The sequence below is a fragment of the Bacillus cereus group sp. N21 genome, assembly GCF_016483395.1.
In the GTDB taxonomy this organism is placed as follows: Bacteria; Bacillota; Bacilli; order Bacillales; family Bacillaceae_G; genus Bacillus_A; species Bacillus_A pseudomycoides.
The window spans coordinates 1-57,671 of the sequence record NZ_JAEHBX010000024.1; the positions used below are offsets into that span (position 1 = coordinate 1).

A 57,671-nucleotide genomic window follows, 5' to 3' on the forward strand; every position below is an offset into this window, starting at 1 on the left:
ACCGGAACCATCTTTTAAGTGCCTAATTTTTAAAGGTCTTTTTATTAAACTGTCCATTTTATAGGGTACAGTTCACAATTGGGCTTTTTTATATGGAGTTTTTGTTATATACTAGAACTGTCACGCAAGAAAGGGCTTTCATTTATGATAGTTCTTTAGAATACGAATGCTTTCAATGTTATTTTTGAAAAATGTTCGATATTACTTGCGAAAAAATGTTGAATTGTGTTGACACATATGGGAGCAGGTGGTACGATTACTTCGAAAAGAATCACTGCCTCATATAATCTTGGAGATAAGGTCCATAAGTTTCTACCTGGCAACCATGAATTGCTAGACTATGAGGGGAAAAGTGTGTAACAAAGGATGTAAGGGATCTTTGTATCTAACTTTTTCTCTATATGAGGAATGTTGGGGTGCAAAGTTTTTTTTATGAAATAAAGATAGAAAATTTCATTTTGAAAAATTATTAACATTTATTCGACAAATTTTATTTTATCGTATCGTTATGTAAGGTATGTCATGTATTGGTTGAAAATCGAGAACAGAAGTCTTACATCAGAGGTCGAATAATTGGAATGCGGGGGAGTCTTATGTCAGTTAAATCCGATAGTCGACACTTATATTTACGGGTGATCGATCATATTAAAGAGAAAATCAAAAGCGGGGCATATAAAGAAAAACAAAAATTGCCTTCAGAGTTTGATTTAGCAAAAGAACTTGGCGTAAGTAGAGCGACTTTACGGGAAGCATTGCGTATTTTAGAAGAGGAAAATGTTGTTATTCGCAGACATGGCGTTGGTACTTTTGTGAATGCAAAACCGCTGTTTTCTTCTGGAATTGAACAACTTTCTAGTATTACAGATATGATTTCTAGTGTGGGGAAAACACCGGGAACAATCTTTTTATCATCATCTACTACGAGTCTAACAGAAGAGGAAAAAGAAAAGTTTAATAGTGATGAAGGCTTTGAGGCTGTGATGATTGAGCGTGTTCGTACAGCAGATGGGGAACCTGTTGTCTATTGCATTGACAAGTTGGCAAAAGAAGTATTACCAGATTTGTCTGATTATAATGAGGAATCGCTACTTACTGTTATTCATAATAACACGCATAAACGCATTACATACGCGGTTGCTCATATTGAACCAATTGGTTATCATCCAAAAATATCACCAATTTTACAATGCGAACCAGAAACAGCGCTGCTGATTCTAAAGCAAATGCACTATGATCAAAATGATGAGCCGATCTTATATTCTATTAATTATTTTAGAGCAGATAAATTTAGCTTCCACGTATTACGAAAACGTATGTAATTCGTTCCTTTTTAGGGAGGTGACAGCAAGAAGAAGGGGACACTAGCATATTAATAGATACATATATCATTTAGGAGGGGTTTCTAGTATGAAGAAAAAAACAGGTCTTTTATTATCATTAACGTTAGCGGCGAGTACGGTGTTAGGTGCATGTGGTAACTCGGATAAAGCAAGTGGAGATAAAAAAGATGGAAAGAGCATTAAAGTAGGTATGGTTACAGACGTTGGGGGCGTTGATGATAAATCATTTAACCAATCTTCTTGGGAAGGTTTACAAAAATTCGGTAAAGATAATGGGCTAAAAGAGAAGACGAACTATCGTTACCTTCAGTCTGAAAAAGAAGCGGACTATATTCCGAACTTAAAGAAATTTGCAAAAGATAAATATGATTTATCTTTTGGTATTGGTTATAAATTAGAAAAAGCAATTGAAGAAGTTGCGAAAGAAAATCCAAAGCAACAGTTTGCGATTGTAGATACTGTAGTAAAACAACCGAACGTAACAAGTATTACATTTAAGGATCATGAAGGATCATTCCTTGTAGGTGCAGTAGCAGCGATGTCAACAAAAACAAATAAAGTTGGGTTTGTTGGTGGAATGAAGAGTGATTTAATTAGTAAGTTTGAGAATGGATTTAAAGCTGGTGCTAAAGCTGTTAACCCAAATATTGAGATTGTATCTGAATATGCAGAAGCATTTGATAAACCTGAAAAAGGTGCTGCACTTGCATCAGCAATGTACGGACAAGGAGTAGACATAATTTATCATGCTGCTGGTGGTACTGGTAACGGCGTGTTTACTGAAGCGAAAAACCGTAAGAAGAAAGGTGAAAATGTTTGGGTAATCGGTGTTGACCGTGACCAAAATCAAGAAGGTATGCCTGAAAACGTAACGCTAACTTCTATGGTGAAACGCGTTGATGTTGCGGTTGAAAAAGTAGCACAAGAAGCAAAAGATGGTAAGTTAAAAGGCGGAAAAGTAGAAGCGTTTGGTTTGAAAGATGAAGGTGTTGGCATTGCGAAAACAACTGATAATGTAAAAAAAGTAAATCCAGAAATTTTACCAAAAGTAGAAGAGTTTGAAAAGAAAATTACTGCTGGTGAAATTAAAGTACCTGCTACTGATAAAGAGTACAAAGAATACGAAGCTGCTCTTAAGAAATAATAGAGAAATAGCAAAGGTTAGTTCTTAGAACTAACCTTTGTATATATAAAATTACTTTTAATAGAGTGTAATTGGGGACTGTTCCCTGCTAAAAGGAGGAACAAAATGGAATACGTAATTGAGATGAATAATATTACAAAAGTATTCCCAGGCATTGTAGCGAACGATAATATTACGCTGCAAGTAAAACAGGGAGAAATACATGCTTTACTCGGAGAAAATGGTGCAGGGAAGTCAACGTTAATGAACGTTCTTTTTGGATTATATCAGCCAGAACAAGGAGAAATTAAAATTAAAGGGAATCCTGTAAAGATTACAAACCCTAATATTGCAAATGACTTCGGGATTGGTATGGTTCATCAACATTTTATGCTTGTTCATAATTTTACAGTTACAGAGAATATTATTCTTGGAAATGAACCGAAGAGAAAAGGGAAAATTGCTATTGATGAAGCTGCAAAAGAGATTCAACAATTATCAGAACAATATGGTTTAGCTGTAGATCCGTATGCGAAAATTGAAGATATTTCAGTTGGTATGCAGCAACGTGTTGAAATTTTAAAAACGCTGTATCGCGGAGCAGAGATTTTAATATTTGATGAACCGACGGCAGTATTAACTCCTCAAGAAATTCAAGAGCTTATTCAAATTATGAAAAAGCTTGTGCGAGAAGGGAAATCTATCATTCTTATTACACATAAGTTAAAAGAAATTATGGAAGTTTGTGATCGTTGTACGATTATTCGTAAAGGAAAAGGAATCGGAACGGTTGACGTTGCAAATACAGATGAACATAAACTTGCAGAACTAATGGTCGGACGTCAAGTGAATTTTAAAACAGAAAAAATAGATGCCAGACCTAAGGAAGATGTACTTTCTATTGCAAATCTTGTTGTTCATGATGTGCGCCAATTGCCTGCTGTAAAAGGCCTTGACTTAACTGTTCGTGCAGGAGAAATCGTCGGTATTGCAGGGATTGATGGGAATGGACAAAGTGAATTAATAGAGGCAATTACTGGTTTACGAAAAGTTGAGTCAGGTTCTATTGCAATTAATGGAAAAGAAATCACAAACTGGCCTGTTAGACGAATTACGGAAGAAGGAGTCGGTCATATTCCAGAAGACCGTCATAAACATGGACTCGTTCTTGATTTTTCCGTTAGAGATAATATTGTTTTACAAACATATTATAAGAATCCATTTTCAAATAAAGGAATTTTAAATTTTAGTAAAATAACGAAAAAGGCAAAAGAGCTGATTGAGCAGTTTGATGTACGTACACCTAGCGAGCAAACAGTAGCTCGTGCATTATCTGGCGGGAACCAGCAAAAGGCAATTATTGCACGTGAAGTAGATCGTGATCCAGATTTATTAATCGCAGCGCAGCCGACACGTGGTTTAGATGTAGGTGCGATTGAATTTATTCATAAGAAATTAATTGAACAGAGAGATAAAGGAAAAGCGGTGCTTCTTCTTTCTTTAGAACTCGATGAAATTTTAAATGTGAGTGACCGCGTTGCTGTTATTTATGAAGGGAAAATTGTCGCGATTGTTAATGCAAAAGAAACAAATGAAAAACAATTAGGTCTTTTAATGGCTGGTGGAACAGGGGAAGCGAAGGTGAGTACAAATGGCTAAAAAGTTTTTAACGGAGCGAACGATTAATATTTTAGTTCCTGTATTATCCGTTATATTTGGGTTGCTTGTTGGTGCCATTGTTATGTTAGTTAGTGGGTATGATCCAATTGTTGGATATAGTGCACTTTGGACTGGTATGTTCGGAAGTCCCAGCGCAATTGGAGAGACGCTTCGTACAATGATTCCGCTTATTCTTGCGGGGTTATCGGTAGCTTTTGCGTTTCGTACAGGTTTATTTAATATCGGGGTAGAAGGACAATTGTTAGTTGGTTGGCTTGCTGCTGTTTGGTTTGGTTATGCAGTATCATTACCTGCCTTTCTTCATATTCCATTGTCTATTTTAGTGGCAGCTATAGTTGGTGGACTATGGGGATTTATTCCGGGATATTTGAAAGGGAAATTTAAGGTTAATGAAGTTATTGTAACGATTATGATGAACTACATTGCATTATATGTTACATATGACATCATTAAACGCTTTTTACATGAAGGCAATGACAAAACATATGATATTCAGCCGAGTGCGTCATTAGCTTCAGATTGGTTAGCTTCTTTAACAGATGGCTCTCGTCTTCACTGGGGAATTGTTGTCGCAATTCTTGTTACGATTCTTATGTGGTTCTTATTAGATAGAACAACTTTAGGTTATGAATTGAAATCAGTTGGGTTTAACCAACAAGCGTCTCAATATGCTGGTATGAAAGTGTCTCGTAATGTTGTGTTATCTATGACAATTGCGGGTGCATTTGCTGGTATTGGTGGCGCGATGGAAGGGCTTGGAACGTTCCAAAGTATGACAGCGATGGCTACATTTACCGGAATTGGATTTGACGGGATTGCGGTAGCGCTTCTTGGAGGGAATAATCCATTTGGTATTATACTTGCTGCGTTATTATTTGGAGGTTTAAAAAGTGCAGCGCCGCAAATGAACTTTGAAGCAGATGTACCATCTGAGTTAATTAATGTAATTATTGCATGTATTATTTTCTTTGTTGCTTGTAGTTATATTTTACGCTGGACACTTACGCGCATAAGCAAGGAGGGGAAATAAATGAGCTTTCTAGATGTTTTAGCCATTCTTGTGACGGGTACGTTATACACGGCAGCACCTCTAATCTTTACAGCGTTAGGTGGCGTATTTAGTGAGCGTTCTGGTGTTGTAAATATCGCATTGGAAGGATTAATGTTATTTGGTGCATTTGTTGGTGTTGTTACCACGCTATTAATGGGGGATACTTGGGGGGCTATGACTCCTTGGATTGCACTTATATTTGCAGCAATTGGTAGCGGATTATTTGCACTTCTTCATGCAGTTGCATCGATTACATTCCGTGCGGATCAAGTTGTTAGTGGAGTAGCAATTAACTTTTTATCTCTTGGTTTAACTGTTTTTGCGATTAAGAAAATCTTTGGTAAAGGACAAACTGATTTTATTCACTACCGTATTGAGAAAATTGATGTTCCAGGACTGTCGGATATTCCGGTTATTGGAAAAATCTTTTTCTCAAATGTACCATTAACATCGTATATTGCCATTATTTTAGCATTTGTTGTTTGGTATATTATTTATAAAACACCGTTTGGTCTTCGTCTTCGTGCGGTAGGTGAACATCCGATGGCTGCGGATACAATGGGGATTAATGTATATAAAATGCGTTATATTGCTGTTTGTATTTCAGGGATGTTTGCTGGAGTAGGCGGTGCAACCTTTGCACTGTCAATCTCAAACAACTTCTCAGGTGCAACGATTACGGGACAAGGTTTCTTAGCGTTAGCTGCTATGATCTTTGGGAAATGGAACCCAATTGGTGCACTAGGAGCTGCTTTATTCTTTGGATTTGCACAATCACTAGGGGTAACTGGTGGTACAATCCCTGTATTAAAAGAAATTCCGAGTGTTTTCTTAGCGATATTACCATATGTGTTTACGATTTTAGCACTTGTCGGTTTTGTAGGACGTTCAGAAGCTCCAAAGGCACTTGGAACACCGTATGAAAAAGGAAAAAGATAATCGTTTAAAAAGTATAGAAAAAGCTCGCACATTAGTGCGGGCTTTTTTACATAGAATATGCTTAATACAGAAATGTATTTTCTGCTTTTTAATGAAGAAATGATTAGAAGGAAAAGGAAATAAAGATGATAAGGGAGAAAAGTTGATTTTTCTTTTCTAAAAACTGTATATTGAAGAGGAATATTCCTACATACGTAAAGGAGGGCTATAAAATGAAACTGATGGAACAGCAAATGCATGAACTAGGTGGTTTACGTGTACATATGATTCCGACAGATAAATATAAAACAAATACATTTGTATTTCGCTTTAAAGCACCTTTAAATGAAGAAACGGTGACAGAGCGTGCTTTATTACCATATGTATTGCAAAGTGCAACAGAAAAACTACCATCTGTAATTCGTCTTCGCCAATATTTAGAGGAGTTGTACGGTTCTTCTCTGGCGGTAGATGTAAGTAAAAAAGGGGAAGATCATATCATCTCTATTTATGTGGATATTGCCAACGAAACATATTTACAAGATGCACCGCCGTTGTTTGAAAAAGCACTGTCTATGCTGTCTGATATTGTGTTACACCCAGCAACGGAAGGGAGCGGTTTTTTATCATCAATTGTAGAAAGTGAAAAAAGAGCGCTCGTGCAACGAATTGAAGCTACATATGATGATAAAATGCGCTATGCGAATGAACGATTAATAGAAGAAATGTGTAAAGTGGAACCATATCGTTTAAGTGCAAATGGTCAAAAAGAGCGCGTTGCCTCCATTACAAATGAAACTTTATACCGCTATTATCAAAAGGTGTTAGCGGAAGATGAAATGGATCTATATATCATTGGTGACATAGATGAAGATGCGGTTGACTTAGTAGGTAAATACTTTTCAATCGCGCCTCGTACAGCAAAAGACAAAAATGTCATTCTTCATAAGCGAAATAATGAAGAACAAGAAATTGTTGAAAAACAAGAATTAAAGCAAAGTAAATTAAATATCGGATATCGCACATATATTACGTACCGTGATGAGGATTATTTTGCGCTACAGCTGTTTAACGGGCTATTTGGTGGATTCTCACATTCGAAATTATTTGTGAATGTACGTGAAAAAAACAGTTTAGCCTATTATGCAGCGTCGCGTTTTGAAAGTCATAAAGGTCTTCTCTTTGTTATGTCGGGAATTGAAGCGAAAAATTATGAAAAAGCAGTCGAGATTATTAAAGAGCAAATGAAAGCAATGCAAAACGGTGACTTTTCTGAAGAAGAAATTCATCAAACAAAGAGTGTAATTCAAAACCAAATTTTAGAGGCAATTGATACACCGCGTGGTTTCGTAGAAATGCTTTATCATGGCGTCATTGCAGAACGTACCCGTCCAGTAGAGGAATGGTTAACTGGAATTGAACGTGTTACAAAAGAGAAAATTGTAAAGGTTGCCAATAATATTGAGCTAGATTCGATTTACTTTTTACACGGAACGGAGGGAGAATAGATGGAGAAAATTTCTTATGAACAATTAAAAGAAACACTTTATTATGAAAAGCTTCCAAATGGGTTAGATGTATATATATTGCCGAAGCAAGGATTTAATAAAACTTTTGCGACGTTTACAACAAAATATGGTTCCATTGATAACACGTTTGTTCCACTTGGAAAAGAAGAAATGGTTCGAGTGCCAGATGGGATTGCTCATTTTCTTGAGCACAAATTGTTTGAAAAAGAAGATCATGATGCGTTTCAGTTGTTTAGTAAACAAGGTGCTTCTGCGAATGCGTTTACATCATTTACGAGAACAGCGTACTTGTTTTCATGTACATCAAATGTAGAACAAAATTTAAATACATTATTAAATTTTGTTCAGGAACCTTATTTCTCTGAAAAAACAGTTGAAAAGGAAAAGGGAATTATTGGTCAAGAGATTCAAATGTATCAAGATAACCCGGATTGGCGTTTGTATTTTGGCTTAATCGATAGTTTATTTGTCAAACACCCAATTAAAATTGATATTGCAGGAACAATTGAGTCCATTAGTAAAATTACAAAAGACTTATTGTATGAGTGCTACGAGACATTTTATCATCCTAGCAATATGTTGTTATTTGTTGTAGGAGCAATTGACCCAGAAAAAACAATGAACTTAGTACGTGAAAATCAGGCGAAAAAAGATTATAAAAATCAACCAGAAATCGTACGTTCGTTTGAAGATGAACCAGAATCAGTAAATGAAAAGAAAAAAATTATTTCTATGCCTGTTCAAACACCGAAATGTTTAATAGGCATAAAGGCGACTGGGCTTAAAGAAAAAGGGCAAGAGCTTTTAAAACAAGAGATCGCGCTTACATTACTTTTAGATTATTTATTTGGGAAAGGATCAGTTCATTATGAGTCTTTATATAATGAAGGACTTATTGATGACTCATTCTCTTATGATTATACAGAAGAAGGTAACTTTGGTTTTGCGATGGTTGGTGGTGATACGAAGCAACCTGATGAGCTAGCTGAACGTTTAAAAGGTGTTTTACTACAGACTAATTATAATGAATTAGATGAGAATGCGTTAGAGCGTGTAAAGAAAAAGAAAATTGGCGGCTTTTTACGATCGCTTAACTCACCTGAATATATTGCAAATCAATTCACAAGGTATGCGTTTAATGAATCTAGTTTGTTTGATGCTCTGTCCGTTTTAGAGGGATTAACTGTTCAAGATTTACAAGAAGGAGCCAAAGTATTTTTATCTGAAGAAAGAATGAGTATTTGCCAAGTCTTGCCGAAGAAATAAAATGAAACATGAATAAGTGGGGCTTAAGCCTTACGATTTAGAACTTTACGGACAGTTTATCCCCCACCTAACCTTTTGGCTATTGCTGAATTGTAAGGTGGGGGTATTATTTGTTTGTGAATACATGATAAGATTAGTGTTTTGAAAGAGTTTCTCTGTAGAGGAAAGATAAGAGAGGATACATATGACAAAGTTTGCATTAGTGACTGGAGGAAGCGGAGGAATTGGCTCTGCAATTTCGAAACAATTAGTTGAAGATGGTTATACGGTGTATGTCCATTACAACAAAAGTGAAGAGAAAATAAAAAAATTAGAACAGCAACTTGGTGCAATTATTCCAGTTCAAGCGAATTTAGCAGCGGTAGATGGCGTGCAAAAGCTCTGGGCGCAAATTCATTATCCGATTGATGTTATTGTGTATGCAGCTGGAAAAAGTATATTTGGTTTGGCGACAGATGTGACAAATGAGCAATTGAATGAGATGGTGGAATTGCAGGTGAAGAGTGTTTATAACCTTCTTTCACTTGCGCTTCCATCGATGATCCGCCTGCGAAGTGGAAATATCGTTGTTATTTCATCTATATGGGGACAAGTAGGAGCGTCTTGTGAGGTGCTGTATTCTATGGTAAAAGGTGCACAAAACTCTTATGTAAAGGCGCTCGCAAAAGAGGTTGCGCTAAGTGGTATACGTGTAAATGCAGTGGCACCAGGAGCCATAGAGACGGAAATGTTAAGTGTGTTTTCAGAAGAGGACAAGAAAGAGATCGCAGAAGAGATTCCAGCTGGAAGGATTGGATTTCCAGAGGAAGTCGCCAAAACTGTTTCTTTCCTTGTATCACCAGGGGCTTCCTATATAACAGGGCAAATTATTGGAGTAAACGGTGGCTGGCATTGTTAAAATAAAAATATGTACATAAAAAGTGAGAAATTGTACAAATTAAGTATGATTCTATTACTTAATAGTGAGGTGCTTAAACATGTCAGTATTAGAGAATTTTGACCAGTGGAAAAGCTTTTTAGGAGAACGTTTAGAACAGGCGCAAGGAAAAGGGCTTGATGGTGGTGCAGTTTCAGATATGGCATTCCGTGTAGGCGATTATTTGGCAAATGAAGTAGAGGCGCGAAATGATCAAGAAAAATTATTAGCTGAGCTTTGGAAAGTGGCTGATGAACAAGAACAACACATGATTGCTAACTTAATGGTAAAGTTTGTACAACATAAGTAAAAAAGAGAGGAGAAAATCCTCTCTTTTTTTTAGGTATTGAAAATACCGTGATTCATTATACATTTATCTTCCCTATTAACGTAAAATCATATAATATAGTACGTAGGTGTAAAGTAAGCAGGGGGAGTGACATTTGATGATTGAATGGTATTTTGAATATGAAATACATAAAAACCGACCTGGCTTGCTTGGTGACGTTTCTTCGTTAATCGGTATGCTTGGTATTAATATTGTCACAATTAATGGTGTAGACAACGCTCGGCGCGGGCTGTTGCTTATGTGTGATAGCCAAGAGCAAATCTCTAGACTTGAATCAATTTTGAATACGATGGATAATATAACGGTAACGAAATATCGTCCGCCAAAGCTCAGAGATAGGTTGGCAGTTAGGCACGGTAGGTACATACAGCGAGACGCAGATGATAAGAAAACATTTCGTTTTGTTCGTGATGAATTGGGTTTACTCGTTGATTTTATGGCGGAACTAATGAAAAAAGAAGGGCATAAACTCATCGGAATAAGAGGAATGCCTCGCGTTGGAAAAACGGAATCTATCGTTGCTGCAAGTGTTTGTGCAAATAAGCGTTGGCTATTTGTTTCGTCTACTCTTATTAAACAAACTGTACGCAGTCAACTGATTGAAGATGAGTATAGTGACGATAATATTTTTATATTAGATGGCATTGTTTCAACAAAGCGTGCGAATGAAAGGCATTGGCAACTCGTTCGTGAAATTATGAGGTTACCCGCAACTAAAGTTGTCGAACATCCAGATGTATTTGTGAGTCAATCAGAATATACACTTGATGATTTTGATTATATTATTGAATTGCGTAACGATTATGATGAAGAAATTCAATATAATTTAGTAGATGAAATTGAGCAAGGAGCGCAAAATAATTTCTCTATGTTTGACTTTTAAAGAAATATTGAGGTGTTAGTAGTGACGGAATTAGGACAAAAGCTGAAGGAAGCAAGAGAAGCGAAAGGCTTATCTATTGATCAGCTACATGAGGTAACGAAAATTCAAAAACGGTATTTAGTAACAATTGAAGAGGGCGATTATAGTATATTGCCTGGTGCATTTTATGCACGTGCATTTATTAAACAATATGCGGACGCGGTTGGTCTGAACGGAGAAGAGTTGATTGTAGAGTATCAAAGCGTAGTACCACAATCTGAATCTCATGATGTACCGCAAATATCAAAAGGTCAAAAAACACAAGAAACTATGCAAAAAGCAGCATCGCTTCCAATAGCAGATCATATGTCTAAAATATTGATTGCATTATTGGTAATTGCAGTAGGGGTAGCTGTGTGGTTTGTTTTCCAATGGTTAATTGGAAAAGATGAAGGACAAGTAAAACAAACGAAAAGTGAACAAATAGAAGTACAGAAGGCGAAAAATTCTCCGCTTGATGAAAAGAAAGAAGAAGTAAAAGCAGAAGAACCTAAAAAAGAAGAGCCAAAGAAAGAAGAACCACCAGCACAACAGCCGCCTGCTGGACAAGAAGAAGTGAAGCTTGTTGGAACAAGTGGTAAGGTATCTACTTTGGAAATTCATAATAATAAAGCACTGGAGTTAGAAATTACAGCGAAGGGTGCAAGTTATGTAGACATTAAAAATGAAGGTGGAAATGTCGTTTTTAATGGTACACTTCAAGAAGGTCAAACAGAAAAACATGATTTAACAACAGCAAAAGAAGTACTTCTCAACATCGGAAGTGCACCGAATGTTGAAATTAAACTGAATGGCCAAGTTGTTGCTTTCCCACTAGATCCAGAAAAGGAATATCACCAAAGATTAGTGATTAAAAATCTAGGGGTAGGACAACCTGCACAATAAAAGTCATCGCTTCGATGACTTTTTTCCAATGAACAAATGTTTTTGACATGATGGAGGAATAGCTGTGAATTTACCAAATAAAATTACAATATCTCGAATCTGCTTAATTCCAATTTTTTTAGTAATTATGTTAGCTCCTTTTAACTGGGGAACATATACAGTTGGAAATGTAGATTTACCAATTCAACATTTAGTAGGAGCGATAGTTTTCATTGTTGCTTCAGCTACAGATTGGATTGATGGTCATTATGCAAGAAAGTATAATCTCGTGACGAATCTAGGTAAGTTTCTTGATCCATTAGCTGATAAGTTACTTGTTTCAGCAGCGCTTATTACATTAGTAGAAATGCAATATGTTCCATCTTGGATTGTTATTGTAATCATTAGCCGTGAGTTTGCTGTAACAGGATTACGTCTTATATTGGCTGGAACTGGTGAGGTTGTTGCGGCGAATATGTTAGGGAAAATTAAAACATGGACACAAATTATTGCGATTTCAGCATATTTATTACATGATGTACCGTTAAATTTAATCCATATTCCGGTTGCGGATATTTTCATATGGATTGCACTTATCTTTACGGTTATTTCTGGCTGGGACTATTTCTGGAAAAATAGAGCTGCTTTTGTAAATTCAAAATAACAGCTTATGGGGGAATCGGAATGAATGCCGAAATTATTGCGGTTGGAACAGAATTGTTACTCGGGCAAATTACAAATACAAATGCGAAGTTTTTATCTGAAAAGTTAGCTTCCATCGGAATTAATGTGTATTATCATACGGTTGTGGGTGATAATAATCATCGTTTACAAGAAGCAATTCAAATTGCTGAGAAACGTGCAGATATACTCATTTTTACCGGTGGATTGGGACCAACAAAAGATGATTTAACGAAAGAAACAATTGCTTCAACCTTACAAGAAGAACTTGTTTATGATGAAGTGGCTTTAACGTCAATTGGCGAGTATTTTAAACGTACAGGACGCGAATTCACAGAAAATAATAAGAAACAAGCACTTGTTTTGAAAGGATCGACTGTATTTGCAAATGATCATGGTATGGCACCGGGTATGGGGCTAGCTAAGAACCAGAAGGTTTATATTTTATTACCGGGCCCACCAAAAGAAATGAAACCGATGTATACAAGCTACGTAGAGCCGTTTTTACGTAACTTTACAACTGAAGAGCATATATATTCCCGTATTCTTCGTTTTTTCGGCATTGGAGAATCCCAACTGGAAGTGAAAGTTCAAGACTTAATTGATGGTCAAACGAATCCAACAATTGCTCCGCTAGCTTCAGATGGAGAAGTAACGCTTCGTTTGACCGCTAAACACCATGATGTAAAGCATGCGGAAGTGTTGATTCAACATGTAGAAGATTTGATTTTAGAACGAGTAGGGGAGTTTTTCTACGGATATAATCAAGATTTTCTTCATAATAAAGCGATTGATTTATTGAATAAAAAAGCTTTAACTTTAGCGTGTGCAGAAAGTTTAACAGGCGGTCTGTTTGGGAATCAAGTAACAGAAAATGCCGGCGTATCTTCTGTTTTTAAAGGCGGCGTGATTTGCTATCATAACGATGTGAAACAACATGTTTTACAAGTGCCTGAAGAAATCTTACAAACAGTCGGTGCTGTTAGCGAACAATGTGCTCGTTATCTTGCTGAAAATGTAAAGACACTATTGAAGGCAGATATTGGAATTAGCTTTACTGGAGTGGCAGGACCGGATGCTTCGGAAAATAAAGAGCCTGGTACTGTTTTTGTAGGTTTAGCGATAAAGAATGAACCAACGTTTGTTTTTCCTCTTAAATTAAGTGGAAGTCGTCAGCAAATTCGAGAACGCTCTGTGAAATATGGATTTTATCATTTATACAAAAAACTAGAAGAGATGTGAGTTTCTTCTAGTTTTTTTGTGATGAAAAATGAAACTTTTTCCATGGAAAACAAAAAAACGAATAAACGTTCGATTTTTGTTGGCAAATTGATATGAAAATAGGTATAATAAGATTAGCAATTCAGTTAAGGAGGAATTTTGAATGAGTGATCGTCAAGCGGCATTAGATATGGCGTTAAAACAAATAGAGAAGCAATTTGGTAAAGGCTCCATTATGAAATTAGGAGAACAGGCAGAACGTAGAATTTCTACAATTCCAAGTGGTTCATTAGCACTTGATGTAGCTTTAGGTGTTGGTGGTTACCCGCGCGGACGTGTTATCGAAATCTATGGACCTGAAAGCTCAGGTAAAACAACGGTTTCCTTACATGCGATTGCAGAAGTGCAACGTCAAGGTGGACAAGCAGCATTTATTGATGCAGAACATGCGATGGATCCTGTATATGCACAAAAATTGGGTGTTAATATTGATGAGTTACTATTATCACAGCCTGATACAGGAGAACAAGGTCTAGAAATTGCAGAAGCTTTAGTACGAAGCGGTGCAATTGATATTATCGTAATTGACTCTGTAGCGGCTCTTGTACCAAAAGCGGAAATCGAAGGAGAAATGGGTGACTCTCACGTCGGTTTACAAGCACGTCTAATGTCACAAGCACTTCGTAAGCTTTCCGGTGCGATTAACAAATCAAAAACAATTGCAATCTTTATTAACCAAATTCGTGAAAAAGTTGGGGTTATGTTCGGGAACCCAGAAACAACTCCAGGTGGTCGTGCGTTGAAATTCTATTCAACAGTTCGTCTTGAAGTGCGTCGCGCTGAGCAATTAAAGCAAGGTAATGATATTGTTGGTAACAAAACAAAAATAAAAGTAGTGAAAAATAAAGTAGCACCTCCTTTCCGTGTTGCTGAAGTTGATATTATGTACGGAGAAGGGATTTCAAGAGAAGGCGAAATTTTAGATATGGCTTCTGAACTTGATATCGTTCAAAAAAGTGGTGCTTGGTATTCTTATAATGAAGAACGTTTAGGACAAGGGCGCGAAAATGCAAAACAATTCTTAAAAGAAAATCCAGAATTAAGAGATGAAATTGCATTCTTTATTCGTGAACATCATGGTATTGGTGAAGATGCTGGAAACTTAGAAGAAGGTGCTATTCTAGATTAACAAAAGACACGATTTCGTGTCTTTTATTTTTTATTTCACAATAATATGTAGCAAGGCCTTTCATTCAGGCGTTCTCCCTTGTTAAAACTGATTAGGTAAGGGGTGTCATCTTTGGTGAATATAAACTTTTTTCGTTAAAAGGAGATTTATATGACAAAGGTAAAGAAAGTAAAAGTAGACAACGCTTGACAATGAAAATTGCGATAGATACAATGAGAATGTATATTTTTTCTTATATACGATACACTCTTCTCTAGAAGAGAAGTAACATTCGGAGTAGGTTCTATACCTTTTCGAAATAATAATATGACATTTTAATTGTGAAATGAAGAAAGTCCCTTAAAAAGCGGGACGACGGTCTTTGCTGTACGTTGCAAATTAATGTACATGCCGACAGTCTTTTTTCATTCATGGCAAGGGGAGGTGAAATCATGAGTAGTAGTACATTAATTTGGATACTCATCTCCATTTTGCTTGCAACAGTCGGTGCAGTTGTTGGCTTTTTTGTTCGAAAGTCTATTGCAGAAGCGAAGATTAATGGTGCAGCAAACGAAGCGAGACGCATTTTAGAAGATGCAAATCGTGAAGCAGAGGCACTTAAGAAGGAAGCGCTTTTAGAAGCAAAGGATGAAATTCATACACTTCGTACAGAAGCTGAATTAGAAATTCGTGATCGTAGAAGCGAATTACAAAAACAAGAAAATCGTTTAATGCAAAAAGAAGAGAACCTTGATCGTAAAGACGAGACGCTCGATAAACGTGAGCAGATGTTAGAAAAGAAAGAGGAATCTCTTGTAGCGAGACAACAACAGATTGAAGAGTTGGAAAGCAAAGTGGGAGAGTTAGTTCAAAAGCAACAAACGGAATTAGAGCGCATTTCCAATCTGACACGCGAACAAGCGAAAGCAATCATTTTAGGGAAAGTGGAAAGTGAAATTTCTCATGAAATTGCCGTTATGGTAAAAGAAAGTGAAGTTCGTGCGAAAGAAGAGGCGGATAAGAAAGCAAAAGAGATTTTATCTCTTGCAATGCAAAGATGTGCAGCTGATCATGTTGCTGAAACAACCGTTTCGGTTGTAAATCTTCCAAATGACGAAATGAAGGGACGTATTATCGGGCGTGAAGGTCGTAATATTCGTACGTTAGAAACGTTAACAGGTATTGACCTTATTATTGATGATACGCCAGAAGCGGTAATCCTATCAGGGTTCGATCCAATTCGTCGTGAAACAGCTCGTATCGCTCTTGATAAGCTCGTACAGGATGGACGTATTCACCCAGCACGTATTGAGGAAATGGTCGAAAAATCGAGACGTGAAGTGGATGAGTATATTCGCGAAGTTGGGGAACAAACAACATTTGAAGTAGGTGTCCACGGATTACATCCAGATTTAATTAAAATCTTAGGTCGTTTGAAATACCGTACAAGTTATGGACAAAATGTGTTGAAACACTCTATGGAAGTAGCGTACTTAACAGGACTTATGGCAGCGGAGCTTGGCGAGGATGAAAAACTAGCAAGACGTGCAGGTCTATTGCATGATATCGGAAAAGCAATTGACCATGAAGTAGAAGGTAGTCACGTTGAAATTGGTGTTGAACTCGCAACGAAATATAAAGAGCATCCGGTTGTTATTAATAGTATCGCATCTCACCATGGTGATACAGAACCAACTTCCATCATTGCAGTTTTAGTTGCAGCAGCGGATGCGTTATCAGCTGCAAGACCAGGAGCTCGTAGTGAAACGCTTGAAAACTATATTCGTCGTCTTGAAAAGTTAGAAGAGATTTCAGAATCCTATGAAGGAGTAGAAAAATCTTTTGCAATTCAAGCAGGACGTGAAGTTCGCATCTTGGTAAAACCGGATACAATCGATGATTTAGAAGCCCATCGTTTAGCACGCGATATTCGAAAACGTATTGAAAATGAACTGGATTATCCAGGACATATTAAAGTAACAGTTATTCGTGAAACACGTGCAGTGGAATACGCAAAATAAAGTGGTGAAACACCACTTTATTTTTTTGTGTTGGGATTGGGCAATATAAAATAAATCGTTTGCAAATCACTTTATTCGATTTCCATTCTAGTTGGCTAGAATGGAAGAAGAGTTTTAATGAGCAGTTTGTTTTTCTTATTAGTGAGTAATAAAATAAGTAGTACATAGAAAGGGTAAGACATATGAGAATTTTATTTGTTGGAGATGTAGTAGGATCCCCTGGAAGAGGTATGATTCAACAATACGTACCGGCGTTAAAGAAAAAATATACGCCTACTGTAACAATTATTAATGGAGAAAATGCTGCAGGTGGCCGTGGTATTACAGAGAAAATTTACCGAAACTTTTTAGAGTGTGGTGCACAAGCAGTTACGCTTGGGAATCATGCTTGGGATAACCGTGAAGTGTTTGAGTTTATTGATGATGCAAAATATCTTGCAAGACCAGCCAATTTCCCAGAGGGAACACCGGGAAAAGGACTTATTTTTGTAAATTGTAACGGTACCGAAGTAGCGGTAATTAATTTACAAGGACGTACGTTCCTTCCGCCAATTGATTGCCCGTTCCGAAAAGTAGATGAATTAATTAACATTGCGAAAAAACGTACAAATATTATCTTTATTGATTTTCATGCTGAGACAACAAGTGAAAAACAGGCGCTTGGTTGGTACGTAGATGGACGTGCTACGGCAGTCGTAGGGACACATACGCATGTTCCAACAGCAGATAATCGTATTTTGCCAAGCGGAACAGCTTATATTACAGATGTTGGAATGACTGGTCCGTATGATGGGATTTTAGGTATGGATCGTGAAGCTGTACTGAAGAAATTTTTAACGAATTTACCTGTACGTTTTGAAGTAACAAATGGAAGAACGCAACTAAGTGCAGTATTAATTGATGTGGATCCAAATACAGGAAAAGCGAAAAAAATTGAACGTATTTTAATCAATGATGATCAGCCATTTTTCGAATAAGATCATTTAAAAGTTAGAAAAAACATTATATTTTAATTTTTTAGAAAAATTACAGAAATTTAGCAGGAATACATGTCTCCCCTCGTGAATATAAGTTAAAGTGAAATCAATCGCTAATACTTTTTAAAGAAACGAGGAGGAAACGAGGAATGGAAATATTAAAAGTTAAAGCAACTTCGGTCCCTAACTCTGTAGCCGGTGCACTTGCTGGGGTTATTCGCGAACGCGGAACAGCAGAAATCCAAGCTATTGGCGCAGGTGCATTAAATCAAGCTGTGAAGGCAGTAGCAATTGCAAGAGGGTTTGTAGCGCCTAGTGGTTTGGATTTGATTTGTATCCCAGCTTTTACAGACATTATGATTGATGGTGAAGAACGTACAGCAATAAAATTAATTGTAGAACCTCGTTAAGTTTGAACAACCTGTTTGCTTTTATGCAAACAGGTTGTTTTTATGGGGAAGGGGAAATGAAAGTGAAAGTGTTTGATGCGCACTGTGATGTACTATGGCAACTATGGAGTGCAAAAGGAAAGAAGAATTTTCAAAATGATCCGTCTTTACATATTACATTTGAACAATTGGAGCAAAGAAAAGGAAGCGTACAATGCTTTGCGATATATGTACCTGAAATCGTACCATATGAACAACGTTTTGAAGCTACGTTAGCTATGATAGATATATTTTATAAGCAGATTTTATCGTTACCAAACATGAAATTGATTCAGACAAAAAAAGATATAACGCAGTTAGAATCAAATGAAATTGGCGCGATTTTAACATTAGAAGGCGGCGAAGCAATTGGAAAAGAAATGATGAAATTGCGCACGCTCTATCGTTTAGGAGTCCGATCTATGGGACTCACGTGGAATCATGCGAATTTATTAGCTGATGGAGCACTGGAAACAAGAGGAGCGGGACTTACTGCGTTTGGTAAGAAGGTTGTAGAAGAGCTGAATTCGTTTCGTTTATGGACAGATGTGTCTCACTTAAATGAAAAAGGTTTTTGGGATGTGATGGAAATTGCTCAATATCCAATTGCATCACATTCAAATTGTTATGGGCTTTGTCAGCACCCGCGTAATCTGAAAGATGAACAAGTACAAGCACTTATTCAAAAAGATGGTGTAATTGGTGTAACGTTCGTTCCAGAGTTTTTAACCAACCATAGGCCTGCTTATATGGATGACATATTACGGCATGTGGAGCGCATTTGTTCGCTCGGAGGAGAGCGCAATATAGGATTTGGTTCGGATTTTGATGGTATCACAGAAATGGTTGTCGGTGTGGAAGCGTATCGGCGTTATGAATATGTAATCAATGAACTGAGTAAGCGATACAGTGAAACAAATGTTCAAAGCTTTTTATATGATAATTTCATTAATCATATTTCTTTCTAGTTTCTTATTTTTTATTGGTTTTTTATTTGAAAATAAAAAGTTAGAAAAATTAAAAAATTCTAATGAAATTCAGGCCAAATTATTGCATTTTTTTCATTGTAAGGCTAGAATTGTAGACGAATTAAGATTATGCAAAACATTCAGGGAAGTCTGAAGAGGTATAATTTGTGTCCATTGTAGTTTCTTTGCATAAAAAGTGCTACACTATTACTGTAAAAAAATACACTACAATGAATGCAGCCAAAAGGGGTGTAGGAGATGATTAGTCAACTTTCATGGAAAGTTGGAGGACAACAAGGTGAAGGAATTGAAAGTACAGGAGAAATCTTCTGTATTGCATTAAACCGCTTAGGGTATTACCTATACGGTTACCGCCACTTTTCATCACGAATTAAGGGTGGTCATACAAATAATAAAATTCGCGTAAGTACAACTGAAGTACGCGCAATATCAGATGATTTAGATATTTTAATTGCTTTTGATCAAGAAACAATTGATTTTAACTTCCACGAACTACGACCAGGTGGAATTGTTGTTGCAGATGCAAAATTTAATCCAACTATACCAGAAAGTTCAGATGTAAATCTATATGCAATACCGTTTACAGATATTGCCTCTGAATTAGGGACATCATTAATGAAAAACATGGTTGCCGTTGGGGCATCTAGTGCAGTATTAGGGTTAGATGAAACTGTATATTTAGAAGTTGTTGAAGAAATTTTCGGTCGCAAGGGAGAGCAAGTCGTTAAAAAGAATATGGAAGCAATCAAACGCGGCTCTCAATATATGAAAGAATTACTTGGTGAGAAAGTGAATATGATGCAGCTTGAAAAAGCTGATGGTCAAAAACGTATGTTTATGATCGGTAACGATGCAATTGCATTTGGCGCAGTAGCTGGTGGAGCGCGCTTTATGTCAGCATATCCAATTACACCTGCCTCTGAAATTATGGAATACTTAATTAAAAAATTGCCAAAAGTAGGCGGAACAGTCATCCAAACAGAGGATGAGATTGCTGCTTGTACAATGGCAATTGGTGCGAACTATGCGGGTGTACGTACCCTAACAGCATCAGCAGGACCTGGTTTATCTTTAATGATGGAATCAATTGGTTTAGCTGGTATTACAGAAACACCACTTGTAATCGTTGATACACAGCGTGGTGGTCCAAGTACTGGTTTACCAACAAAGCAAGAGCAATCTGATTTAATGGCGATGATTTACGGGACACACGGTGAAATTCCAAAAATCGTAATGGCGCCAAGTACTGTTGAAGAAGCGTTCTATGATATCGTAGAAGCATTTAACCTAGCGGAAGAATATCAAGTTCCTGTTATTTTCTTAACAGATTTACAGCTTTCTTTAGGAAAGCAAACAGTAGAACCATTGAAGTTAGACAGAGTAGAAATTCGCCGCGGTAAGCTTGATTTACAGGCAGAGTTACCAGATCGTGAAAATAAAGCTTACTTTAAACGTTATGAAGTGACAGAAGATGGTGTTTCACCACGTGTTTTACCTGGTATGAAAAATGGTGTTCACCATGTGACAGGTGTAGAACATGATGAAACTGGTAAACCATCTGAATCAGCACTGAATCGTAAAGCACAAATGGACAAACGTTTCCGTAAAATGGAGAATTTAAAGTTTAATACCCCTGTTTACAAAAATGCTAAGTATGATGAAGCTGATGTATTGTTAGTTGGCTTTAACTCTACTCGTGGTGCAATTGAAGAAGCAATGGAGCGTTTAGAGCAAGAAGGATTAAAAGTAAATCATGCTCATGTTCGTTTAATTCATCCGTTCCCAACTGATGAAATTCTTCCACTTGTAAAGGATGCAAAACGCGTTGTTGTAGTAGAAAACAATGCAACTGGTCAGCTTGCTAACATTATGAAAATGAATCTTGGCATTGGTGAGAAAATTTCTAGTCTGTTAAAATATGACGGGAATCCATTCCTACCAAAAGAAATTTACAACGAATGCAAAAAAGGGGTTGTATTAAATGGCAACATTTAAGGACTTTCGGAACAGTGTAAAACCAAACTGGTGTCCAGGTTGCGGAGACTTCTCGGTGCAAGCTGCAATTCAACGTGCAGCAGCTAACGTTGGTTTAAACCCAGATGAATTAGCTGTTATTTCTGGAATTGGCTGTTCAGGTCGTATTTCAGGTTATATTAATTCGTATGGTGTTCATAGTATTCATGGGCGTGCACTTCCAATTGCACAAGGTGTGAAAATGGCAAACCGTGATTTAACAGTTATCGCATCTGGTGGTGACGGAGATGGCTTTGCAATCGGTATGGGACATACAATTCATTCGATTCGTCGTAACATTGACATTACGTACATCGTTATGGATAACCAAATTTACGGTTTAACAAAAGGTCAAACTTCACCACGTAGCGAAGCGGGATTTAAAACGAAAAGTACACCGCAAGGTTCAATTGAACCAGCATTATCTGTAATGGAAATGGCATTAACAGCGGGTGCAACATTTGTTGCACAAAGCTTCTCTAGTGACTTAAAAGAATTAACGCAGCTTATCGAAGCTGGTATTCAGCATAAAGGATTCTCTTTAATTAATGTATTTAGCCCATGTGTAACTTATAATAAAGTAAATACGTATGACTGGTTTAAAGAGAATTTAACAAAATTAAGCACAGTCGAAGGATACGATCCATCTAATCGTATGATTGCTATGCAAACATTAATGGAAAACAAAGGTTTAGTAACAGGCTTAATTTATCAAAATACAGAGCAGCCTTCTTACCAAGAACTTGTAAAGGGATATAGCGAAAAACCTTTAGTGCAAGCTGATTTACAAATGGATCAAAAAATGTTTGATGAACTCGTTGCTGAATTTATGTAATCATAATAAAAAAGCTGCTTAATGGCAGCTTTTTTATTTACATGGTGAGTAAACAAAATGAGTTAACTTTTTAATACATTTTGTTTACTCGGAAAATTCAGAATGATAAAATGATAGTGTATCGTCTTGCCAGAAAAAATTGGTTTGTGCGCTGTAGTACGTGGGTATGATACTGTCTCTTTGTTGTTAAATTTAGCTAAACACTTTATACTATGATAGTGTGTATAGGAATAAAATAACATGTTATTTAAAAGGACAAGGTTAAAACAACAAAAAAGGGAATGTCTATTGGTGTCGGGAAGACTCCATTCTTACGGATGGTTAGATCGATTACTCGAGTTTCAAAGGGGCAAGTTATCTCTCAAACTATCCTAATCTTTAAGATGGGTCTGATTGTCATTAGAATGGACTACAGAGTGTGTATAGTTAAGGTTGAAAGGAGATTACCCATGAACGAGCAACAACGATTAGCAAGTCAACAAGCCAATTCTTCTATGAAAAAAGGAGAAAAAGATTACAGTAAATACTTTGAAAGTGTATATCAGCCGCCTTCTTTAAAAGATGCGAAAAAACGCGGAAAAGAAGAAGTTAAAATTGAACGTGATTTTGGTTTGCCAGAAGAGTTTCGTAACTTTGGTGCCGGAAGAAAGTTTTATATCCGTACTTATGGATGTCAAATGAATGAACATGATACAGAAGTAATGGCTGGTATTTTTACAACACTTGGATATGAACCAACATTTTCGACAGAAGATGCAGATGTGATTCTATTAAATACTTGTGCCATTCGTGAAAACGCTGAGAATAAAGTATTTGGTGAACTTGGTCATTTAAAACCATTAAAACAAAGAAACCCAGATCTTTTAATTGGTGTGTGTGGTTGTATGTCTCAAGAAGAATCTGTTGTAAATAAAATTATGCAAAAAAACCAGCATGTAGATATGGTATTTGGTACACATAATATTCATCGTTTGCCGTACATTTTAAAAGATGCGATGTTCTCAAAAGCGACAGTTGTTGAAGTATGGTCTAAAGAAGGGGATGTAATTGAAAACCTTCCGAAAGTACGTCGTGGTGATATTAAAGCATGGGTAAATATTATGTATGGATGCGACAAATTCTGTACATATTGCATAGTACCATATACACGTGGTAAAGAACGTAGTCGCCGCCCAGAAGATATTATTAATGAAATTCGTCATTTAGCGGCAAATGGATATAAAGAAATTACGTTGCTTGGTCAGAACGTAAACGCATACGGTAAAGACTTTGAAGATTTAGAATATGGTCTTGGCGATTTAATGGATGAACTTCGTAAGATTGATATAGCACGTGTTCGCTTTACGACAAGTCACCCACGTGATTTCGATGATCACTTAATTGAAGTACTTGGAAAAGGCGGTAATTTAGTTGAACATATCCACTTACCGGTGCAATCTGGAAGTACAGATATGTTGAAAATTATGGCACGTAAATATTCACGGGAACACTATTTAGAACTTGTACGTAAAATTAAAGAAGCGATTCCGAATGCAGTATTAACAACTGATATTATCGTTGGTTTCCCAAATGAAACAGACGAGCAGTTTGAAGAAACGATGTCGTTATATCGCGAAGTAGGGTTTGATAGTGCATTTACATTTATTTATTCTCCACGTGAAGGTACACCTGCTGCAAAAATGAAGGATAATGTACCGATGGAAGTGAAAAAAGAGCGTTTACAACGTTTAAATGCATTGGTTAATGAATATTCTATGGAAAAGAATAAACGATATAAAGGCCAAATCGTTGAAGTACTAGTTGATGGAGAAAGTAAGAATAATCCCGACGTGCTTGCAGGCTATACGCGTACCAATAAACTTGTAAACTTCGTAGCTCCAAAATATGCAATCGGTCAGCTTGTAAAAGTAAAAGTAACGGAAGCAAAAACTTGGTCTCTAAACGGGGAATTGGTTGAGGAGCCACTCGAGGTGAAATAATAGATGAAAGTTTATACAAAAGATGAAATTGTTGAGCAAGCGAAAAAATTAGCGGAAATGATTTCTGAAACAGAAGAAGTGGATTTCTTTAAACGTGCGGAAGCGCAAATTCATAAAAATGAAAATGTAAAACGTGCAATTGATGAAATTAAAGCGCTGCAAAAACAAGCCGTAAACTTACAGCATTATGGAAAATGGGAAGCATTGAAAAAAATAGAAGCGGAAATAGATGCTCTGCAAGATAAACTTGATAGCATTCCGGTTGTACAGGAATTTAAATCTTCACAAACATATGTAAATGATTTACTGCAGCTTGTAGCAAGTACCATTTCTAATAACGTAACGGATGAAATTTTAATTTCAACTGGTGGCAATGTGTTAAAAGGTGAAACGGGTGCTGAAGTAGAGAGTAAAAAAGGGAATTGTGATTGTTAAGGGAGATGTCTTATGGACATCTCTTTTTTGTTTTTATTTTGCTCTATAGTCTTTTGTCAAAAAAAGAATGACACATTCCGCTATTGTCACGCATATGATTAAGTGAATATTGATTGAGGAGGGTTCCGAATGTCCGAATTTAGAGAGATTATTACAAAGGCAGTAGTGGGCAAAGGACGTAAGTATACAAAGTCAACGCATACATGTGAATCAAATCATGAGCCGACAAGTATTCTCGGATGTTGGGTAATTAATCACACATATGAAGCAAGAAAGAATGGGAAGGCTGTAGAAATTGAAGGATACTACGATGTGAATACGTGGTACTCATTTGATGAAAACACAAAAACAGAAGTTGTAACAGAACGTGTTAGTTACACGGATGAAATCAATATTGGATATCGTGACAAAAATTTTTCAGGTGAAGATTTAGAAATTATTGCCCGCGTTATTCAACATCCAAATTGTTTAGAAGCAATTGTTTCACCAAATGATAACAAAATTGTTGTAACGGTAGAGCGTGAATTTGTAACAGAAGTTGTCGGTGAAACAAAAATTTGTGTAAATGTAAATCCAGATGGATGTCCAGAGGATGAGGATAGCTTTGAAGTAGATGATGATGAATTTGAAGAGTTAGATCCAAACTTTATTGTAGATGCAGAAGAAGAATAATAGAAAGCTAGGGAGAATTTCTTCCTAGCTTTTTACATAGTATTAGTCATACTGGATGGAACTATTTTGTATTGAAAATGTGCTATAATGAAGAGAGACTCCTATAAGTGGAGAGGAAATTGTCCGTGAAGTGCGGCATATAAATATAGCACATTTTTATGAAGTATGGAGGAAACAAATGGCACAGTACACCCCGATGATACAACAATATTTAAAGGTCAAGGCAGATTATCAAGATGCCTTTTTATTTTTCCGTTTAGGAGATTTTTATGAAATGTTCTTTGAGGATGCTATAAAGGCAGCACATGAGCTTGAAATTACATTAACAAGCCGAGATGGTGGGAGTAGTGATCGTATACCGATGTGTGGTGTCCCATATCATGCAGCAAAAAACTATATTGAACAGCTTGTTGAAAAAGGATATAAGGTTGCGGTTTGTGAACAAGTAGAAGATCCAAAAACAGCAAAAGGTGTTGTAAGACGTGAAGTTGTTCAATTGATTACGCCAGGAACGATGATGGAAGGGCGCACAATTGATGAGAAAGAAAACAACTTCTTAGCCGCGTTAACTCAATTTGAAGATGGTTCTTATGCACTGGCTTGTAATGATTTAACAACAGGACAAAATACAGTGACACTATTAACGGGTACGGTAGAAGATGTTTTATTAGAGGTGTATGCAACAGGTTCAAAAGAAATTGTTGTAGATTCTACATTTTCAAAAGATGAGCTAAACAAGCTAACAGAAACATTGAAAATGACAATTTCATATGAAGATGCAACGAAGATTCCTGAAGGGTTGGAACACCTTGTTAAAAGTGTGACGCAAACGAAATTAGTTACAGCAGTGGGACGCTTATTGAATTATGTATTAAGAACGCAAAAACGTTCATTGGATCACTTGCAGCCGGTAGATATTTATTATACAAATCAATTTATGAAAATTGATGTACATTCAAAGCGTAATTTAGAGTTAACAGAAACACTTCGAACAAAAGAGAAAACAGGATCTTTATTATGGCTATTAGATAAAACAAAAACAGCTATGGGTGGCCGTATGTTAAAACAGTGGATGGAACGTCCACTTATACAAAAAGACAACATTGAAGAACGTTTAGAAATGGTTGAAACGTTTGTGAATGACTATTTTTTACGTGAAGATTTAAAAGAAAAATTAAAAGAAGTGTATGATTTAGAGCGTTTAGCAGGAAAAGTCGCATATGGTAACGTAAATGCGCGTGATTTACTGCAATTAAGACGTTCACTTCTGCAAGTGCCAGCTATTTTAGAGGCCATTAGTTTATTAGACAATTCTTATGCAGCAAGGTTAATTCAAGGCGCTGATCCATGTGAAAGTTTAACAGAGTTACTAGGAAGAAGTATTCAAGAAAACCCACCGCTTTCTATAAAAGATGGGGATATTATAAAAGATGGCTATAATGACAAATTAGATCAATATCGCTATGTTAGTAAGAACGGAAAAACGTGGATTGCAGAGCTTGAAAAACGTGAGCGTGATATTACAGGTATTAAATCATTAAAGATTGGTTACAACCGTATTTTTGGCTATTATATTGAAGTGACAAAGGCAAATCTTTCTGCTCTCCCAGAGGGGCGCTATGAGCGTAAGCAGACACTTGCAAACGCAGAACGTTTCGTCACAGATGAATTAAAAGAAAAAGAAACATTGATTTTAGAGGCAGAAGAAAAAATTGTACAGCTAGAATATGATTTATTCACTGTACTTCGTGAAGAAGTAAAGGTGTTTATTCCTAAATTACAGCATCTAGCGAAAGTTATTAGTGAACTAGATGTACTGCAAAGCTTTGCAACAGTAAGTGAAGAAGAGCAATTTGTAAAACCAGTTTTAACAGATAAACGTGAAATCTTTATAAAAGATGGTCGCCATCCTGTTGTAGAAAAAGTATTGAACGGCAAATTGTATGTTCCAAATGACTGCATGATGCCTGAAAATATGGATGTCTTTTTAATTACGGGTCCAAATATGTCTGGTAAGAGTACGTATATGCGTCAATTAGCACTTATTACTGTTATGTCGCAAATCGGTTGTTTTGTACCAGCAACAGAAGCGGTGTTACCTGTATTTGACCAAATTTTTACGAGAATAGGTGCAGCAGATGATTTAATTTCAGGTCAAAGTACATTTATGGTCGAAATGTTAGAAGCGAAAAATGCAATTGCGAATGCATCGGAAAGAAGTCTAATTCTATTTGATGAAATTGGACGCGGTACATCTACGTATGACGGTATGGCACTCGCACAAGCAATCATAGAACATATTCATGATCAAATTGGAGCGAAAACATTATTCTCAACACATTATCACGAACTAACTGTATTAGAAGAAAGCTTAGAGCGACTGAAAAATGTACACGTTTCAGCTATTGAAGAAAACGGAAAAGTTGTTTTCTTGCATAAGATTCAAGATGGTGCAGCAGATAAAAGTTATGGTATTCACGTTGCCCAGCTTGCTGAACTGCCAGATAGCTTAATTGCTCGTGCGAAAGAAGTGTTAGCGCAGCTAGAAGGGCAAGAGGAAATCATCATTCCAAAACGAGTGGAAGTGAAAGTACAAGAAGAAATTGTCCAAGAACCAGTCGTTGTAAAAGAAAAATCAGAACCGCAGCTAGAAGAGAAAGAAGAACCTGCAGAATCACAGCTATCTTTCTTTACTACAGAACAGCCTGTGAAAAAAGAAGACAAGCCTATGTTTGATCAAAAAGAAACAGCTGTATTAACACAAATTAAAAAAATCGATTTACTTGATATGACTCCTCTAGAAGCCTTAAATGAACTGTATCGTTTGCAGAAAAAGTTAAAGAAAGGATGAGTAAGTAGATGGGGAAAATTCGCAAACTCGATGATCAACTCTCTAACTTAATTGCCGCAGGGGAAGTAGTCGAACGACCTGCTTCAGTTGTAAAAGAACTTGTCGAAAATTCCATCGATGCGAATAGTACATCTATTGAAATCCACTTAGAAGAAGCTGGATTATCAAAAATTCGCATCATTGATAATGGAGATGGCATTGCTGAAGAAGATTGTATTGTTGCTTTTGAGCGACATGCAACAAGTAAAATTAAAGATGAAAATGATTTATTTCGCATCCGCACGCTCGGTTTCCGTGGTGAGGCATTGCCAAGTATCGCATCTGTTAGTGAATTAGAGTTAGTCACAAGTACAGGAGATGCACCAGGTACACATCTTATTATTAAGGGCGGAGATATTATAATGCAGGAAAAAACAGCGAGCCGTAAAGGGACAGATATTACGGTTCAAAATCTGTTTTTTAACACGCCAGCACGCCTTAAATATATGAAAACAATTCATACAGAGCTTGGGAATATTACAGACATTGTATATCGCATTGCTATGTCCCATCCAGAAGTATCTTTGAAATTGTTTCATAATGAGAAAAAACTGTTACACACTTCAGGGAATGGTGATGTGAGGCAAGTACTTGCTGCAATTTACAGCATTCAAGTTGCGAAAAAACTCATTCCGATTGAAGCGGAATCATTGGACTTTACCATTCGTGGATATGTAACGTTACCTGAAGTAACGAGAGCATCTCGTAATTACATATCTACGATTGTAAATGGCCGTTACGTTCGAAACTATGTCTTAATGAAAGCAATTCAGCAAGGGTATCACACATTACTTCCAGTGGGACGTTATCCAATCGGTTTTTTATCAATCGAGATGGATCCAATGTTAGTTGACGTGAACGTTCATCCAGCGAAATTAGAAGTGCGTTTTAGTAAAGAGCAGGAATTACTGCAATTGATTGAAAAAACATTGCAGGACGCGTTTAAAAAAATACAGCTCATTCCAGATGCTGGTGTTACATCAAAGAAAAAAGAAAAAGATGAAAGTGTACAAGAGCAATTTCATTTTGAACATACAAAACCGAAAGAAGTACCACTGCCAAACATCGTCTTACCGACTGGAATGGATGAGAAACAAGAAGAAATCCAAGCCAAACCACAAAACAAAAATTTACTTTGGCAACCACCGAAGCAGGAATGGCAGCCACCAGAATCTTTAGTAAAAGAAGAAAATAGTTGGCAACTTTCTAAATCAATGATTGGAAAATCTGTCCAAGACGGGAATGAATGGGATAACAGCGAGGAAGATTTTGAATTAGAAGAAGTAGCAGAAATCCAAGAAATCGAAATGAATGGAAACGACTTACCACCGCTTTATCCAATCGGGCAAATGCATGGAACCTATATTTTCGCCCAAAATGATAAAGGTTTATATATGATTGACCAGCATGCAGCGCAAGAGCGAATCAATTATGAATATTTCCGTGATAAAGTAGGACAAGTAACGAGAGAAGTACAAGAATTGCTCGTACCATATCGTATTGATTTATCTCTCACTGAATTCTTACGTGTCGAAGAGCAATTAGAGGAATTGAAAAAGGTAGGATTATTCTTAGAACAATTTGGTCATCAATCCTTTATCGTTCGTTCGCATCCAACGTGGTTCCCAAAAGGACAGGAAATAGAAATCATCGATGAAATGATGCAGCAAGTTGTCAAACTAAAAAAAGTCGATATAAAAAAACTGCGTGAAGAAGCAGCCATTATGATGAGCTGTAAAGCATCGATCAAAGCAAATCAATATTTAACGAACGATCAAATATTTGCTTTGCTAGAAGAACTGCGTACAACAACAAATCCTTACACATGTCCGCATGGTAGACCTATACTTGTGCATCATTCGACGTATGAACTGGAGAAGATGTTTAAGCGGGTGATGTAGGAGAGTGTCCAAAGGAAAAAAAGTCCGCTAATGGGTAATGAAAATTGTTTGTACTGTTTAAAGTTAGTATAAAGAATGAAAAATACCACTGAATTAATGAGTTTTTACGTTAATATACTGAAAAAATAATAATGTACGAAAAGAATTTTTTAATAGGCAAAAAAGCATGACAATTTTATGTCATGCTTTTTGTTAATTATCCATGTATATATTAACTCAACTTGCATATTTTCTTTGGGCAGGCAGTGTACTTCTTCTTCTCCTTGGGACATAAAAATCAATTAGGTTTTTATTCAATTATAGGGCGCTTTAATGGGGTAACGAAAAAAGCCTAATTTCTTAATATTAATACTAAGAAATTGGGCTTTTTAATATTGGAATTTCTTAACGTTGTAAATCCGTATTTTCCTGACGCTACACTAAATGATTGGATATTTGGATATCATTTTTTGTAAGTCATTTGTCTTGTAAAATGGGGTTTTTTCTTCCTTTGAATTTGCAACAATTATGGTCGTGTAAATACATTGATAAAAATGAGAAACTGTGGTAAATTTATATAGATACACCAGTAATGGATTTTTGTGTAAATTATCCCTATTTTAATTATACATCATAAAATCCTTTTCAGTCAACCCCTATTTTTATTTTTTTAAAGGAGTGTTTGATATGAACATGGAACTTCGCGAGGAGCAAGAACGAGTGGACAGCGTAATTGGTTGATCAGATGAACAATTTTTGTCATATGATTCGTCTTGGTATTGAGCGATAAATGGGAGGGAAAGAAATGAAACCATATGTACTAGAGTTTCGTGAGATCGATAAAACGAGACAAATGGTGGTCGGTGGCAAAGGGATGAATTTGGGCGAATGTTCGAGGATTGAAGGAATACTTGTACCAGAGGGATTTTGTGTTACCACTGAGGCATATAAAAGAGTCGTTGGGAAAAATGAGGAGCTTCATCAATTACTGGATCAACTAGCAGTTCAAAAAGTGGACGAACGAGAAAGAATTAGTGAAATTAGCAGGAAGATTCGTGAGCTGATTGAGGGGATCGAGATCGAGAAGGGGATCGAAGAAGATATCGATCGATGTCTCTTAACTTTTGGCTTCGAGCATGCATATGCTGTTCGTTCAAGTGCTACAGCCGAGGATCTTCCATTTGCCTCCTTTGCTGGTCAACAGGACACCTATTTAAATATCATCGGAAAAGATGCAATATTGCGACACATCAGTAAATGTTGGGCTTCCCTATTTACTGATCGCGCAGTAATTTACCGAATCCAAAACGGATTTGATCACAGCCAGGTTTACCTATCCGTTATCATTCAACGGATGATTTTCCCACAGGCTTCAGGAATTTTATTTACTGCTGATCCGATTACTTCCAATCGAAAGCTACTATCGATCGATGCTAGCTTTGGACTAGGAGAGGCTCTTGTCTCCGGCTTGGTATCTGCGGATTGCTATAAGGTGCAAGAAGATAAAATCGTCGATAAGATGATAGCAACCAAAAAACTGGCCATCTATGGACTAAAAGAAGGCGGAACAGAGACACAGCAGATCGATCCTGATCGGCAAAAGACGCAAACACTTACTGAACAACAAATTTTACAGCTCGCACGCATAGGCAGAGAGATTGAAGCTTATTTTGGTTGCCCACAAGATATCGAATGGTGTCTGGCTGACGAGACATTTTATATCGTGCAAAGTCGTCCCATCACTACTTTATACCCTGTCCCTGAAGCAGATGATCAGGAAAATCACGTTTATGTATCTGTCGGTCACCAACAAATGATGACCTATCCCTTGAAACCATTGGGAATGTCTTTATTCCAGTTAACATCTTTTGGACCCAGGTTTAAAGCTGGTGGAAGGTTATTTGTTGATATCACGCATAATCTGGCTTCGCCTGTCAGTAGAAAAACGATAATAGATACCTTGGGGCAATCCGATCCGCTTATAAAAGACGCACTCATGACTATAATAGAGCGAGAAGATTTTATAAAATCGTCACCAGATGGTAAAAAAGTACCGAGTTCTAGTAAAAGCAATAAAGGTATATCGTCTTCGGGTTTTCAAGCACAAATCGAAAACGATCCGACAATCGTTTCTGATTTGATTCAGAGTAGTCAAACATCGATAGAAGAGTTAAAACAAGACATCCAAACGAAATCAGGATCAGATTTATTTGATTGTATTCTAGAAGATATCCAGAAATTAAAGACGATTTTATTTGACCCACAAAGTTTGGGTGTAATTATGGCTGCTATGGATGCTTCATCATGGATCAATGAGAAAATGAACAAGTGGTTAGGTGAAAAAAACGTAGCAGACACGCTTTCTCTATCTGCACCAAACAATATTACTTCAGAAATGGGTCTGGCGCTATTGGATGTTGCAGATGTGATTCGTCCTTATCCGGAAGTAATCAATTATTTACAACATGTAAAAGATGATAACTTTTTGGATGAACTGGTTAAGTTTGATGGTGGACAGGAAATCCAAGACGCTATCTATGCTTATCTCAACAAATACGGAATGCGATGTGCTGGAGAAATCGATATTACTAAAACTCGTTGGAGTGAAAAACCAACTACACTTGTCCACATGATTCTCAATAACATCAAAGAATTTGATCCTAATTCTGGCAATCGGAAATTTGAGCAAGGGCGACAGGAAGCTTTGAAAAAAGAACAAGAGTTATTAGATCGATTGAAGCAATTACCGGATGGTAAACGAAAAGCCAAAGAGACAAAACGAATGATCAGCCTGATCCGGAATTTCATCGGTTATCGTGAATATCCAAAATACGGCATGATTAATCGCTACTTCATTTATAAGCAGGCTTTACTGAAAGAAGCCGAACAACTCGTGCAAGCCAGCGTTATTCACGAAAAAGAAGATATATACTATCTCACTTTTGAAGAACTTCACGAAGTCGTACGTACAAACAAACTGGATTACCAGATCATCAGCAAACGAAAAGACGAGTACAAATTATATAAAAAATTAACTCCCCCACGTGTTATCACGTCTGATGGTGAAATTATTGCGGGTGAGTACAAACGAGAAAATCTCCCAGCCGAAGCGATTTTAGGTCTGCCTGTTTCTTCCGGAGTTATAGAGGGACGAGCGCGTGTCATTTTAAACATGGAAGATGCTGATTTAGAAGATGGAGATATATTAGTCACCTCCTTTACTGACCCTGGCTGGACACCATTGTTTGTATCCATAAAAGGACTTGTCACTGAAGTTGGCGGACTGATGACCCATGGAGCAGTCATCGCACGTGAATATGGCTTACCTGCCGTTGTCGGTGTTGAAAATGCCACCAAGCTGATAAAAGATGGGCAACGTATTCGAGTAAATGGAACAGAAGGTTATATAGAAATACTATAATTCATTACATTTAAATCATAAAAGAAGAGCATTCGAATTAGGAGAATCATTGACATCATGGTGCTTTGCGGTCTATGGTAAGAACCCTGTCACTAGGACATATAAGGGGGCAGTAACTGAAGATCGATATTAATGTCTGTTAAGATTATCTTGAAATCGAGTCTTCTGTTAAAGAGCGCTATTGTTGAATAAGAAAGGACATTACATATTAGTCATATAAAATATGTAATGTCCTTTAATTTATCTATCTTTTTTTATTTTAGGTCTTGATAAAAGATCTTTCAAAATGGTTTCTTTTTGTGTATTGCATAGGAATTTAGTAGGGTCATTTTAATTAAACTTTATTCCAGTGCTATAGATAACGGCGCACCTTGAAATAAAATAGGGTTTGATGTTTTTGTGGTTTTTACATTTTAATAATTGTATATAAATAAAATATGCTATAGAACACCGAGATATAATGGTGTCATATTAATGTAATTCATAATTTATACAGAAAAGAGTTGAAGTAGAATATGTTATATTCCAAAAATTTAGTAGGTATGAGTTTGATAGTATCACTTACAATAGGTGGGCTTCTATGATAAAGATATAGACAAAATGAGTAAATTAACAGGTGAAGATGGAAAACAATTTAATGAAGCGATGGCGGAAAAGGTTAGAAAAGCTGTCCTATATAATTATGAAGGCGTATCTAGTATTACAGAAGAATCAGTAGATAACTATTTTAAAAATTTTAAAGAAGCAATACGGCAAAAAGTGAAATTTGAAACGAATGTTGTATATATAGACGGAGAAGGTAAAACTGCAGGAGTGGAAATAAAATCAAAGCCAATATTGATATCAAGTTTGAGAACAAAAGTTGAAGATGAGCAAAAAAGAATATTAAGTGAAAACCCATCAATATCTAACCCAAAATTAATAAAGCAACTACATGATTATTCATCTTCAATATTACTTGAAGCAGAAATATCTTCTACGGAAGAATCGGTAAGGGTTGATATGTATAATAAAGGTGACGATAAGTGGCATATAAATGGAGAGGATATAACGAAACTTCCAAGGATTTTATATAAACCATAATATATTATTAAACTCTTTATAAAAAAGATACTATTAATTCGATATACAGGTTTACTCAAACGATTTTTGAATTTTCTGTATTGTAAAAGGTAAGAATTTTTCTTGGAGCGAAGTTATGCAGAAACAACATATTGTGGGAACTATTGTAGGTTTGAAACAAAGTTTGATTAAAAACACCTCACAAACCCGTATTGTACGATAATAAAAAGAATCCATTTTGAAAAAAAGTGAATAGCTCCCTGTCAAGTAGACAGGGAGCTGTTCAAGATTGATCGAAATGGATTCTTCTTTTGTAGATATGTTTTAACATTTATAAAAAAGTTTGATCATTATCTAATCCTTATTCAACAGCACAGACAGCTTTCGCTAAATAAAACTATGTCCAGAGAACAGTATTTGAAATTCACGATATAACATGTTGGTAAGTTATATCCCTTAATATGGGATGTAAGGTTTGATGAGGGGAAACTCAAAATAGGTTTCCTTCTTGGTATATATAGTAAACGTTCTTTTCCGGTTATTTCTTCATTTTTTGATCCATTTAGTATTGTTCCGATGATCATGATTTCTTATTTTATGTTAAAGGAAGTTTTAGTCTTTCAAAGTGGAACAGTCCCTGCTCCGTTTACAATGCGAGTTCTGTTTCAAATTAGTATTCTCACATGCTTGGCTGTGCCGACTGTCATGCTGTATACGGCGCAAGAGGTCCAGCGTGTAAAAAGAGAAGAGTTTATGATGGCAGCAATGGTTCTTGGAGGAAGTAAATGGCATCAATTATGTCGACATGTTTGGCCACATCTTTTGCCATCTTTTTTCTTACTGGTTGCGCAGCAATTTGTTAGTATGTTATTGCTACTTTTACATCTTGGTTTACTCCATTTGTTTTTTGGAGGAACTATATCATATAGCGGTGATACAGATAGTGTGACGAAGGAGTGGACAGGACCGATTGGACAAAATTTCCGTCATTTGACCACACATACTTGGATCGTTCTTGTACTGATTTTTTTCATATCCTGACAATTTTGGTAGGGAATCTTATAAGTAATAGTCTACAAGGGGCGATTGGAATAGGAAATCTGAGGAGAAGGAAAGTAGGAGAGAAAGAAGAGAAAGTTGAGAAACAGGCGAAAAGTGAAAGAGAAGATTTTTCCTTCCATCAAGAAGTATCTAAATAAAAAAGATAGATGAGAACAATCTGTTTTCATCTATCTTTTTTCGATTTTACAAAGGTGGTAAATCAATTTTTCCTTCTTCAAATAACTCTTTTAGCATATGTTTCGTATATCCGGCAGCTTGCCCAAATGTAATTTTTGCAGGCATTGGTGCTTCATTTACATCTACTACTACATCAATAATACATGGCTTATCTTGTTTTACTGCATTTTCAAAAGCAGGGAGAAGTTCATCTAAGTGTTCTACACGGTAGCCAACTCCACCGCATGCTTCTGCATATTTTGCAAAATTAGGGTTTGTTAAATCTGTACCAAACTCAATATTTCCCATTACTTCTTGTTCGAATTTAATCATTGCAATCTTATGGTTGTTGAGTACAACAACCACAATTGGTAATTTATATTTTACTGCAGTGACAAAATCATTCATTGTCATTCCAAATCCACCATCACCACAAATTGCAAAGACTTGTTTATCTGGATAAGCGATTTGACCAGCAATTGCTCCAGGTAGACCGCATCCGAGTGTAGCGAGCCAACTAGAGATGATAAATTGTTGATTCATCATCCGAAAATGACGAGCAGCCCATACTGTTACATTCCCAACATCTACTGATAAAATGGCATCATCATGAGCGACATGTTGCAAGGCATGCATAACTCTTTGTGGTTTAATTGGAGTAGAAGAGTCCTCTTCTTGATTATGCAATTTTTCTTCCCATTTCTTCATCAGTTCTTGATGATATTCTAGGAATGAATGATCCTCATGCTTCTCCACATTTTCTAAAAACCATTTCAATGTTTTATCTGCATCACCAGCTAATCCGATATCTGTCGCATAACGCTTCCCAATTTGTGCAGGATCCGTATCAATATGAAGCGTTTTTGCTTTTTCGGGTAAAAAACCAGTGAAAGGGTAAGAAGTACCAATCATGATTAATGTATCTGCATGCTTCATTGCTTCGTAAGATGGTTTTGTTCCAATTAACCCTAATCCGCCTATACAAAGGGGATGTTCATCAGGAATAATTCCTTTAGCTGGAAGTGTTAAAACAATTGGTGCGCCAATATGTTCTGCGAATGCAAGTAAAGATTCCTTCGCATGTTTTGCTCCTTTTCCAGCTAAAATAACAGGTTTTTTTGCGTTATTTAATGCTAGTTTTGCTAACTTTAGATCCTCTTCTTGCGGAAAGAGTTCGGGTAATGTAAAAGAAGAACTTGTTATACGTGCGCCAGCTTCTACTTCAAACTTCGGAACATCATCTGGTATGGTAAGAACAGATACACCTTTCTTTGTATATGCCATACGAATCGCTTGGTTTACAACCGCAGGGAGTTGTTCTGCTGACATAATTCGTTGATTATAAACAGCGACATCATCAAACATTCTTTCTAAGTTTACCTCTTGGAAAAATCCTGTTCCGAGTAAATCTGATTCAACTTGACCTGTAATTGCGAGAACGGGTGCTTGATCTAGTTTTGCATCATATAATCCATTTAGTAAGTGGATCGCACCAGGCCCAGCGATAGCCATACAAACGCCTAATTTTCCTGTTAATTTTGCATAAGATGCAGCCGCTAATGCACCGGCTTCTTCATGGCGAACTTGAATGAATTTAATTTGGTCTTGTTTTTTTCGAAGTGGCTCAATAATAGAATTGATCGAATCACCGGGCATACCGTAAATGTGATCAACGCCCCATTCGATAAGCAAATCAACAAGCGCTTCACCTGCTGTTTTTCGAAACATGAAAGATCCTCCTTACATACTGTGATACTATTATGTTTCGAAAAAAAAGGTAAAATATACAAATAATAAATAAAAGTGCAGTTCTAATGGTGTCCTGCGAAGAATGTAAAGGCTGTTATGAGTAAAAAACCGCTCATAGACCAGGATAAGAAGGGAAGTAAAGCGAGGTGTTTCTTCGCTTTCCAAAGCATTTCATGTATTGTGACATATCCTAAAGAACCGATTGCACTTCCCATTATCATCCCTTGTAAATGAATCGCTTTCCCGTTCATCATCATCCCAAAGATTGTGCCAGTGCCGAGGATAATTGATAATAACAGAATTGTTAATAGAAATGAGAGATATTTATGCTGTGTAAATAAAAAAGGAATAATTAAAGCTAATCCTTCTGGAATATGGTGTATAACAATCGCAAATAAGAATGGAATGGCAGTTTCATTATGGTTTGTAAAAGCAGCGCCTAATGCAAAGCCGCTCGGCATATTGTGAATAAAAATAGCGAAGGAGAGAAATAAAAAAGTTTGCCATGCTTGCTGGTCTTTTTTATGTATGATAGGGTGATGGCAATAATTATCTAGTAAACTCATAATTAATAAACCAATGGCAATTCCGAGCATAGGACCCATGATTTCATAGCTTGAAAAAGTTTCTGGAATGATTTCTAGTGATAATAGACCGAGTAAGATACCGCCGCATAGCGCATATAAACGATGCATTTTCTCTTCTATCAGTTGACGTGTGGCAAGTCCGACAGCGCCACCTAATAGTAATCCACCAAACGAAAAAAACGTAACGATCATCGGAATCCATAATCGTTCCATAGAATCACACTCCATTTTTATGGCCTTCATTTTCAGCTTACTGTGTGAAAGGGGAGATTAGTCCAAATTATTTGGAAGTAATTCTAGATTATTGAGATTCGAAGTATCCGAATAATATGGTGAAAAAATCGTTAGTCTGAAACAACGGGAGATTGTATTTGTTTTAGAGAAAAGCGAGTCTGTTCATATACAATCCAATCAGAATATATTGATAGCTATTGAATCAACTTGAACTTGTAGAGTTTTCTAATGAAATGTAATGATTGATATCTGTAAGTAGAATTTGTATAAAAAATTTCAAAATGATAGACTTTCAAACTTGTGAGATATTTATTCGAATACATGGTTAATATGAAAAAAAGGGGGAATAAGGTGAAAAATAAATTATTATTTGCTTGTTAAAAAGCAAAAATACTTTTGATTTGAAGAAGTTTAAAAAGAATCTACTTTTAATATTACAGACGAGGGATTATGTATCGAGATCAGAATTAAAATAAACTAAAAAGGGCAAATATATTAGACTTACATAATATGTTGATTGCTTTTTTCTATAAGAAGTTGAAGACAGTTCTTCAATCACATTAATGTTGTCTTTTCATTCAATCCATGATGTATACACTTCTCTTATATAAAACATAAAACGTTCATTATTTAAAAAAGTAATTCTTATAATGATAGGAGCAAGTATTAAGTAATGTAAGGATTTTTGGATATTTTGTAGAATTTTATAATTATCAAGCACTTAATCAGCTTTTTGAAGAACATTTATCCCGCTATTTGTGGGCAGACCCCTACCTCAAAATTCAACAAAAGCAAAGAAGTTGGGTGGGGGAAACTGCCTGTAAAAGCCCGATTGGTCAGGCTAATAATCAGTAGGATGCTTACTACCCATAAATACATACCAAAATTCACCTGTTAAAGGGGGATATAGTTTTGACAATTAAAAAGGAGACAAATCTTAATTCACCGCTGCAATCCAAAGAAACAAGTGGAAATGTGCTTTCAACAATTACACAGTTGCCTAGTATATACGTGATTTTTGTTTTTGGCTTACTGATTTCCAGGGTTGGTGATTCCCTTTATACGTTTGCCCTTCCTTGGATTGCCTATGAGTTGACTGGTTCAGCAGTAATAATGAGTTCTCTTTTTGCTATTGGTGTGCTACCCATTGTTTTATTTGGTCCAATAGTAGGAGTAGTGGTAGATCGTTGTGACCGACGAAAATTAATGTGGACCGCTGATCTAGGATGTATTGCTTTGGTAGCATTCATTCCCATTCTTCATATGCTAGGTCTTCTCCAAATCTGGCATCTATACGTTGTTTCTTTTATTTTAGCAATACTATCCATGTTGTTTGATGTAGCTACTGTTACAGTAATTCCACATATCGCAGGTCAGTCGTTAACAAGAGCCAATTCGGCATACCAAATGGTTAATCAAATTGCTAGTTTAACAGGACCCGCATTAGCGGGCATTATAATTGCTGTAATAGGAGGACTTAACGCTCTCTGGATAAATGTCCTCTCTTTTGTAGCTACTTTAATTGTAGTCTTGCTATTACCAAAAATCGAAAAAAGAAAACCCATGGATAAAGCGGGAAATCTATTGGGGAACCTAGGGAACGATATGAAAGAGGGATTTAAATGGCTATTAAATGATCGTCTTAACCTTGCTTTATCTTTTCAAGCAATGGTAGGTAACTTTGGCGCTAGTGCCATACTGGGAGCACTTATGTATTACTTGCTTTCAACATTACACTTATTTGCTGAACAAAGTGGTCTTAATTATACGTTGATCGGAGTAGGTGGCCTTTTAGGAAGTATCATTGTTGTTCCGCTCGAACAACGTTTTAGACGTGGAATTCTTATTCCTGTTCTTTTAGGTATAGGTGCGATTGGATTGACCTATGCCATATGGAGTAAATATTGGCTTGCACCAGGTATTGCATTTGGTATTGCTATGATTTGTAATATAGCTTGGAATACCATTGTAGCATCGGTCCGACAGGAAACTGTACCTACCGATATGCAAGGAAGAGTTTTAGGATTCTCAAGAGTGCTTACCCGTCTGGCTATGCCGTTAGGAGCATTAGCGGGTGGAGTGATTTCTGACTTTAACCCAGTTGCAATATTTATACTAGCATCAGCTACAAAGTTCATTGAAGTCATAATTGCACTTACGAGTCCTATACGTAAACTATGAGTATTTGATTCAGATGAAAATCCATTAGAATGTTGTCAAGGACATATTCAATCGGATATTAAGATACCTAGAGTATAAATCTAACGTAAATCCAACTGAGAATTTTGGTGAGAGTGCAATGAAGCTTCAATGTAAAGATACCAAAGGGAATTTATATACAGAATATGTTATTGGATATTTTGAAAGAGGTTATTCTGGAAATGCTGTAATAACGATAAAATTTGTTGATGCAAATGGAAAACTTGACATAGAAATCAAAGATACTACATCTTTATATTAAAATGTACAATTATCCAATTCTTCCTCGTTTCTTTATCAATCTTGAGGTGAGAGTCCTACTGCCTGTTAATATGGGATAAAATAATAACCTGTTACTAAAAAAGTATATGATAGTCAAGACGCATAGATGAAAAATGTATTCGAAATGAGTAGTAGTCGTATTAAAATTTTTGGGGGGAATATTTTGAAACGCTATTTTATCAATAATGGGAACATAGATGTACATATTACAGAATGGGGGAGTAAAAATAATCCCGTAATCTTTTGTTTACATGGATTAGGAAGCACGAGTCTTAGTTTTATAGAAATTGCTGAGCAGCTCAAAGCGGAGTATAGATTGATTTCAATTGATGTGCCTGGACACGGTAAAACTTCTCCGTTTGAAAGTGCTGAAGAATATGAAATGCCTCGTTTGGCAACATGGTTAAACGACCTATTGAATCATCTTGAAATTGAACAATTTTATTTCTTATCACATTCTTGGGGAAGTTTGGTGTCTTTGTTTTATTTGATGGAATACCCCGAAAGAGTAAAAGGTAGTATTCTCATCGATGGAGGATATCAAACAAAAAGACTTAAAGAAGAAACTGTAGAAGAAGAAATAGCTTACTATGAAAAAGATTTTGAAGAATATGTATTTAATGATTGGAAATCTTTCTTCAAAAGTGAAAAAGCAGCATATACAAGATGGTCTGCCTTGTTAGAACTGGCCGTAAAAGACCTTGGTTTAGAAAATGACAATAAAGTGTATTGGCATGCAAGAGGTGTAACAGCCGGTCATATCATTAAAGCTATGCATAAACATGAAACAATAGATATTTATGAAATTTTGCCGTCCAACATCCTATTATTAAGGGCTACATTACCCAATAGCTGGGATGCATATAGAAGTAAGACGGCAAACATCTTTAAACAGAAAACAGGAGGAACAGTAAAATTAATTCCTAATACTACTCATATGCTACATTGGGATAAACCAGAGGTTGTAGTGGAAGAAATAAGAAAGTGCTGGTCTCATTCTTATTAAACAAATAGATGTTTTAGTTGAATAAGTCAAAGAAAAAATCGATTCCTTTCAAGTTCAGGGAATCGATTTTTTAGGTGTGTGAATTCAATAAGGATATTATTACTTGTTATATCTTTTTTACATATTGAAAATGAGAATAGAACTCTTAATTTAGTGAATGAAAATGTTAAAATTATAAATATTAAATCAATAAAAAGTGATAGATATATTTGATTCTGTATCATAGGAATTTAGAATAGTAATCAAAAGCAATTATTGAATTAAAGGGGATAAAAATAACAGGGAGGGGATAGCCATGATTTATGTAATTAGACATGGGCGAACAGATTTGAACAAAGAAGGAAGACTGCAAGGGAGATTAGGATTACCATTAAATGAGTATGGTATAGAACAAGCAGAATGTTTAAGAGATAAGCTTAAACATATAAAATTTGATTATGTATTTTCTTCTCCGCAAGAAAGAGCAGTTGAAACAGCAGAAATCGTAACGGGTATAAAAGCAATAACCGATAAAAGACTTGATGTTTTTGATTTAGGAGAGGCAGACGGATTAAGAAAAGACGAAGTAAAAATGGCTGGAGGTGCTCCTGATTCTAGAGCTTATAATGGAGTTGAAGATAGTAACAGCTATGTGCAAAGAATTTTTAACTTTATGCATGATCTTGAAGTGAAATATAGAAAAAGAGAGTTAAATATTTTGTTATCTGGACACAGGTGTACAACTGGCTGTATCGGTGCTTATTTTGAGGGGATTCCAGAAGACAGAAATATTTTAAAGTTTTCATCCAATAATGGAGAATATAAAGTATATAAATTTAATCGTAACTCGTGATATAAAGGCTTATGAAATATTGTATTTTTGGGTTTAATGTTAATTGAATAAACTAAAACGCAAAAAGGCATCGGCTGATTCCCAGTGGATGCCTTTTTAGTATTGAGAATGCGGGGGCAGATTTTATAAATAATAATGGTAATAGTTAACCCCCTATTTTACTTTTGATTGCCATACCCTATGTTCAGCAAACAGTTTCTTTCTTATTACTTAAAAATCTTTCGCAAAATTTTAATTTTGTTTCTATACGGTGGAAATACAAACCCTAAATCTATCCTTGAGCTTTTCTTTAAAATGCTTTTACGATGTGTAAAAGTATCAAAACTATGTTTGCCATGATAGGAACCGAACCCTGCATTTCCTACTCCACCAAAGGGTAAGTGGAGATTAGCCATATGTGACATTGTATCATTGACGCATCCTCCTCCAAAAGAAATTCGTCCTAATACCTGTTTTTCAACATTTTTATTTTCAGTAAACACATACAAGGCTAACGGTTTAGGATGGTTGTTAACCATGTGAATGACCCCATCTAAATCGTTGTACTCCATAATTGGTAAAATTGGTCCGAAAATTTCTTCTTTCATAGCTGCATCATCCCATGATTTTACTTCAAGAAGTGTTGGTTCAATATATAAATGACTTCTAGATGAATTTCCACCAAATATTATATGATTTTGGTCTTTTTCTAATATAGAAATAAGTCTATCAAATTGTCTCTCATTGACAATTCGACCATAATCATTGCTTTTTGATACATCCGATCCATAAAAGCGGGTGATTATTTCTTTCATCTTCGAAATCAGTTTTACCTTAACAGATTTGTGTGCAATAACATAATCGGGTGCAATACAGGATTGCCCAGCGTTTATGAATTTTCCCCAGATAATACGTTTGGCTGCTATATCGAGGTTAGCTGTTTCATCGACAATAGCTGGTCCTTTTCCACCAAGTTCTAATGTTACTGGTACAAGATTTTTTGCCGCGGCTTCCATGACAATTTTTCCAACTTGAACGCTACCAGTAAAAAAGATATAGTCAAATGGTGCATGAATTAATAAAGAAGTTGTTTCTCTGTCTCCTTCAATTACACGAATATATTGCTTATCAAACGTTTCACTTATTATTTTGTTAATTACAGTTGAAACATTTGGTGCATTTTCTGAAGGTTTGAGAACTACACAGTTTCCTGCCGCAATTGCCCCAATAAGAGGTTCAATTAATGATTGGAATGGATAATTAAAAGGTCCAATAATTAGCACTGTACCATATGGCTCTTTTATTATGTAGCTTTTGGAAGGTGAAAAGTGAATAGGTGTTTTTACTTTTTGTGGTTTCATCCACTGTTTTAGGTATTTCATTATAAAGTTGATACTGTTTAATGTGAAACCAATTTCTGCAGCATAAGCTTCAAACTCGCTTTTGTGTAAATCTTGATATAATGCGCTCAGCACTTGATTTTCATATTGTTGAATAGAAATTTTTAATTTTTCTAACTGTTTAAGGCGGAATTGAAGACTTTTTGTATAATCATTATGGAAAAATTGTCTATGCTCTTGAATAAGTTGTTGAATATTATCAACCATTAGGAAATCCCTCCAATAGAAAGAAAATATTTAAATACTATGTATATCAATTATAGAGAGTATTTGCTCCATATATTCTATTCACTAATGCATCCGTTTGCTGAAAAAAGCTACTGTTAAACTAAGGGTGGTTATCTTAGAATTGGGTAAATTCGATAAATATTACATAGTATTTCAAAACATGCTCTTCATATTTGCTTTTATATCAAGGTTAAAACCGTTAATTTAATCAAACTTTACTTTAAAGCTACACGTGAACGTTTTTGTATTAACAATAAGAAAGAAATTATAGATAGAATATTTTATTTCAATATTCTTTAATTTTTAATTTTTTTATAAACACAGTAACTGCTATGATTTTTTTATTAGGAGGGGATTTGTGGTGAATATAGTACCAATATAGAAAGATGATGTTCCTTATGTTATTATGGGAAAAGATTTAAGCACTATATAATAGCGAATATCTCATATTTGTAGGAAACTATAAAACAAAAAAGAAGACTTGCTACTAAGAGCTTCTTTTTTGTTAGAATTTTAAACATTTAATCTAAATGTACTGTGCAATTATATAATTCTGAATCCCATCCGTTCTCTATTTTTATAATTTTAGTTATTGATGTATTTTTAGGAGATTCTATCATGCTCAAATGAGGTACTAATTCTTTGAGAAGCTGCTTAATGAATGAGCCATGACTAACGATTAAGATGTTTTTGTTAGGATATTTATATGTAATTTCTTCAATAAAAGGTATAGCTCTTGTTTTAACGCTATCAGCACTTTCGATTCCTAAATCAAGCTCTCTCCAATTATCTCCCCACTTCGAAATTCGTTCGTCTTCGGTTGTTCCTTCAATTTGCCCACCGCTTACTTCGCGAAGTCTAGGGTCTAAATGGATTTCTATATTTTCAATGTTTTTTTCTATTGCCTCAGCAGTTTGTTTCGCTCTTAATAAATCGCTAGAGTAGATTACATTCCACTTCTCTGTAGCTAAACGTTCTGCAAGTTTATAAGCTTCAGATAATCCAGCTTGATCAAGTGGAATATTTGAATTTCCTTGTGCTCTACCTTCTTTATTCCAATGTGTGCTGCCATGCCGGATAATACCGAGTGTAGTCATATGAAAACCTCCAAACTATAGTTTTTAGAAAAATAAAAATCATTCCGTTATTATATGACAATTCAGGAAATAAAAAAAGGAAACTTTATATTTTCTATACAAAAGTTTTAAGAATATTGTTATGCAAACAGATGAATTAGGAGATTTAAAGATAAATGCAAGTAGGATTCTTGTATAGAAATAAAGAACCTTTAATGTATTAGTTGAAAAGGAGGTAAAGTGATGGAGGTTACGATTCGTGCAGTAGAAATACAAGATGCTAGAGCAATTCATCGTATATGCATACAAAATGATGTTTTACCATATATGGTTTTCTTGCCTAGTATGCGAGTGGATGCGATGGAAAATAGGATTCGAAATCTAGCGCCGAATCAATTTGAATTTGTTGCTGAGTATGATGGAAAAGTCGTTGGGTTTATTGGTTTAACGCAAGGGCAAGGACGAAGGTCACATTCGGGAGATTTATTTATCGGTGTAGATAGTGAATATCATAATAAAGGCATTGGGAAAGGTTTGATGACGAAAATGCTGGATCTTACAGATAATTGGTTAATGCTAGAGAGAGTAGAACTTGGTGTTTTGGAAATAAACCCTGGTGCAAAAGTACTATATGAAAAATTTGGATTTAGGGAAGAAGGTATAAAAAGGGGGAATCTAAAAGCTCATGGTAAGTTCATTGATGAAATTATGATGAGTCGTCTTCGGCCTAATGGTTTAATTGTACATAATTAAAAATTACAAGAAAAAGAATGCTTTTTTTGTAAAGCATTCTTTTTTCTTGTAATGGGGAGTAGCCTTTTCTTAAAGATGTAAGATTTACATAAACATAACACTTTTACTTATTATGTAAGTAGTCTATACTAGAGTACATATATTTTCAAATTGGAGCGAGTAAATAAAACATGGAGCTGAGAAAATTAGAACATATCATTGAAGTGAAAAAAGAAGAACTTTTTGCACTTGTTTCAAATTATGGATTTCAACACCAAAAAGTACTTGAAATGAGCCAGGAATTAGACAAGTTAATAAATTATTTTATGTTATTAAAATAAAGAGCGGTCACTTTATACAGAAATAATGATTAAGTGATAGTTGGTTATTTTAATTGTTAGTTTATTAGCTGTAAATATTAAAAAGTATAATTATTTCCTTATTTAAATATATCTTCTAACATCATTAAGCGTTACGAACCTCATTTTAGAATCTCATCATGTTATAAACACTACTGTAATATGAAGTGTGTTTTATTTAAATAATTTAATGAAAGAAAGTAAATAGATTAGCGATATTTTTGTTTATGAAAAGACCACCAAGTAAAATGAAATTATTAACTTTTGTTGATGTTTTTTTCAGTTCAACCATAGAATTGAGAAGAAACCTTATAACAAGAAGCTGTGCATCATAAAAAATGTTTGAAAATGAAGAAGTAGTTTCGTATATGAATGAAATTCATGAGAATAGTGCTTGGAGAACTTTCATTCAATTATGGAATGAAACGAATCGTTATCCTTTTTGTGAAACTAGTGATGTTTCTAATCTTTAAGTGCCTGCATTATGTATTGCTGGAGGGAGTTCGGAGGATGAGTCTTCAGCTGCTATATCTTTTAAACAACTAAATTCGGAGATTCATATTGCTATGTTTCCTTTGGCTTAATCATTTAGTGTATAATGATCAATCTGAAATGTATTCACATACATTGTATACCTTTTCAAGAACTTTGAAAGTTGCTAGTCGAGAAAGCTCATTTTTGGGTATAATAATAAAGGAATTTATTTATAGTATCGGTTAGGAGCGTAGCAGGTATGAAAACAGTTGTTGTCATAGGTGGAGGTATTACAGGACTTTCTACTATGTATCATTTAGAAAGATTAAAAAAGGATTACGATATAGATTTGGAATTAATCCTTGTAGAACAGAATGAATATTTGGGCGGGAAAATTCACAGTGTGAAAGAAAAAGATTTCATCCTGGAAACAGGAGCCGATTCAATCGTTGCACGAAATGAAAATGTTATGCCATTTGTAAAAGAACTGAAATTAGAAGATGAAATGGTATATAACGAAACAGGTATTTCTTATATTTACTCAAATGATACGTTACATCCGATTCCTGCTGACACAGTATTTGGTATACCGATGAGTGTAGAGTCGTTATTTAGTAGTACGTTAGTTTCAACGAAAGGGAAAATCATTGCACTGAAAGACTTTATTACAAAGAATAAAGATTTTACGAAGGATACATCACTCGCTGTATTTTTAGAAAGTTTTTTAGGAAAAGAGTTGGTTGAAAAACAGATTTCCCCCGTTCTTTCAGGAGTGTATTCTGGTAAATTGAATGAGCTTACAATGGCTTCTACACTACCATATTTACTTGATTACAAAAATACATACGGCAGTATTATAAAAGGTTTTGAAGTAAATAAAAAACAATTTCAGGCTGCTGGGAATAAGAAGTTTTTATCATTTAAAAATGGACTTTCTACGATTATTAATCGTTTAGAAGAGGAATTAGCTGAGACAGATATACGAAAAGGAGTAACAACGACGAAGGTAAATAGAGTTGATGATGGATATGAAGTTTCTTTTTCAAATCAAGAGACAATAAAAGCGGATTACGTTGTTATAGCTACTCCACATGATGTTGCACAAACATTATTAAGTTCTAATGAATTAGATGATGATTTCAATAAACTAAAAAATTCTTCGTTAATTAGCATTTATTTAGGGTTTGAAATAGCTGATGAACAATTACCGGTAGATGGAACTGGTTTCATTGTTTCAGAAAATAGTGATTTACTTTGTGATGCATGCACGTGGACAAGCAGGAAATGGAAGTATACATCAGATAAACAAAATTTATTGGTGAGATTGTTTTATAAAAGTTCGAATCCTGCTTATGAAAAAATGAAACATAAAAGTAAGGAAGAATTGATTCAAGTTGCCTTATCTGATATTGAGAAAAGCCTTAGAATTCAGGGAGAACCGCAAATTGTTGAAGTTACGGACTGGAAAGATTTAATGCCAAATTATCATTTAGAACATAACCATGCAGTTCAATCTTTAAATGAGAAATTATTAGATGTTTTTCCAAATATGTATCTAGCGGGGGCTTCATACTATGGTGTAGGCATTGGGGCTTGTATAGGAAATGGAAAGAAAACGGCAGAGAAGATTATTGAAGTATTGAATAATCACTTTGAATAACGTAACCTTTATATTTTTGACGAAATCCCTCTCTAGTATAAGAGTGGGATTTCGTCTGTTTTTTACTAAAAATTGTATCTATCGTTTATTCTTTAATTTTGATTAGGGTTTCTGCACGTTTCGTTTTATTTTCTGTAATTGTTAATGTGACGTTACCAGCTTCTTTAAATGAATAAGGGGAGAGTTGATAAATCTCTTTTATGTTATATTTTTCTTTTATTTCTTTTGTGGATGTATTTTTTATTAGGGAAATATTCGGTTTCCAAGTTTCTGTTTTACCAGAAGGGTAGTTTATGATAATTTGAGGTTTTTCTAAACTCAGTGTTTTCCAAGCAGCGAAATAAAGTTCGGTTTCTTTTTCTTTTTTGATTATTTGTTCTGAGAAATAACCAAATTCACCAATATCACCTGAAACGATATATTGTGTATTGTTTAGTTTAATGTCTAGCAAGGAAGGTTGATAAGTGGCTGCGTGATAAAATCCATATGAAAGTGATAATACCGAGGCGATTACAAGCCCAATTATAAATTTTTTCAAGCTGTTTCCTTTGAAACTTGTCATCATCGCCGAGTTTGGTGCGAATCGCTGTGCGAATAAAAAAACAAGTGAAATGAACAAGAGGGCAATGCCTATAAAAATATACATGATTTTCGGTCCCCTCCGTTAATACAACTCTTATCTCTGCGTTGAATAATAACGTGATGTATTGTTCACTAATATTTTAACATAAATATCCAATTGATATTGGATATGGGGAAGCTTTCGAGAAACAAATGTATATAGTTCATTTTTAAAGAGGTGCTTGTTATATTAAGCACCTCTTTAAATAAAGAAACATTAATTCTTATTTTTATTTGTTAATTCCATTTTCCGTGTTCCGAATAATAGTAAGAATCCGATTATGGTAATCATAATGATTGCAGTTACTATTAAATCAGTAAACATCAGATTTTGGTTTTGAATTTCTTTTCCGGTAAGTGTTAGAAATACTTGAAAGATAATAATTTAGAGTATTAATTCTGTTGGATTTTGTGTATAAACCGAATAAATTAAGAAAACCATGGGGGAAGCCTGTTTCATCTATTTAGAAAACAGGCTTTTATTTATGATGAAACTTCCGATTGGAGAAGATTTTTCTGATATAATAAATCAGTAAAAAGAAAAACATTAGGAGGATTTCAATGGCATTTCCTGTTTTAGAAACAGAACGGTTACGTTTAGTTGAAATTGATCAATCTTATTGTCAAAAAATATATGAAATCTTTTCGCTTGAAGAAGTAACGCGCTATTATGGAATGAATTCCTTTACAGAATTTGGTCAGGCTTCGCGTATGATTGAATCTTTTTCAAAAAATTTTTTTGAAAAACGTGCAATTCGATGGGGAATTGTATTGAAGGAAACAGGTATTTTAATTGGTACAATTGGATTAAATAATTTACAACTTTGGAGTAAACGTTCTGAGATTGGTTATGATTTACATCCTTCTTACTGGAGAAAAGGCTATGCAACGGAAGCTGTGCAAAAAATCATTACTTATAGTTTTCAGGAGCTAGGGATATTCAGAATCGGTGCAATTACATATCCTGAAAATGTAGCATCTTGTAAGATGTTGTCCAAAATAGGATTTCAGAAAGAAGGACTATTAAGAGGGTATATTCATCAAGGAGATCAACAACGAGATGTATATATATATTCTATTATACGAACAGATTTAGAAAAGAACCATGAGATATAGTACGCATGGTTTTTCTTTTATAATTAGATAGTAATGAAAAATAACGAACCCCTCTTATCAAAAGATAAGAGGGGAATGAAGCAATTAACCTAATTTAGGTAATAAACGTTCTCCGCTTTTCATGCTACTTTTACATAAAGGGCATTTTGGCTCTTCTTCAAATGAAAAGTTCTTTCTCATCCATCCTAAACAATCCTCTGATTCACATTCCCAAACAGGGGTTTGTTCTGGTGGTACTTCTGCTACATCGTTCTTTCGATTGCGATACATGTGACCACTCCTTTTATGTAAAAATTTTAATTATATATTAAAAAGGTTGTTAACCGTGCGATGGTAACAACCTTTTTATTGTTTAAATTATAGTTTTACAACGTTTTTAGCTTGAGGTCCGCGGTTGCCTTCTTCAACTTCGAAGCTAACTTCTTGACCTTCGTCAAGAGATTTGAAACCTTCGCCAGTGATAGCTGAGAAGTGAACGAATACATCGCTACCGTCTTCAACTTCGATGAAACCGAAACCTTTTTCGCTGTTAAACCATTTTACTTTACCTGTTAATGTCATGGTAAATGCCTCCTAAAAATAAGAAAAATTAATTACAATATGATCCGTCTTATTTCAACGAAAATAAAAATTCACATATTATCAAAAAACCATTAGGAATACTTATTATTCTTAATAGATGCTTGATAATATGTAAAGTGAAGCTTTTATAAATTTGACCTTAAGACCTATCTTACAACAAATGGTGAGAAATAGCAAGTGTTGGAAGGAAATGGGGTGTTTTTAAGAGCGAGTGCTTCAATAATGCTATTGGTATAGGGATTTGATTGTATTTCATGTATCTAAGTTTTTTATTAACAAGATTAAAAATATTCACTTTTATGTATTATTCCTGGTTCGAAAATATGTGAAAATACTCCAGATGATTACGAGTGGCATTCCTTGTTGTATTTTTTAATTTATGGATATGAATTTTAAATGGGGATATAAAAGTATAAAAAATAATAAATTTAGTGTAAAATAGGAAGTATTTGTAAGTTACAGAAGGGAAGGGAGGAGTAGTTTTGAATAATAGTCGATTTAAAACAATTGAAGCAGCAAAGGAAGGTCGAAAAAAAGTACACCCAATTTTAGCAGTAATATTATCGATTGTATTTTTAACACTTAGTGAGTTATTCATGCTATTTATGTTGTTTTTACCAAAAGCAGAAACGACATTGATGAAAGGGATTTATGATAACTTAAGGATGTTATTAACATTTGGCGGAGCAATTTTATTTGTATTTTTATGGGTTCGTTTTGTGGAAAAACGTCCATTTTCATCAATTGGTTTTTGGAAAGATAAAGCTTTAAAAAAATACTTACGCGGAGCATTCATTGGGCTTACATTTATAACAATACCCGTTTTAATTTTAGTTTTAAGTGGTTCTGTTACCTTACATATACAACAGATTTCAAGTACAGTCATATTGGGAATGGTAGGTTCTTTAATAGCATTTTTAGTACAAGGTGCCACAGAAGAAATTGTTGTACGTGGTTGGTTATTTCCAGTTATTTCAGTTAGAAGTCGGGTATGGATTGGAGTTGCTGTTACCTCATTACTATTTGGGTTTCTCCATCTACTGAATCCAGGCATTACAGTTCTTTCTATATCAAATATCATATTAGTTGGTGTATTCGCAGCGTTTTATGTATTAAAGGAAAATAGTCTTTGGGGTATATGTGCTTGGCATTCTATATGGAACTGGGCTCAATATAATATATATGGTTTTGCGGTAAGTGGTACAACAATATACTCTACACCTCTGTTTAAATCAACAACAAGCGGTCCGAAATCGTTACATGGAGGAACTTTTGGGATTGAAGGAAGTGTAATCACAACAATTATGCTTGCTGTTGCCTGCATTGTATTATGGAGACAATTGTGGGGAAGAAAATTGAAACAACATAATATTGGGTAATTTATGGGGGATAGTTATATTGTGATTAGAACAACATCGTGCATAATGTGAAAAGTAATGAGTATGACTATAACGTTTAGATGTTTGATAGAAGGTTCCTAAGATTAGTATATTTGATTTTTTTATTATGCAACTGTTCTTTGATATGATACAGGATATTTTTTACAATATAAATTTGAGTGTTCTAGATGCCTAAAATCAATATCTTCATGTGGATAAGAATGAAGTTTATTTTGTAATTCGTACGTTTCGTCAAAATGAAGGAATGTTATACCTTTATGTAATAAACTCATTTCAGTCATCTTCTTTACGTACTAATCTAGCACAAATTTAAATGACTTAAAAATAAAATGCTTTCTTAATTCAACTGATTTCAAAGGGTATAGTCTGGATAAAGCTAACCGTATTTTGCCGAGCAGAGATGGAGTGTGGAAAAATTCTTATATGAATTTTAGAAATCATAATCCTTTTACAGAATAATCTTGCAATATGAAACTGAATAGAAATACAATAAAAGGAAACCTATGAAAGATTTTGATCAAATGTTATTTTGGGGGAGAGAATGGATGGAGAATTTTTAAGAAAAAGCATTTTTAAAGAATAATTTATAACAAGTTATTTTTGAAAAACGCAATAGGTAGGAAAAAAATGAGTGATGGAATGTTGGGGGGAGGAAATATGTACAATGAAAACACTATTAAAAATACTAGGGATAATTGCTGGAATGGTAGTAATCGGTGTGGCACTTACTTACGGAATTTTATATTATCTCAATCATAGTAAACCAACCGCTAAAAAAACACCAACTGCGGCTCCGGCAGTGGAAGTATTAGCTGATAGTAAAGTAAAAGCAGAGAATGCAAAACTGTTAGATAATGGTAATTATTCATTGCCAAATAGTGACTTTAATAAAGGCTTTAAGTGGACTGATGAAAAATTACAAATCGCATTACATGAAATGGCACATCAAAAAGTAAAAGCGGATCAAAAGTGGGGTTATATTTTTATAACGCAAGAACGAATTGAAAGTTTATTGGGGATTGTTAAGAGTAGTGATATGAATCATAAAAATACATATATAGATATTTTAGAAAGATGGAAACAAGGGAAATACGAGAAAGTTGATGCGGATCATAATACGATTTGGAAATTACAAAGCGGTAATCTTGGCGAAGGTAAGGGTGTAATGTCACAAAATGAGCAGAAAGAGTTGGTTAATAAAGTCTTCATGCAAAAGGAGACATTCTCAGGAAGCATGTTAATAGCAGGTGGTGAACAAGTTAAAAAATAGTTTTGAAAATTTGATAGATAAGGATAAATACGCAGCGAAATATAAAAGTTCCGCTGCGTATTCGCTTTATTTGACATATGAAATAAATGGGAATAAGATTCATATATGAAATAAAAAAAGGAAGGCTTTTTCGAATGGATATGAAAAAAAGAGAATTATATGGAAATATTCGAGATGTCTATCATCAACTGAAAAGAAATTTGGATAAAGCGATAGAAGAGCACGATATAAGTTATGTTCAATTTGGTGTGATACAAGTACTTGCGAAGTCTGGAAAGGTTTCTATGTCTAAGCTAATTGAAAATATGGGGTGTGTTCCAAGTAATATGACAACGATGATCCAAAGGATGAAACGAGATGGTTACGTTGCGACAGAGAAAAATCCAAATGATCAACGTGAAACACTTGTGTATTTAACTGAAAAGGGAGAAATAGCTAGGGGAAAAGTCGATGTAAAATATGCAGGTTTTTTAGAAGAAAATTGTAGCTGTTTTACTGATGAAGAAGAACAGAAGCTACAAGAACTATTATTAAAATGGAAGCATCGTATAGTTTAATTGTGATATATAAGAAAAAGTGTAACATTCTGTTACATTTTTCTTTATATAAATAATTCATATATGAAATAAAATAACGTATATAAAATCGGAGGTGTGAGGAGGAATTTAAATAATTATTTCATATATGAAATAAAAAGAGGGGAATACAAGTTGCAAGTAAAATCAATGTTACGTATTTTAGCAGTTATCGCGTTTTTTATCGGTTTAGATTCTTTAATTGTTTCACCATTGTTGCCTGCGATTTCACAGACAACAGGAATGCCTGCTGAAAAGGGAGGGCTTTTAATTACAGCATACGCACTATGCTATGGGATAACAGCTCCATTTTTTGGACCATTGTCTGATAAGGTGGGGAGAAAGCAAATGATTGTCACAGGTCTTATCATTTTTTCAGCCGCTACATTTTGTACCGGGCTTACGAATCATTTTGAAATACTCTTATTGTTTCGTGGACTGACTGGTTTATCCGGAGCTATGATCATGCCAAGTGTATTTGCATTAGTAGGAGATAAAGTACCGTACCAGTCACGAGGAAAAGCGATGGGGATGATTATGGGAGCAATGGTTGGATCGACGGTATTAGGTGTCCCTATCGGTGCGTTTTTATCTGAGGTAGGAAACTGGCAATGGACATTTTATATTATTGGATTACTGGCTTTGCTTGTTACGTTAATTACAAGTCGATTGTTACAAAAAGAGATTTCGAAAAACCAGTTATCAATTTCTGCACCCAAAGCAATGATTGGATCTTGTAAAATCGTATTTACAAATTTCTCTGTTTTCTTTGCGTTATTAGCAACGTTTTTATGGACTGTAGGACTACATGGTATGTTCTCATACATAGGTGTGTATTATGGAAGAAATTTTGGGTTTACAATTGGACAGATTGGAATTGTTATTTTCTTTGCTGGTTTAGGAAGTGTAATTGGTAATGTAGCTGGTGGGAAATTGGCGGATAAAATAGGTAAGAAAGTTGTGGTTTCAATCGCAAGTATATTTGCTTCTATAAGTGTGATTTTATTTTCTGTATATATTGGAAATGTAAAATATGCGATTACCGCACATATGATCTGGAGTATATGTATTGGGTTGGGTCAGGCTTCACTCACTGCCTTGATTTCAGAATTAAATCCAGCTATACGAGGGACAGTTATGGCATTAAATAGTTCTGCAATGTATATCGGAATGACGATTGCTTCAAGTGTTGCATCGTTTGCTTTGAGTAAAGGTTTACCGTTCTTTGTCTTAGGAATAATTTGTGCAATTGCTAGTTTACTCGTCCTTCCGAGCATATATTTTCTTGTTCAAGAGAAGGCCACAACTACGAAAAATCAAATTGGCATATAAAATGGGAAGGAAAAAGAAGGTATACGTTATAGGTGAGAAATGAATGAAACTCCAAAAAGAGTTGGTATCCTTCAGCAGAGACAATCAACTCTTTTTCTTTGTTTACTTTACCTTTGTTGTTTCACCTAGTTTATATTTAAATTTCTATTTTTTGAAAAGAAGCTACAATCTTTTGTAACTGCTCAATAAACATTCGTGTAGCGGCACACATATATTTATCCTTTCTATAAATAATTCCAATTTCTATTGTTGCAGTAGGATTTTTGATTTTAATAGCTTGAATAGAGTTACTCTGTAGAAAGTCTATATATGGTTTAGGCAACACTGTAATTCCCATTCCTTTTGACACCATGTGAATTAATGATTCCATTGTACTTATTTCTAAAATTGGTTTTGGTGTAAAGTTAAAGTTTTGACAAAGCGAACGAATAAGCTGTGTTAAAAAGAAATTTTTGGGAAGAAGGATAATAGGATATTTCTGTAACACTCCCATCGTTACAGTAGTGTGTTGTGTTAATTCGTGATTAGTTGGCACTACTAAAGTAAGTTCATTTTGATAAAGCGGAATAGATATGATTTCTTTGTCTTGAACAGGAAGAAATGTAATGCCAATATCTAATTCGTTTTGTAACAATTTTTCACGAATTTCCCCAGTACGAAGACCTAATACGGAAAGTTCAATATTGGGATATAACTCATTAAAATTCAAAATGGCTGGTGGTAATAAGTAGTTTACGGTCGTCAATAGAGCACCAATGGTTAACTTTCCTTGCTGAAGCCCGTTTAAATCTTGAATTGCAGCATGCGCTTGTTCTACTTCGTGAAAGATTTTTTTACTATGTGAAAGCAAAATTCTTCCCGCTTCTGTTAAAGAGATTTTTTTGCCAATTCGATCAAAAAGAGGCATACCAATTTCATGTTCAAGTGCACGAATCTGTTGACTCAGTGAAGGTTGTGAAATGTTTAATTTTTCAGCTGCTTTTGTAAAATGTAATTCGTTTGAAACAGCTACAAAGTATTCTAATTGTCTTAACTCGATGGGAATCACCTCTAATGATAGGTTTTACCTATCATTATCATATAAATAATTGAATTGAACAATGATCATCTTGAAATTATACTCACATTAGTAGAACAGCAAAGTAATCATTGTAAAAAATAGATGAGGTGATGAAATGATACAAGCATTAAAATCTAATACATTACCAGGTAATTATTCTCAAGAACTTCATAAGAGATATCAACAAGCTGTACCAATAGGGGTATATAATTTAACACCTTTGTACGTACAATCGGCAAAAGAAGCAATGATAACAGATGTAGATGGAAATAACTTTATTGATTTTGCGGGTGGAATTGGTGCAATGGAGCTAGTGACCGATCATGTAACGAAAGAACCCGCAAAAGAATTAACAGCGCAGTTAATTAAGGAGTTTTGGAAAAATGGGCTTATAAGCATTGGGGCGGGTATACATGATAATGTTCTTCGATTTTTACCACCACTTGTAATTTCGAATGAAGAAATTGATAAGGGGTTTGAGATAATAAATCAAGCTTTTGAAGCGCTTTGTCAAAATAGTAAAAGGAGTGGGGAATGATGCCAAGGTCGTATGACTTGAGGTCTCTTAATGTAGGTATGCCAAAAGAAGTGTCATATGGTGGGAAATTAATTCAAACGGGTATTAATAAATCACGGGTAAGTGAGCCTGTTTTTTTATCATCACTAAAATTTAACGGAGATGGGCAAGCTGATTTAGTCCATCACGGAGGAATAGATAAAGCAGTTTGTGTTTATTCCTATAACCATTATCCGTATTGGGAAAAGGAATTGAATCGAAAGTTTGTATACGGTGCTTTTGGAGAGAATATGACAGTGCAGGACATGCTTGAGGAAGATGTTTGTATAGGTGATATATTTCAAATTGGCGAAGCGGTGGTACAAGTAAGTCAACCAAGGCAACCTTGTTTTAAATTAGCAAAAAAGTATGATATACCGCAATTACCACTCTACTTCCAAAACACAGGGTATACGGGATTTTATTTTCGTGTTCTAAAAGAGGGGTGGGTATCACCAACAGATTCTCTTACGCAACTTGAGTCTGATCGTAAAGGTATTTCAATCGCTTTTGC

The 57,671-nt window shown here is 35.2% G+C and carries 48 protein-coding genes, 3 pseudogenes and 1 riboswitch (1 of these 52 running past the window's edge); of the genes and pseudogenes, 42 read left to right on the forward strand and 9 right to left on the reverse strand.

Annotated elements, in window-relative coordinates:
- Nucleotides 1-259: 259 nt before the first annotated feature.
- Nucleotides 260-361: riboswitch (purine riboswitch) on the forward strand.
- Between the two features lie 232 nt (nucleotides 362-593).
- The 28 genes and pseudogenes from JDS96_RS14955 to JDS96_RS15090 form a co-directional block, all read left to right on the forward strand.
- Nucleotides 594-1,319 (forward strand): GntR family transcriptional regulator, encoded by a 726-nt coding sequence (locus JDS96_RS14955; protein WP_000114183.1) that lies wholly within the window; start codon nucleotides 594-596, stop codon nucleotides 1,317-1,319.
- Between the two features lie 88 nt (nucleotides 1,320-1,407).
- Nucleotides 1,408-2,484 (forward strand): BMP family lipoprotein, encoded by a 1,077-nt coding sequence (locus JDS96_RS14960; protein WP_199667263.1) that lies wholly within the window; start codon nucleotides 1,408-1,410, stop codon nucleotides 2,482-2,484.
- Nucleotides 2,485-2,589: 105 nt separating this feature from the next.
- Nucleotides 2,590-4,122 carry an ABC transporter ATP-binding protein gene (locus JDS96_RS14965; protein ID WP_199667264.1) on the forward strand — a complete coding sequence of 511 codons (1,533 nt, stop codon included), beginning with the start codon at nucleotides 2,590-2,592 and terminating at the stop codon, nucleotides 4,120-4,122.
- The gene (locus JDS96_RS14970) at nucleotides 4,115-5,173 is read left to right on the forward strand and encodes an ABC transporter permease (RefSeq protein WP_018764690.1); all 1,059 of its coding nucleotides are present in this window, start codon (nucleotides 4,115-4,117) and stop codon (nucleotides 5,171-5,173) included. The genes JDS96_RS14965 and JDS96_RS14970 overlap by 8 nt, the downstream gene beginning before the upstream one ends.
- On the forward strand, nucleotides 5,174-6,133 hold the full coding sequence (locus JDS96_RS14975) for an ABC transporter permease (RefSeq protein WP_003199393.1): 960 nt from the start codon (nucleotides 5,174-5,176) through the stop codon (nucleotides 6,131-6,133). It begins immediately after the preceding gene.
- Between the two features lie 212 nt (nucleotides 6,134-6,345).
- Nucleotides 6,346-7,620: an EF-P 5-aminopentanol modification-associated protein YfmF gene (yfmF, locus tag JDS96_RS14980; RefSeq protein ID WP_199667265.1), complete on the forward strand. Its 1,275-nt coding sequence runs from the start codon at nucleotides 6,346-6,348 to the stop codon at nucleotides 7,618-7,620.
- Complete coding sequence (gene yfmH, locus JDS96_RS14985; RefSeq protein ID WP_199667266.1) at nucleotides 7,621-8,907, forward strand: EF-P 5-aminopentanol modification-associated protein YfmH; 1,287 nt, start codon at nucleotides 7,621-7,623, stop codon at nucleotides 8,905-8,907. It begins immediately after the preceding gene.
- Between the two features lie 184 nt (nucleotides 8,908-9,091).
- Nucleotides 9,092-9,805: an elongation factor P 5-aminopentanone reductase gene (gene ymfI / locus JDS96_RS14990; RefSeq protein WP_006095666.1), complete on the forward strand. Its 714-nt coding sequence runs from the start codon at nucleotides 9,092-9,094 to the stop codon at nucleotides 9,803-9,805.
- Between the two features lie 79 nt (nucleotides 9,806-9,884).
- The gene (locus JDS96_RS14995; RefSeq protein WP_003199403.1) at nucleotides 9,885-10,133 is read left to right on the forward strand and encodes a DUF3243 domain-containing protein; all 249 of its coding nucleotides are present in this window, start codon (nucleotides 9,885-9,887) and stop codon (nucleotides 10,131-10,133) included.
- Nucleotides 10,134-10,269: 136 nt separating this feature from the next.
- The gene (locus JDS96_RS15000; RefSeq protein ID WP_016115921.1) at nucleotides 10,270-11,055 is read left to right on the forward strand and encodes a DUF3388 domain-containing protein; all 786 of its coding nucleotides are present in this window, start codon (nucleotides 10,270-10,272) and stop codon (nucleotides 11,053-11,055) included.
- A gap of 12 nt (nucleotides 11,056-11,067) precedes the next feature.
- The gene (locus JDS96_RS15005) at nucleotides 11,068-11,979 is read left to right on the forward strand and encodes a helix-turn-helix domain-containing protein (protein ID WP_097786802.1); all 912 of its coding nucleotides are present in this window, start codon (nucleotides 11,068-11,070) and stop codon (nucleotides 11,977-11,979) included.
- Between the two features lie 64 nt (nucleotides 11,980-12,043).
- Nucleotides 12,044-12,622, forward strand: coding sequence for a CDP-diacylglycerol--glycerol-3-phosphate 3-phosphatidyltransferase (gene pgsA / locus JDS96_RS15010; protein ID WP_018764686.1), 579 nt, complete (start codon nucleotides 12,044-12,046; stop codon nucleotides 12,620-12,622).
- Between the two features lie 20 nt (nucleotides 12,623-12,642).
- Nucleotides 12,643-13,881, forward strand: coding sequence for a competence/damage-inducible protein A (locus JDS96_RS15015; RefSeq protein ID WP_199667267.1), 1,239 nt, complete (start codon nucleotides 12,643-12,645; stop codon nucleotides 13,879-13,881).
- A gap of 142 nt (nucleotides 13,882-14,023) precedes the next feature.
- Complete coding sequence (gene recA / locus JDS96_RS15020; protein ID WP_003199415.1) at nucleotides 14,024-15,049, forward strand: recombinase RecA; 1,026 nt, start codon at nucleotides 14,024-14,026, stop codon at nucleotides 15,047-15,049.
- Nucleotides 15,050-15,480: 431 nt separating this feature from the next.
- A complete protein-coding gene (rny, locus tag JDS96_RS15025) occupies nucleotides 15,481-17,049 on the forward strand; it encodes a ribonuclease Y (RefSeq protein WP_016115916.1) in 1,569 nt (522 codons plus the stop codon).
- Nucleotides 17,050-17,231: 182 nt separating this feature from the next.
- Entirely contained in the window at nucleotides 17,232-18,026 is a 795-nt protein-coding gene (locus tag JDS96_RS15030; protein WP_003199419.1) for a TIGR00282 family metallophosphoesterase, read from the forward strand.
- Nucleotides 18,027-18,175: 149 nt separating this feature from the next.
- The gene (gene spoVS / locus JDS96_RS15035; RefSeq protein ID WP_000404341.1) at nucleotides 18,176-18,436 is read left to right on the forward strand and encodes a stage V sporulation protein SpoVS; all 261 of its coding nucleotides are present in this window, start codon (nucleotides 18,176-18,178) and stop codon (nucleotides 18,434-18,436) included.
- A 23-nt stretch (nucleotides 18,437-18,459) separates the two neighbouring features.
- Nucleotides 18,460-19,422: a dipeptidase gene (locus tag JDS96_RS15040; protein ID WP_003199421.1), complete on the forward strand. Its 963-nt coding sequence runs from the start codon at nucleotides 18,460-18,462 to the stop codon at nucleotides 19,420-19,422.
- A gap of 258 nt (nucleotides 19,423-19,680) precedes the next feature.
- Complete coding sequence (locus tag JDS96_RS15045) at nucleotides 19,681-21,438, forward strand: 2-oxoacid:acceptor oxidoreductase subunit alpha (protein WP_003199424.1); 1,758 nt, start codon at nucleotides 19,681-19,683, stop codon at nucleotides 21,436-21,438.
- Nucleotides 21,425-22,291: a 2-oxoacid:ferredoxin oxidoreductase subunit beta gene (locus JDS96_RS15050; RefSeq protein ID WP_018764680.1), complete on the forward strand. Its 867-nt coding sequence runs from the start codon at nucleotides 21,425-21,427 to the stop codon at nucleotides 22,289-22,291. The genes JDS96_RS15045 and JDS96_RS15050 overlap by 14 nt, the downstream gene beginning before the upstream one ends.
- A 449-nt stretch (nucleotides 22,292-22,740) precedes the next feature.
- Nucleotides 22,741-24,270, forward strand: a complete 1,530-nt coding sequence (gene miaB, locus JDS96_RS15055) for a tRNA (N6-isopentenyl adenosine(37)-C2)-methylthiotransferase MiaB (protein WP_003199427.1) — start codon at nucleotides 22,741-22,743, stop codon at nucleotides 24,268-24,270.
- Between the two features lie 3 nt (nucleotides 24,271-24,273).
- Nucleotides 24,274-24,705: a YlbF/YmcA family competence regulator gene (locus tag JDS96_RS15060; protein ID WP_003199429.1), complete on the forward strand. Its 432-nt coding sequence runs from the start codon at nucleotides 24,274-24,276 to the stop codon at nucleotides 24,703-24,705.
- 129 nt (nucleotides 24,706-24,834) lie between these two features.
- Nucleotides 24,835-25,377 carry an outer spore coat protein CotE gene (cotE, locus tag JDS96_RS15065; RefSeq protein ID WP_003199431.1) on the forward strand — a complete coding sequence of 181 codons (543 nt, stop codon included), beginning with the start codon at nucleotides 24,835-24,837 and terminating at the stop codon, nucleotides 25,375-25,377.
- A 178-nt stretch (nucleotides 25,378-25,555) separates the two neighbouring features.
- A complete protein-coding gene (gene mutS, locus JDS96_RS15070; RefSeq protein ID WP_033796697.1) occupies nucleotides 25,556-28,228 on the forward strand; it encodes a DNA mismatch repair protein MutS in 2,673 nt (890 codons plus the stop codon).
- An 8-nt stretch (nucleotides 28,229-28,236) separates the two neighbouring features.
- The gene (gene mutL / locus JDS96_RS15075) at nucleotides 28,237-30,168 is read left to right on the forward strand and encodes a DNA mismatch repair endonuclease MutL (protein ID WP_098610041.1); all 1,932 of its coding nucleotides are present in this window, start codon (nucleotides 28,237-28,239) and stop codon (nucleotides 30,166-30,168) included.
- Nucleotides 30,169-30,952: 784 nt separating this feature from the next.
- The gene (ppsA, locus tag JDS96_RS15080; RefSeq protein ID WP_199667268.1) at nucleotides 30,953-33,568 is read left to right on the forward strand and encodes a phosphoenolpyruvate synthase; all 2,616 of its coding nucleotides are present in this window, start codon (nucleotides 30,953-30,955) and stop codon (nucleotides 33,566-33,568) included.
- A 600-nt stretch (nucleotides 33,569-34,168) separates the two neighbouring features.
- Nucleotides 34,169-34,651: a DUF5105 domain-containing protein gene (locus JDS96_RS15085; protein ID WP_242479910.1), complete on the forward strand. Its 483-nt coding sequence runs from the start codon at nucleotides 34,169-34,171 to the stop codon at nucleotides 34,649-34,651.
- Between the two features lie 474 nt (nucleotides 34,652-35,125).
- Nucleotides 35,126-35,829, forward strand: a pseudogene (locus tag JDS96_RS15090) (ABC transporter permease subunit); the annotation flags it as partial.
- Nucleotides 35,830-35,875: 46 nt separating this feature from the next.
- Here the strand turns inward: JDS96_RS15090 and JDS96_RS15095 are convergent.
- Together JDS96_RS15095 and JDS96_RS15100 are read right to left on the reverse strand one after the other, a co-directional pair.
- Entirely contained in the window at nucleotides 35,876-37,576 is a 1,701-nt protein-coding gene (locus tag JDS96_RS15095; RefSeq protein WP_199667269.1) for a pyruvate oxidase, read from the reverse strand.
- Nucleotides 37,577-37,659: 83 nt separating this feature from the next.
- Nucleotides 37,660-38,397: a ZIP family metal transporter gene (locus tag JDS96_RS15100; RefSeq protein ID WP_018767013.1), complete on the reverse strand. Its 738-nt coding sequence runs from the start codon at nucleotides 38,395-38,397 to the stop codon at nucleotides 37,660-37,662.
- Between the two features lie 969 nt (nucleotides 38,398-39,366).
- Between JDS96_RS15100 and JDS96_RS15105 the strand changes: the two genes are divergently transcribed.
- From JDS96_RS15105 to JDS96_RS15120, 4 genes are all read left to right on the forward strand, one after another.
- Complete coding sequence (locus tag JDS96_RS15105; protein WP_374221000.1) at nucleotides 39,367-40,599, forward strand: MFS transporter; 1,233 nt, start codon at nucleotides 39,367-39,369, stop codon at nucleotides 40,597-40,599.
- 118 nt (nucleotides 40,600-40,717) lie between these two features.
- The gene (locus JDS96_RS15110) at nucleotides 40,718-40,879 is read left to right on the forward strand and encodes a hypothetical protein (RefSeq protein WP_003204467.1); all 162 of its coding nucleotides are present in this window, start codon (nucleotides 40,718-40,720) and stop codon (nucleotides 40,877-40,879) included.
- 183 nt (nucleotides 40,880-41,062) lie between these two features.
- Nucleotides 41,063-41,905 (forward strand): alpha/beta fold hydrolase, encoded by an 843-nt coding sequence (locus tag JDS96_RS15115; protein WP_199667270.1) that lies wholly within the window; start codon nucleotides 41,063-41,065, stop codon nucleotides 41,903-41,905.
- Between the two features lie 295 nt (nucleotides 41,906-42,200).
- Nucleotides 42,201-42,737, forward strand: coding sequence for a histidine phosphatase family protein (locus JDS96_RS15120; RefSeq protein ID WP_199667271.1), 537 nt, complete (start codon nucleotides 42,201-42,203; stop codon nucleotides 42,735-42,737).
- 206 nt (nucleotides 42,738-42,943) lie between these two features.
- Here JDS96_RS15120 and JDS96_RS15125 read toward each other — a convergent pair whose 3' ends face one another.
- Both JDS96_RS15125 and JDS96_RS15130 read right to left on the reverse strand, forming a co-directional pair.
- The gene (locus JDS96_RS15125; RefSeq protein ID WP_199667272.1) at nucleotides 42,944-44,323 is read right to left on the reverse strand and encodes an aldehyde dehydrogenase; all 1,380 of its coding nucleotides are present in this window, start codon (nucleotides 44,321-44,323) and stop codon (nucleotides 42,944-42,946) included.
- 542 nt (nucleotides 44,324-44,865) lie between these two features.
- Nucleotides 44,866-45,441, reverse strand: coding sequence for a histidine phosphatase family protein (locus tag JDS96_RS15130; protein ID WP_199667273.1), 576 nt, complete (start codon nucleotides 45,439-45,441; stop codon nucleotides 44,866-44,868).
- Between the two features lie 222 nt (nucleotides 45,442-45,663).
- Between JDS96_RS15130 and JDS96_RS15135 the strand changes: the two genes are divergently transcribed.
- The 3 genes from JDS96_RS15135 (at nucleotide 45,664) to JDS96_RS15145 (ending at nucleotide 48,645) form a co-directional block, all read left to right on the forward strand.
- Nucleotides 45,664-46,173, forward strand: coding sequence for a GNAT family N-acetyltransferase (locus JDS96_RS15135; RefSeq protein WP_003204482.1), 510 nt, complete (start codon nucleotides 45,664-45,666; stop codon nucleotides 46,171-46,173).
- 170 nt (nucleotides 46,174-46,343) lie between these two features.
- Nucleotides 46,344-46,493 (forward strand): aspartyl-phosphate phosphatase Spo0E family protein, encoded by a 150-nt coding sequence (locus JDS96_RS15140; protein WP_003203953.1) that lies wholly within the window; start codon nucleotides 46,344-46,346, stop codon nucleotides 46,491-46,493.
- A gap of 751 nt (nucleotides 46,494-47,244) precedes the next feature.
- Nucleotides 47,245-48,645, forward strand: a complete 1,401-nt coding sequence (locus JDS96_RS15145) for a protoporphyrinogen oxidase (RefSeq protein ID WP_199667274.1) — start codon at nucleotides 47,245-47,247, stop codon at nucleotides 48,643-48,645.
- Between the two features lie 85 nt (nucleotides 48,646-48,730).
- Here the strand turns inward: JDS96_RS15145 and JDS96_RS15150 are convergent, their stop codons facing one another.
- Nucleotides 48,731-49,291 carry a hypothetical protein gene (locus JDS96_RS15150; protein ID WP_199667275.1) on the reverse strand — a complete coding sequence of 187 codons (561 nt, stop codon included), beginning with the start codon at nucleotides 49,289-49,291 and terminating at the stop codon, nucleotides 48,731-48,733.
- Between the two features lie 536 nt (nucleotides 49,292-49,827).
- Between JDS96_RS15150 and JDS96_RS15155 the strand changes: the two genes are divergently transcribed.
- Nucleotides 49,828-50,382: a GNAT family N-acetyltransferase gene (locus JDS96_RS15155; protein ID WP_003203956.1), complete on the forward strand. Its 555-nt coding sequence runs from the start codon at nucleotides 49,828-49,830 to the stop codon at nucleotides 50,380-50,382.
- A gap of 84 nt (nucleotides 50,383-50,466) precedes the next feature.
- Here the strand turns inward: JDS96_RS15155 and JDS96_RS15160 are convergent, their stop codons facing one another.
- Together JDS96_RS15160 and cspD are read right to left on the reverse strand one after the other, a co-directional pair.
- The gene (locus tag JDS96_RS15160; RefSeq protein ID WP_000286203.1) at nucleotides 50,467-50,652 is read right to left on the reverse strand and encodes a cold-shock protein; all 186 of its coding nucleotides are present in this window, start codon (nucleotides 50,650-50,652) and stop codon (nucleotides 50,467-50,469) included.
- Between the two features lie 87 nt (nucleotides 50,653-50,739).
- Nucleotides 50,740-50,943 carry a cold-shock protein CspD gene (gene cspD / locus JDS96_RS15165; RefSeq protein WP_003203959.1) on the reverse strand — a complete coding sequence of 68 codons (204 nt, stop codon included), beginning with the start codon at nucleotides 50,941-50,943 and terminating at the stop codon, nucleotides 50,740-50,742.
- 503 nt (nucleotides 50,944-51,446) lie between these two features.
- On the opposite strand from cspD, the gene JDS96_RS15170 reads away from it, so the two are divergent.
- The gene (locus JDS96_RS15170; RefSeq protein ID WP_199667276.1) at nucleotides 51,447-52,343 is read left to right on the forward strand and encodes a CPBP family intramembrane glutamic endopeptidase; all 897 of its coding nucleotides are present in this window, start codon (nucleotides 51,447-51,449) and stop codon (nucleotides 52,341-52,343) included.
- A gap of 112 nt (nucleotides 52,344-52,455) precedes the next feature.
- Here JDS96_RS15170 and JDS96_RS33275 read toward each other — a convergent pair.
- Nucleotides 52,456-52,636 (reverse strand): annotated as a pseudogene (locus JDS96_RS33275) (arginase family protein); the annotation flags it as partial.
- A 392-nt stretch (nucleotides 52,637-53,028) separates the two neighbouring features.
- On the opposite strand from JDS96_RS33275, the gene JDS96_RS15175 reads away from it, so the two are divergent.
- The 3 genes from JDS96_RS15175 (at nucleotide 53,029) to JDS96_RS15185 (ending at nucleotide 55,541) form a co-directional block, all read left to right on the forward strand.
- Nucleotides 53,029-53,634, forward strand: coding sequence for a PRK06770 family protein (locus JDS96_RS15175; RefSeq protein WP_097793842.1), 606 nt, complete (start codon nucleotides 53,029-53,031; stop codon nucleotides 53,632-53,634).
- A 134-nt stretch (nucleotides 53,635-53,768) separates the two neighbouring features.
- On the forward strand, nucleotides 53,769-54,191 hold the full coding sequence (locus JDS96_RS15180; protein ID WP_199667277.1) for a MarR family winged helix-turn-helix transcriptional regulator: 423 nt from the start codon (nucleotides 53,769-53,771) through the stop codon (nucleotides 54,189-54,191).
- Between the two features lie 153 nt (nucleotides 54,192-54,344).
- Nucleotides 54,345-55,541, forward strand: a complete 1,197-nt coding sequence (locus JDS96_RS15185) for an MFS transporter (protein ID WP_199667278.1) — start codon at nucleotides 54,345-54,347, stop codon at nucleotides 55,539-55,541.
- Between the two features lie 136 nt (nucleotides 55,542-55,677).
- Here JDS96_RS15185 and JDS96_RS15190 read toward each other — a convergent pair whose 3' ends face one another.
- Nucleotides 55,678-56,589, reverse strand: coding sequence for a LysR family transcriptional regulator (locus tag JDS96_RS15190; RefSeq protein WP_199667279.1), 912 nt, complete (start codon nucleotides 56,587-56,589; stop codon nucleotides 55,678-55,680).
- Between the two features lie 259 nt (nucleotides 56,590-56,848).
- Here JDS96_RS15190 and JDS96_RS32105 point away from each other — a divergent pair.
- Together JDS96_RS32105 and JDS96_RS15200 are read left to right on the forward strand one after the other, a co-directional pair.
- Nucleotides 56,849-57,139, forward strand: a pseudogene (locus tag JDS96_RS32105) (aminotransferase class III-fold pyridoxal phosphate-dependent enzyme); the annotation flags it as partial.
- Nucleotides 57,139-57,671: the 5' portion of an MOSC domain-containing protein gene (locus JDS96_RS15200; RefSeq protein ID WP_199667280.1), read on the forward strand. Its footprint extends 157 nt past the window's final position; the window shows 533 of its 690 coding nt (coding positions 1-533); the start codon lies at nucleotides 57,139-57,141; its stop codon lies beyond the right edge, outside the window. The pseudogene JDS96_RS32105 and the gene JDS96_RS15200, both read left to right, overlap by 1 nt.

Coding starts and splice junctions, on each gene's coding strand:
- JDS96_RS15030 (WP_003199419.1), top strand. CDS start 17,232: ATGAGAATTTTATTTGTTGGAGATGTAGTAGGATCCCCTGGAAGAGGT.
- miaB (WP_003199427.1), top strand. CDS start 22,741: ATGAACGAGCAACAACGATTAGCAAGTCAACAAGCCAATTCTTCTATG.
- JDS96_RS15160 (WP_000286203.1), bottom strand. CDS start 50,652: ATGTATCGCAATCGAAAGAACGATGTAGCAGAAGTACCACCAGAACAA.
- JDS96_RS15085 (WP_242479910.1), top strand. CDS start 34,169: ATGAGTAAATTAACAGGTGAAGATGGAAAACAATTTAATGAAGCGATG.
- mutS (WP_033796697.1), top strand. CDS start 25,556: ATGGCACAGTACACCCCGATGATACAACAATATTTAAAGGTCAAGGCA.
- JDS96_RS15145 (WP_199667274.1), top strand. CDS start 47,245: ATGAAAACAGTTGTTGTCATAGGTGGAGGTATTACAGGACTTTCTACT.
- yfmH (WP_199667266.1), top strand. CDS start 7,621: ATGGAGAAAATTTCTTATGAACAATTAAAAGAAACACTTTATTATGAA.
- JDS96_RS15110 (WP_003204467.1), top strand. CDS start 40,718: ATGAAGCTTCAATGTAAAGATACCAAAGGGAATTTATATACAGAATAT.
- JDS96_RS15050 (WP_018764680.1), top strand. CDS start 21,425: ATGGCAACATTTAAGGACTTTCGGAACAGTGTAAAACCAAACTGGTGT.
- JDS96_RS15130 (WP_199667273.1), bottom strand. CDS start 45,441: ATGACTACACTCGGTATTATCCGGCATGGCAGCACACATTGGAATAAA.
- JDS96_RS15150 (WP_199667275.1), bottom strand. CDS start 49,291: ATGTATATTTTTATAGGCATTGCCCTCTTGTTCATTTCACTTGTTTTT.
- JDS96_RS15015 (WP_199667267.1), top strand. CDS start 12,643: ATGAATGCCGAAATTATTGCGGTTGGAACAGAATTGTTACTCGGGCAA.
- JDS96_RS15175 (WP_097793842.1), top strand. CDS start 53,029: ATGAAAACACTATTAAAAATACTAGGGATAATTGCTGGAATGGTAGTA.
- yfmF (WP_199667265.1), top strand. CDS start 6,346: ATGAAACTGATGGAACAGCAAATGCATGAACTAGGTGGTTTACGTGTA.
- JDS96_RS15060 (WP_003199429.1), top strand. CDS start 24,274: ATGAAAGTTTATACAAAAGATGAAATTGTTGAGCAAGCGAAAAAATTA.
- JDS96_RS15095 (WP_199667269.1), bottom strand. CDS start 37,576: ATGTTTCGAAAAACAGCAGGTGAAGCGCTTGTTGATTTGCTTATCGAA.
- JDS96_RS15045 (WP_003199424.1), top strand. CDS start 19,681: ATGATTAGTCAACTTTCATGGAAAGTTGGAGGACAACAAGGTGAAGGA.
- ymfI (WP_006095666.1), top strand. CDS start 9,092: ATGACAAAGTTTGCATTAGTGACTGGAGGAAGCGGAGGAATTGGCTCT.
- rny (WP_016115916.1), top strand. CDS start 15,481: ATGAGTAGTAGTACATTAATTTGGATACTCATCTCCATTTTGCTTGCA.
- cotE (WP_003199431.1), top strand. CDS start 24,835: ATGTCCGAATTTAGAGAGATTATTACAAAGGCAGTAGTGGGCAAAGGA.
- JDS96_RS15040 (WP_003199421.1), top strand. CDS start 18,460: ATGCAAACAGGTTGTTTTTATGGGGAAGGGGAAATGAAAGTGAAAGTG.
- JDS96_RS14970 (WP_018764690.1), top strand. CDS start 4,115: ATGGCTAAAAAGTTTTTAACGGAGCGAACGATTAATATTTTAGTTCCT.
- JDS96_RS15180 (WP_199667277.1), top strand. CDS start 53,769: ATGGATATGAAAAAAAGAGAATTATATGGAAATATTCGAGATGTCTAT.
- mutL (WP_098610041.1), top strand. CDS start 28,237: ATGGGGAAAATTCGCAAACTCGATGATCAACTCTCTAACTTAATTGCC.
- recA (WP_003199415.1), top strand. CDS start 14,024: ATGAGTGATCGTCAAGCGGCATTAGATATGGCGTTAAAACAAATAGAG.
- JDS96_RS15140 (WP_003203953.1), top strand. CDS start 46,344: ATGGAGCTGAGAAAATTAGAACATATCATTGAAGTGAAAAAAGAAGAA.
- spoVS (WP_000404341.1), top strand. CDS start 18,176: ATGGAAATATTAAAAGTTAAAGCAACTTCGGTCCCTAACTCTGTAGCC.
- JDS96_RS14960 (WP_199667263.1), top strand. CDS start 1,408: ATGAAGAAAAAAACAGGTCTTTTATTATCATTAACGTTAGCGGCGAGT.
- JDS96_RS15125 (WP_199667272.1), bottom strand. CDS start 44,323: ATGGTTGATAATATTCAACAACTTATTCAAGAGCATAGACAATTTTTC.
- JDS96_RS15120 (WP_199667271.1), top strand. CDS start 42,201: ATGATTTATGTAATTAGACATGGGCGAACAGATTTGAACAAAGAAGGA.
- cspD (WP_003203959.1), bottom strand. CDS start 50,943: ATGACATTAACAGGTAAAGTAAAATGGTTTAACAGCGAAAAAGGTTTC.
- JDS96_RS14975 (WP_003199393.1), top strand. CDS start 5,174: ATGAGCTTTCTAGATGTTTTAGCCATTCTTGTGACGGGTACGTTATAC.
- ppsA (WP_199667268.1), top strand. CDS start 30,953: ATGAAACCATATGTACTAGAGTTTCGTGAGATCGATAAAACGAGACAA.
- JDS96_RS15100 (WP_018767013.1), bottom strand. CDS start 38,397: ATGGAACGATTATGGATTCCGATGATCGTTACGTTTTTTTCGTTTGGT.
- JDS96_RS15135 (WP_003204482.1), top strand. CDS start 45,664: ATGGAGGTTACGATTCGTGCAGTAGAAATACAAGATGCTAGAGCAATT.
- JDS96_RS14995 (WP_003199403.1), top strand. CDS start 9,885: ATGTCAGTATTAGAGAATTTTGACCAGTGGAAAAGCTTTTTAGGAGAA.
- JDS96_RS15000 (WP_016115921.1), top strand. CDS start 10,270: ATGATTGAATGGTATTTTGAATATGAAATACATAAAAACCGACCTGGC.
- JDS96_RS14965 (WP_199667264.1), top strand. CDS start 2,590: ATGGAATACGTAATTGAGATGAATAATATTACAAAAGTATTCCCAGGC.
- JDS96_RS15155 (WP_003203956.1), top strand. CDS start 49,828: ATGGCATTTCCTGTTTTAGAAACAGAACGGTTACGTTTAGTTGAAATT.
- JDS96_RS14955 (WP_000114183.1), top strand. CDS start 594: ATGTCAGTTAAATCCGATAGTCGACACTTATATTTACGGGTGATCGAT.